Source organism: Bradyrhizobium sp. UFLA05-153, from assembly GCF_054185185.1.
On sequence record NZ_JBBIAM010000086.1, the window covers coordinates 1 to 41,585 of the forward strand.

Here is a 41,585-nt window from a genome sequence, read left to right on the forward strand (position 1 = left end):
AATGGCTGGCATTCTGAAATACGGTCAGGCTCGACGAATAGACCACGAGGCTCCAGAGCACGAGTGGTGGATTGAGAGATACCGAAGCGAATGAATTGCACGTCAAACCGTAGGGTTTGCCGTCCGGACCCGCGGCGGTAATGATGGTCACGCCCGTGGCATAGCTGCCAAGGGCGTTGCGAAAATCGCGCGGATCGATCGGCGAGCTGTCGCTCGCCAGTTCGTTGGCTGGGTCTGCGGCCGGCGGCTGCTTGGGCAAATCAGTCATCGGCCGGCCTCACAGCGTCAGGTTCTCGGACGGCAGGCCGAGCGCCACGCGGCCATAGTTCGTACCAGCCGCGTCGAAATTGAACGCGAGGTGCGAGTTGATCGCGTGGGCATCGCGGAATTGCCGCTGCAAGACGCCGCTCGTGAACAATCCGCGCGCGCCGCTCGCGGCGAACAGCATCGACACCGCCTCGGTACACAGATTGACCGAGAATGCGCCGTCACGCCTGTACCTGGTCTTGGCTGCCATGCTCGGAACGTGGCCACGCCGCGCATCTTCCATGGCAAGCGCACAGGCAGAGCGCATGATCAAGCGTGCGGCGTCGACCTTCGCCGAGGCATCGGCAATCTTGATCTGGGTGCTTTGGAAATCACTCAGCTTCGCGCGGTTGTAGGTCGATATGCGGTGGCGAACGACCTCGACGTAGTCATCCAGGCATGCCTGCGCGTTTCCGAGCGCAACGCCGGACAGAACGTACGGAAACAATGAAAATACCGGAAGCGCATAGAGCGGATTGGGATTGACCGCGCTTCCGGGTGTCGGACCTCCCGCCAGATTGCCGACGGCGACCGTCATGTAGTCGGGAACAAAGGCATCCCTAACTTCCACGTCGCTCGAACCGGTGCCGCGCAGTCCCGCTGCGTTCCAGGTGTCGAGGATCTTGTAGTCCTTTCTGGAAAGCAAGAAGATGCGATATTCGATGCCGTCGGCCTCGTCATCGGAGTAGACCACGCTTGCAAGCATGTTCCATTCGCAGGACGCTACACCCGACGAGAACGGCCAGCTTCCGTGCAGTCGATAACCGCCATCGGTTTTCCGGGCACGACCGGCGGGGAAAATGAACGACGAGGCGATCAGAGTATTGGCATCGTGGCCCCAGACCAAAGTCTGGGCCTTCTCTTCGAACATGCCAAGCATCCAATGGTGGCTCGCCAGGTTGGCAAAATTCCAGGCCACTGAAGCGTCCGCCTGCCCCAGCAGGTCGGCACAATCGATCAGCGCGCCGTAATCGAGCTCCGCCCCTCCGAAGCGCTTGGGCTGAAGAATCCTGAACAGGCCTGCGTCATGAAGGTCCTGCTCGGTTTCGGGCGGAAGGCGCCGAAGCTCCTCCGTCCGCGCTGCGCGCTGTCGCAATTGAGGAACGAGCGCCCTGGCGCGCGCGATCATCGCGGCATAGGCATGCTCAGCGGTCTCCGCCTCCGGCTGGGCCGCACCTGAAATGGGATTGCCGGCCACCATTCGTGTCCCTCGTTTCGCCACTGTTATGCGGCCGAAAGCCCGCCAGATCAAGACGATGCAATGTCAGCGGCCGGATTCAGCCTTGTACCCGGGCTGCTCGAAAGGATGAGACGTCGCAAAGGCCGGCAGCGCGAAACAGCGATCCGCGAGCCGGGCCACGGTCGGATAAGGCGCCATATCCCATTTGAGGAAATGGGCCCCCACAACCTGCCCCGCGATGCAGATATCGGCTATCCCGGGCGTGGCGCCTAGGACGAACGGAGCCGGCGCTCGCCTGGCGAGGAGCCGCTCATAGGTCGCCAGCCCCTCGCGCGCCCAATGCTCGGCCCATCCTGTGATTGCGATACCATCTGCCCCGAATGCCTTTGCCAAATGATTACGCACGCGCGGCGTCACCAGCGGATGGACGTCCGCAACCGTCACCAGAGCCAGCGACCGCGCATACGCGCGATCGGCCGGATCCGTCGGCAACAACCCCGGCTCGGGACTGACTTCGTCGAGATATTCGATGATCGCAAGCGACTGAAACACCCGGTATCCGTCGTGCACCAAAGTCGGCACGACGCGCTCCGCGTTCACGGCATCATAGTCAGGCGTGAACTGCTCGCCGGACATGATGTCGATGGGAATTTCCTTGAACGGGAGCCCCTTGAGCTTCAACGCCACCCGCACGCGAAACGACGCAATCGATCGCCAGAAACCGTATAGTTGGATGTCCATCGTCACTCCCCTCCATTCGCCGACGCTCCCGACGCGAGACGACGTTCCGGGTTGGTTACCCCAATCGCCGGCCGGCTCCAAAGGCGCCGTTCTCCGCAAGCTCGCCGAGCCGTCGCTCGTCATAACCAAGCGTCTCGCGCAGGACGTCCCTGGTGTGCTCACCCAACAGCGGCGCCGCGACGGGCTCAATTGCGGGCGTGAGATTCATGGACACCGGAGATTCGATGTTGGGCACCCAGCCTGCCGTGGGGTGCGGGATCCGGTTCAGCCGTTGCCGTTCTCGCGCCTCTGGCGCATTGAAGCCTTCCTCGACGGTGCGAAGATAGCCAACCGGGATATTGGCCTGCTTCATCTTCGTCATCCAGTTCTCGAGGCGATCGCCGGCAAACACCTCGGCAATGGCGGCGCGCAGCTTCTCCTTGTTCTCGGAGCGCGCTTTCCGCGTCGCAAAGCGAGGATCGGTGATGAGGTCAGGTCGATCAAGCACCTCAACGACCAGCCGCCGGTAAAGCCTGTCATTGCCGCACGCCATATAGAGCGGTCCGTCAGACGCCTCATAGACTCCGACCGTGGGAGAACCACTCGGCGAGTTGCCGAACCGCCCGGGATTCTGGCCGTTGATCAGATAGGCCATGCCATAGAAGCCAGTCATGGCCATCGCAATATCAAACAACGCGACTTCAACGTGCTGCCCTCGGCCCAGCCTCTCCCGGGCCAGCAGCGCAAGAAGGATGGCATTCCCGGCCGCCAACCCTGTCGCCATGTCGACGATCGGCGGACCAGTCCGGACTGGCGGTCCATCGGGGAAGCCGTTCAGCGACATGAAGCCGCTCTCGGCCTGGGTGATGGGATCAAAGCCGGGCCGAGAGGCAAACGGCCCGGTCCGGCCATAGGCAGAGATCGAGCAGTAAACCAGCCGCGGATTGATCGGCGCGACCGATTCATAATCCAAGCCGAACTTCTTCATGACGCCGCCCGAGAAATTCTCGACGACCACGTCGGCCTTGCGGATCAGCTCGCGCGCCACCTCGCACGCGGTCGGCACTGCGAGATCCAGCGCGATGCCACGCTTGTTGCGATTGAGGCTGAGAAAGGCGGCGCTCTCGCCTCCGATCTCGGCGTGCTCATAGGCCCGCGTATCGTCGCCGCCGTCGGGATTTTCGATCTTGATGATATTTGCGCCGAAATCGCCGAGCATTTGCGTGCAGGCCGGTCCTGCGACCACACGCGTGAAATCGATGACCAGCAGTCCGTCAAGTGCCGTAGGCCCGTTCCCGGCGCGCGGTGGACGCTCCGGCAGTTGCGGGTGATCATTCATGCTGGCTTGCTCCCTACATCGGCTTGTGGCCGCCGAATACCGACTTTAAAGCCCGCGGCACGACGCAGCGCAAGTCCCCCGCCCGCGTCCGATCAGCAGTGGTATCGCAGATCGCCGGCACAACGGGCCGATCGAAACGCAAAAGCGGCCCGGCAGCGTGATGCTGCCGGGCCGCTTCCATGCAACGGACGGTGGTCCATCGTCCCTTAAAGGCGAGGCCGTGCTTTGTTTTTGCGTGGTGCATTCCGCTTCACGGAAGCTCACCCACCTAAACTCCGGTTCAGCCGTTTTCGCCAGTAGAGCGTGTTCCTCCATCCCCAGGGCACCTCCGGCTCATAGAGCCGGTAGCCAGTCCTGATGAAGTTGTTCGCCGATATCCTGTTGTCGGTCGTGTCCGACACGATGCTCTCCCAACCGATTCGCCGGGCCTGCATCTCGACCGCCCGCATCAGTCTGCGTTGCAGCCCGCGCCCTTGATGCTCCTGCAAGACTCCCACACGGCAAAGATATCCGCTGTTGGGGGCATGCGTGGACGGCACGACGCCCGCAAAAGCGACGGCCTTGGCTCCGCTATGAACAAGCCACCAGGATCCCGATCCGAACTGTGGAACGGCTGCGGTGCCGAAGAAGGTCCATTGATGAAGATCGCGGAGGATCTCGGCGACCTCGTCGTCGTCGCTGTCGACAGCCCGAATACGGTACACGGGTTCGCCCTCTGAAAAGCAAGACGGATCTTCGGGCGCGATGTCACTGCCCTTGCTCACTTACTCAGCACGACCTTGACGCCCAGCCAGAGCGCGCCGATCAGGCCGGTCGCGATCACGGTGATGACCGCCTTGAAGGTGTAGCTCTGAGCCTGTTCCACGCTCTTTCTCCACCGACGAAGGTGCTGGAAGTCCGCCCTCAATTCCTTGCGATCGTCATCTTCGATGCCGAGCGATGCCAGGATCGAGGCGACAGCCTTCGAGACGATCGCGTCGATACTTTCGTGCTGAAGCCTCTGCTGCTCGGCCAGCGTTTCCACAACGATGGCCCTGATCTCGTCGTCCCGAATGCTCACCGCTTGATGATCCTTGCGACGTTCTCGAACCCACGCTTGGCGAAATAAAATGAGACCACGAGATTTGCTGTCACCGAGGCAAAGCCTGCCAGCGCATCTGTCCGTCCAAGACCCAGGACTTTGTCCCAGACCAGAAGTTTGATGGCGGTTCTGGTGTGGCTACGCGCCACAGACCGAATTTCGGTGAGAGTTCTCGCCCTGGAAGTCCTCTTGGCGACAGGCGGGCGGACGGCGTCGCTCTCGTGCTCGCACTCCGGATCCTCATTCATGAAACTGTCTCCCACAAAACGATCGCGAGCAGGCCGGCAAGCGCGAGCGAGATCAGATAGGCTGTCATTGGCTGCTCCTAAAAGAAAATGCGCGGCAGATCGCGAGAAGCGCGAATCATTTCGGGCGCGAACCCTATCCCCGATCCGGGGACCGCGGCGGCTCTGGCTCATAGCCGCGCCGCGGGCCGGCACGTTCGCGCGTGCACGGCCAATAATAGTTCAGACGACGGCGCGCTGATCGGCGCTCAGTGAACGCGTTTCAACGAGGGCGAGGCCGCGATGCGCCGCCGCCGTCCGATCCCGGAATTGGAATAAAAAAAACCCGCGGCGGATTTCTCCGCGCGGGTTAATGCGAACTCTTTGGATGATGCCACTTTAGTGGTGATTTGCCCGACGTGTCAAGCCATTTCTGATTTTCCTATCCGGCTCGAATGCCCGCCTTAGCCTTCCAAACCGACATTCGCAGAGCTGTGGCAGTTTGCCTCCAAACTGCGACGCCAGGTCGTTCGATGTCGCAGACTGACTTTTGGTCAATGGGAATATCGAAAGCACGGCTGTCACGGACCGCTCAACACCTTCGTGCAGCGCTCAACTGCCTTTGGACCATCAGGATCGGACGGGGCCAATTCGGAGAATTTCTGGTAATCGGCCAATGCGCGTTGCAGATCGTTCTTTTGTTCCCATGCAAAGCCGCGGTTATAAAACGCTATTGCCTGGTTCGGCACAAGCCGGATCACCTGGTCGAAATCCTCGATGGCGCGGTCGTATTGACCTTTAGCATTATAGGCGATGCCGCGGTTGTTGAGCGCCTCAGCGTGGTTTGGATTAAGCCGGATCGCCTGGTTGAAATCCTCGATGGCGCGGTCGAATTGGCCTTTGGCGCTATAGGAGGTGCCGCGGTTATTGAACGCATTTACGTAGTTCGGATCGAGCCGGATCGCCTGGTCGTAATCCTCGATGGCGCGGTCGTATTGACCCTTGGCCTTGTGGGCGATGCCGCGGTTGTAGAACGGATCTGCGCGGTTCGGATCAAGCCGGATCGTCTGGTTGAAGTCCTCGATGGCACGGTCGTGTTGGCCTTCAGCGTCATAGGCGGTACCGCGGTTGTAGAACGCAAATGCGTCGTTCGGTTTGAGCCGGATCGCCTGGTTGTAATCCTCGATGGCGCGGTCGTATTGGCCCTTGTTGGAATAGGTGTTGCCGCGGTTGCTGAACGCATGTGCGTAGTTCGGATTGAGCCGGATCGATTGGTTGTATTCCTCGATGGCGCGGTCGTATTGGCCTTTGGCAAAATAGGCGTTGCCGCGGTTGAAGAACGCCAATGCGTAGTCCGGATCAAGCAGGATCGCTTGGCTGCAATCCGCAAAGGCTTTGTCGCTTTCCCTCTTTCCGTTCCACTCGGAGCAACGATTGTTGAAGAGCGCAGCAAGCTGACGGCCGCTATATCGACCGGAGTCAATGCCACGTGTGCACGCGGCTATTGCCTCGTCGCCAGATGCCTTTCCACACGTATTGACGTCGTCGTCCGCCGAGGGCGCCGCCACCAACCAGACTATCGATGCGAAGGCCAGAGCCGCCAGCGCGCCCCGCAGAATTAACTTCATATGAGTGATCTTGGACAGAACGAAAACTGGGCGTACCGGCTCGGTTCGTTCGAACCTGTCGGAGAATCCCAGCATTTTGCATGGCCGGCTATCTGTAGTCGCTTCACCTAATGACGCGGTTCAAATCCGGATGCTGGAAGGGGGCACAAATGGAAGCGGATGTTCGGCTCCCAATCACCGGCAACAGAAGGACCGCGCCTGGGAGGCTCGTATCAAAGCAAAAACCCGCAGCGGATTTCTCCGCCGCGGGTTGATGCGAACTCTTTCGATGATGCCACTTTACTGGTGATTTGCCCGACGCGTCAAGTTGTTTTCGGTTTTTCCTATCTGATCCGAATGGCCGCTCTACGTTTCCAAACCGACATTCCCCGAAATATGCCGGTTTGTCTCTTAAGGGCCACGAGCGGAGGACAGCACAGGTGCCCGTGCTCTTCCAACGCGATTGTTGTGCCGCACAAGGCGCTTGCTCGGGGCGTATCCGTGGCCCGCAACGCCGGCCTGCACAACTTTTCGGCGAGCAGACCGCTAGCCAGGTTGCAGAATACAAGCTACGAATTGCGCGTGGTTATTTTGACCAATGGACGGCCTGTCCGTCCCGGAAAGGCATCATCATGAAATTTTCTTCAAGTGCTGTCGCTCCCTCGATCCTCGCTATGTTCGCAACTGTCTTCCTGTATGGCCCGGCATCGTCGCAAGGCTCGGCCACCAGCACGCTACCCGGTGTCACGGTCAATGCGCCGGAGCAGGCGGCCAGGCCCCATCATCTGCAACGGGGGTCGTCAAACACGGGGACATCCCGCAGGACAACCGGCACCTCAACCGCTCAAACGCCAGTGTTCGCGCCGAATTCAACATTGGGGAGGCTTGCCAAGCTGGAGAGAGAGGCCCGCAGCTGCAACGGTGGTTGCGAAACAAGTTTCAGGGTCGGCAACGCCCCCTGGGTTGGATGTAGCCTTGCTGGCCAGGGAGGAATGGATGGTAGCATGTTCTCGCCAACGTGCACGGACACGCTCAGCTACAACACTTACGCGCAGTGCGTAGAGACCAAGGCTTTCCTTGGAGCGCAACCCAGAGAATCTCGGTGGATTTGCACCAGCCTGCTGGCCGGGGGCAAGTTGCCCGGCGAAAAGCAATTCGCCGAGCATTCGGGCCGCCGCTAGTCCATGCCGCCCACCCACCGCACAAGAGACACAAGACAGCATGGCTCGAAACCATCGAGCCATGCGGAATGTCCGCTTCGAGTTAAAAAGGCGAAAAACTCGTGTGAGCCAATCTAGTCGGCTCCGCCCCCGAAAGCGGACGTCAGCGGGACGTGTCAGATTTGCGACGCTGGGCCAGGAGCGAACATTCAGGCTGAGGCGTGTGCCACCGCTAACCTACTTCTTCGCCTGTTCAATCTTGACGGTGCTGCTCGGACCGATACTCGTCGCTTGAAGAACCACCTCGCCGTCCTTTGCCATCGCGTAGTGGGAGATTTTCGCCGGTTCAATCAAGAACGAGCCGGGTGGGTAGGCCTTGAATTTACTTTCATCCCACTGATCACCGTTCGCGTAATACAAGGTGCCGGACAGAACGATGGCCGTTCGCGTCTCACCATGCCAATGCGGCATGATCTTGAAGCCAGATGGGATTCTCACCCGCTCCGAAAATACTCCCGCCTTTTTCGGATCGCCATATAGGGTAGCGATTCCCACCGCTCCGGCGGGTCCCTCGAAATGAATGTCCTGAGGAAGCGTTGCGACAACCGCATCCTGGGCAAAAGCCGGCGTCGATCCACCGAGGGTGAGAAACGCCGCAGTCGCAAGGCCAATCCATGAAGGAGCCAGGCTTGTGGAGATTGCGTACGCCATCTCTCGATCCTTCCTGGGTCGGCGGTTGGAGCCGGAGGGCACCGGTCTCACCCGCGTGTGCGGGGGCTAAGCTACACGACGGGCCTGACGCAAAATAGGGTCGCCTTCCAGCCGATTTCCGCCTAGGTCAAAAGCGGCGTCTCGGTTTGGTCGCATGTTGATCTGTTCTCCTGTCAACAACGGACATTCGTCTCCAACGGAACGACAGCGCCTCATAGCGGGCATCGAAACGAAAAAAAACCCGCGACGGATTTCTCCGCGCGGGTGATACGAACTCTTTCGATGATGCCATTTTGCCGTTGATTTGCCCGACGGATCAACGATCAAGTCCAGTCATGCAGAACGCGAGACGCGTCGTTCGTGTGCGCAGGGTGATCTTCGTTATTCCATTCGGTCCTACCGCAGAAGCGGACGTATCCAGCGCGAGAGCCATTCTTCGGTGTCGTTCTGCGCGACGCGGGGATCCTCCAATCCCCAGATCGGCGGCAGGATGGAATAGCTCGGCTCGTCAGCGAAGGTGCCGACCGGCCTGCTTGCTTGCGACGACTGTCGATCAGGCGGCATGCTCCAGTTGCCAAAGCGGTCGTTGAACTCCGAAGGCAAGTAAGGGACTGGTGACGTCCCCGATTTGAACGCGTTAGCTGAGTTCGACGCGTTCACGCGCGTGAGACGCCGAACATCTTCGGGAGCGACAGTTCGCGCCGCACCGTCGGCGGGAGCCGCAAGCACGCCCGACACCTGAGCGGGCATCGTACCCGCCGGGGTCTCGGTCCAACTTCCGAAGCGGTCAGCAAAAGAATTGGCGCGAGCCGGTTCTTGTTGCAGCGGTGTGCTCTCGATCAGAGGCGGCCCGAATGGAGATCCGCGAGGATAGCCGCCGCTGGTGTTCCTGTTGGAAGCAGAAGAGCTAGCGTTGAATGCATCATATGGAGCCGTGCCCATAGAGAAAACGCCCCCACTACCGGACCCTGCGTTGCTTGCATTGCTGGCTCCAAACGCTGGAACAGCGGTAGCACTCAAAATACTGGGAATAGCCCACCTTCCCAACAGCAGCGCTAGCTCCGGAGCTACTGCCGCGAGAGCAGCGAGCCCCGCTGCGGTATAGAAACCGTCCGGCGGCGTCCCATCTACCGGATCCCCAGGTTCGAGTATTGGCGAACGTTCGGAGAATGGAAGAGGCGCCCCAGTCGCCGGGTCGAATTTGAGGACCAGAGGATCCTGCGGAGCGGCCGTGCTCGGAGGCAATTGCCCAAACCTTCCCAAGGTTGGATCGGGCACAGGAAATCCGGGCAATCCGTAGGTCTGCGCTGGATTGTGTCGTGTAAATCCTTCTGCTTGGTTCAGCTTATCGAGCGAAGGCGAACTGAAGCCCGGAAGCGGCGCGAAGTCCTCAGCCTTGGGCGGTACCGATCCGGGAGTGGGATAGAGGTACGGATTGCGATCTGCGGCGATAAACTTAGAGTACCAGAGCGTTCCACCCAGGTTCATATTCCCGGCAGTTACATTGATCCCGGGATTCTTTGCAACTGCCTCACTTAGCATCCTCTCCCTCATGGTATTGCCAAGGATCGCCGACCATTGGATCAGATGATCTTGACCGGCAGCGGCTGCCTTCTGTTCGAGATCTCTGACCGCCTGAAGCTGATCTGGCCGTTCTGCGAGATAGCGTTTGTGGTCGGCGAAGACTTTCTTTATTCCATTGTCAACGTCCTCCCGCGTCTTGCCTGCACCGACGTTCGTATGGAGATCGCCATTGGCGAATCCGACCCTCATGGCGTCGATCAGGGTCTTGATCTCTGCAGCGCGAGCGCTCGGGTCCTCCATCTTCTTGATCTCGTCAAGCACCTCCTCAACCGCATCAGTATATGTGGAGACATGCCTGCTGGGATGCCGCGATAGATCCATATCCGCGGCTATCTCTCTATCCGCTGGCAAATAGATTCGATTACCAGGAGAATCAATGTTGAACATCTCGGAGTCCATGCCTCGAAATGCATCATGGCCGGCGAACTCCTGCGGGATAATGTGATGATCAAAAAGTATCGACATACGTTCTTTCCGAAATCGACGTCTCGCCGAGTCGACTTTTTAAAATTTGGAGACGACTTCAAACCAGATCCTCTTCAGGCCCGCGACTTGCAGGCATCCTTCAGTACCTCATCGCATCTGACGGTCATCCGCGATAAGCTATACGGAAGACATGCGCGTCGCCGACCGCGTCTTCCCTGAAGACCAGTTCAGCGCCCCGAAAAATTGTAGAACTTCTCGCCGAAGCGGCGATAGACCTCATCAAGCATTTCGATCTTCAAACACAACTTCGCTTTCATCGAGTTCCTCGAGAACACGAAGGATGTCACGGAATCCGTGCTGCGAAACGCATCATGATTTGCGAAGCGCTGCGCGACAACGGGTTAGTCAAAGAGGATCGACATTTGCTCTTTCCGAAACCACGTCTCTTCCTGTCCAGTCAAAGGTTCGAGACGTCCCTAAAACGGATTCTCTTCAGACCCGCCGACTTGCAGGCATCCTTTAGCACCCCATCACATATGACGGTCGATCCGCGATGGGCCATGCGGAAGACGTGGGCCTCGCCGATCACGTCCCCCTGGAAGACCAGTTCGGCACCTCCGGAAAAGTCGTAGAACTTCTTGCCGAAGTCGAGATACCGATCGTCGTCGCGGATTCCGATCTTCAAGCGCGACCGCGTTTCGTCCAGCGCATCGAGGATACGGACAACTTCGCAGAGCCAATAGCGGGGCCCGTCCCAAACACCATACGGCACGCGCACGTCGCACAGCACAAAGGAAAAAGCATTCGGATCCGCGGCCTCCAACACAACCTTTGTTTGGTCGGAAATCAGCCAAAACCCGGCACATGGCTCCAAATCATAGGGAAGATCTCCGGCCGATTTATTGAACACAAAACGCGGCGGCTCGGCGAAATCGGGAAGGTGCTCCACTCCATAGGGAATGACGCTGTTATCTTCCAACCGGAAACCCGGCTTGCCTCCGACCCGGTAATCAGGACCGACCACATAGAATTTGCGCTTGCGCGCTCTGGGTCGTTTCGCAATCGATTTTGACTTTTCGCCACTCATTCCGGTCTATTCTCTCGGCGTGATGCCTTACCAGCGTGATCGCTATCAGCGTCTAGTCCGTCACACAGAAAAAGACAGGCATTCCGCCAAACCGGTCGGACTTCTTGTATCGGACCGCGAAGCGCTCGCGCTCGTCTCCTCCAAACTTGTCGCCGTCCTTGACTACATTTCCATGCTCGACGAGATAGGCGGCAAGGCCCGCCACCTTGTCAATCATCATTGGAAACGGGAGCTTTGCAGTCTCGAATTCAATCTCGCGTCCGGCGAATGCGGCGAGCCCCATCGTGACCGCGCCGATTCCCGCAGATGAACGAAAAGGGAGGGTGTCGACCCACAGCGTGAAAGGATAGTCGGGAAACGGCGCATAGGACCGGCTGGACATCTCGAGCCACAGCCTGGCAGGCCGTGCAACCTTGCCGCCCCACACCACGCCGCAGCATTCCGGGATAACGGCGATCAGTGCGCCGGTCACCGCGGTGCTGAGACGCGCAGCGGGCAGCGGCTGCGGGCCTTTCCCAAGCACTGACACGATCAGATGGCCTCGATGCCGCGCCGCAATCGTCTTGCCCTCCGACCAAGTCGTGGCAGTACGCTACCATAGGCCCGGATCCTGCGGTATAGGCGCCGCCATCGACATCACCGCGACGAATTCGTTACCGCAGCGAATGAGCGGCGAATTTGCTTGCCGAGCCCCCGCGGGGGTATCATCCGTCACTGCCTCCGCCGGCAATTCGGGATACCGCGTGCGAAGAGCTTTGGCGACGGCCGACATATCCGGAGTTGTCGGATTGTCCAGCAGCACAAAGGCGAGAGCACTCATTCAGCAACCATCTCTTTCGCTCAAGGGCAGAACAGAGGCTACCCTGGAACAAATAGGGAACGCAAGTCAACACGCAGCCTTTGTCTGAGCAAGTTCGCAGGGCGGAATAGTCGGCTCAGAGAGTTGATGCCCATCGGCAATCTTCCGAGAGATTTCGCCCCCGTGATGCGCCATCACGTGTCTCGCGCATCATAACGAAAAAGCCCGCAGCGGATTCTTCCGCGCGGGTTGATGTGCACTCGACGCGTCAAGTCGTTTCGGATTCTTATATGTGCCCCGAATGCCCGCTCTTCCTTTTCAAACCGACATTCCTAGACGCCCCGACGTGTCGAACTTTATCTAAAATGCACCAAATCGAATTTGGCGGAATGAAACTTCTTCACGCCACCATCATCTCCGATGAAGGATCAAGCGTTGCGCGGCGGCCCTCCGCTTGAAGTCCATCGAGGAGGAGATCGATGTACTACGTCGCCGGTGCACTGCTTGGCCTGTCAGGTCTGTTCTATTCCGCGAGCCATAACGAGATCGGCTCGTTTGGTGCCACCGTGTGTACTTACGGAAGCGCCTTCTGCGACAACCCCATATATGTTGTTACAGGCGCAGGTCTCGCGGCCGCGTGGGGCATGTTCGTCAGCATCCGCTAGTTTCGACGCAACAAACGATAATTGCGCCTACCCGGCACTGTGCGGCTTATTCCAGAAGAACTCGCGATTGCCGAGAGCCGCTTCTGCGTACTGATCGATCGCAACTTGAATGGCTTGAACGTGCATAGCGCACCAGCCTTCAAATGGTGCGAGGCGGCGGACTTGAGCCAGCGCCTTCACGAACTCCGAATGTTCGTCGCTATCCGTAAAATATTGCGGGCGCTCTCTCACCATTTTCGTCCTCCCAGCACCCTGCCCTTCACCGGACCCGGCTCAGACTTCCTCAGCGCGTCGCGCTGCGCACAGAGCTGCTCCACCTTGCCTTGCATGCGCTCCAACAGAGTCTCGGCCGAGGCCGTCGAGATGCCGGCGCGTTGAAGCTGCAAGACCTCCTTGCGTTGGCGCCCTATCTGCGCTCGATCTCCGAGCGGATGAATTCGAGGGTTGGCATTCTCGGCTCTTGCAGGCGATGAAGCTTGATAAGAACAAAACAAGAACAAGAAGTCAATGCGTTATGGCCTCGTTCGGGCAAAAAGATTCACCCGCGCGAAGAGCAAACCTCGTGAGAGACTGCCGGGCGCTCCTATCCGGAGAGCACCAAGGATCGATCGCGTTCATGTGCAATCTCTATTCGATCACCACCAATCAGGCGGCGATTGCCGATCTCTTTCGTGTCGTTCGCCGCTACGAAGGCAACTTGGCGCCGATGCCGGGCGTGTTTCCGGATTACCCGGCGCCGGTCATCCGCGATGCCGGCAGCGGCGAACGCGAGATGGTGATGATGCGCTGGGGCATGCCGCCGCCACCGCGCACCGGCGGCCCGCCGGTGACGAACATCCGCAACACCTCCTCGCCGCACTGGCGCGCCTGGCTCAAGCCGGAGAACCGTTGTCTCGTGCCGGTCAACAGTTTTGCCGAGTACGCACCGGAGCCCAACCCGGAGACCAAGAAGAAAGACGTCGTGTGGTTCGCGCTCGCGGACGCACGACCGATGTTCGCCTTCGCCGGCATCTGGACCATTTTCAACGGTGATCGCGGTACGAAATCAAAACCCATCGCCGGCCCGCATCAGGTCTATGGCTTCCTCACCACTGCACCGAATGCGATTGTCGAGCCGATCCATTCCAAGGCCATGCCGGTGATCCTGACTACCGCTGAAGAACGGGACGTGTGGCTACGGGCACCATGGGATGAAGCCAAGGCGCTGCAGCGACCGCTCGCGGACCAAGAGCTCAAGATCGTCGCGCGCGGGGCTGAAAAGGAAGACATAGCTTCACGGATTTGAATTGTTGAAATTGAATGCCGTTCGATCAAATGTGACGAGAGATTTTACAATGGCAAATATCGATATGAACAAAGTGATTCCGATCGCCGAGGGCCACGAAATTTGGGCGGCAAGAGGAAAGGCAATTCAAGCGTACGCAAACCTAGAGCAGTCATTTGCAACACTTTTCGCCGGCCTCTCGGACACATCAATAAGGACCGCCGCCATTGTTCTCTTTAGAATTACTAACTCTGATGCAAGAAACAAGATTCTAGAGAAGCTGTTCCGACAGAAGTTTCAGGAAGAACTCAAGGAATTCAGAAAGTCTCTTTTTAGCCAACTCCGGCCGATCGACATAGAACGCAACGAAATCGTCCATTGGAACGCGGCATGTCACATGGGCCTTGATGAAGACGGGCAAGAAACTGCGAACGTATTTCTAATGCCTCCAGCGTCGTTAACAGCGGTAGCTAGCGACACACCCACGAAGGATATTCATGCAATCAAAGCGTTCTCGGCGAAGTGCAGATTTTATAGCTCTCTGATCAACATGTTCTGCTCTGTGGAGTGCCGCACTTTCGAGCAAGCGCTTCCGGATGAAGTGACGCGTCCGTGGCGCGACATATTCGCGCGGGAAATAGTTTATCCGCCGCCCATGGAGCACCCGCTATTCCCCCAACAAAACGCACTCGAAAACTATATTCAAGCATTCATCGTCAGGTGAGCGTTCCTGCAGGCGCGGGCCTGGCAGCCGCCCGGGAATGTTCGTCAGCGTCCGCTAGTCTGCTGGGTCACTCCGGCCACCTCAACAACAAAGCCCGCGACCGGTGACGGCGCGGGCTCGACGATTTCTGCGATGATGCCTGTTTACAGGTGATTTGCGCGACGTGTCAACCGCGAATGCGGACAATCCGAAACGTGCTGTCGAGCAGACGGCGGGAACTTTTCGTCCCTAACCCGAGTTAGCCGGGAGAATTCGGAAAAGCCAGCCGACGCGAGACACCGCCCTCCATGAGCGCCCCCACCCTTCCCGCACCGCCAAAATCCCTCCGGATGGTGCTGAAGCGGCTGGGGCCCGGTCTGATCACAGGGGCCGCCGACGACGATCCGTCGGGCATCGCCACCTATTCGCAGGCCGGCGCGCAGTTCGGCTATGGCCTGCTCTGGACGGTGTTTCTCACCCTGCCATTCATGATCGCGATCCAGCTCGTCAGCGCGCGGATCGGCCGGGTCACCGGCAAGGGGCTGGCGGCCAACGTCATGAAGCTCGTGCCGCGCTGGCTGGTGCTGGCGCTGGTCGCGATGCTCGTTGCCGCGAACACGTTCAACATCGCGGCCGACATCGCCGCGATGGCAGAGGCGCTCTCGCTCGTCATCGGCGGGCTGAACCACGAGCACGCGCTGATCTTCGCGGCATCCTCGACCCTGCTCCAAGTCTTCGTGCCCTATCGTCGCTACACGCCGGTGCTGAAATTTTTGACGCTCTCGCTGTTCGCCTATGTCGCGACCGCCTTCACCGTGAACATCCCCTGGAGCACGGCGCTGCTCGCAGCAGTCTGGCCGCAGGCCAACATCAGCGCCGATTATTTCCTGATGGTGGTCGCCGTGCTCGGCACCACCATCAGCCCCTATCTCTTCTTCTGGCAGGCCTCCCAGGAGGTCGAGGAGATGAACCACAGGAATCGCCAGCCGCTGACGAAGGCGCCGCGCGCCGGGGATCCCGAGCTGACGCGCATCAGGGCCGATACCACGCTCGGCATGCTGCTCTCGAACGGCATCGCCTTCTTCATCATCCTGACCACGGCCTCAGTCCTGCACGCCAACGGCGTCACCAGGATCAATTCGGCAACGGAAGCCGCCGAAGCGCTGCGGCCGCTCGCCGGCGATTTCACCTTCCTGCTGTTCGCGCTCGGCATCATTGGCACGGGCCTCCTGGCGATTCCGGTGCTGGCGGGCTCGGCGGCCTATGGCGTTGCGGAGATCTTCGGATGGCGCGCCACGCTGGAGGCAAAGCCGGATGAAGCCGTCGGCTTCTACACGATCATCGCGGCCGCGACCGTCATCGGCTTCTCGCTCGGCTTCACCGGCATCGATTCCATCCACATGCTGGTGTGGAGCGCCGTGCTCAACGGCATCGTCGCCGTCCCCATCATGGCGATGATGATGCTGATCGTCTCGAACGCCGGTGTCATGGGCAAGTTCAGGGCGCGGACATGGCTGATCGCGCTCGGCTGGCTCGGCACGGCGCTGATGGCGCTCGCGGTGGTAGCCCTGCTCGGCTCGTCCGTCGTCGGCTAATGCGACGCCAAAGCGCCCGCGGCAGGAAGGCTCAGTTCGAGGTCAGGGCCGCCGAAACCTGCGATGCAATGATGAAGGCCACGAACACGGCCGGCACGCTGATCAGTCTCAGAAACTGGTCTACCGAAAGCATCTGTCATCCCCCAAAGACAACGCGCCTTCGCCAATCGTGCGCCCTACTGAACCCTCTGCACGATTTGCTGATCGGCCGTGAGAATCTGGTCGGAAACGGCTGCCCCGCCCAGGGTGAGCAGCGCCAGAATAGAGATAACGGCCAAGGCTTGCATGGGGCTGATGGTGGCGGTCCGATTGTGGCCAAAAGGGACAGAAGCCGGCGCAATTTCGCGGCGAACCCCGGAAACATCGTGACTATCCCCAGCCTTTCCAGCAGCTTTGTCGCGCCGCAAAACGACGCGGCTGCATAAGCGCTGCGCGCCTCCATCGCTTCACGGGGCTCGTGCCTTGGCTTAACAAAGCAAGAGATCAACAAGGCTCATTGAGCGGCCGCCGGGGAGCGACATGACGACATCATCCAAAGCCGCTGCCATCGAAATCCTCGCCTGCGATGCAGGCTGGCGAAACTATCATTTCGTCAAGCTGACCACGGAAGACGGCATCGTCGGCTGGAGCGAGTTCGACGAGGGCTTTGGCTCGCCCGGCGTCGGCGCCGCGATCCAGCGGCTCTCTGCCCGCGTGATCGGACAAAACGTCTTCCAGCACGAGCGCATTCATGCCGAACTGTTCGCGGCAACGCGCCCGGCCGCCGGCGGCGTGGTGGCGCAGGCGCTGGGCGCGATCGAGAACGCGCTGCTCGATGCCAAGGCCAAGTGCCTCGGCGTGCCGTGCTATGAGCTCCTCGGCGGCAAGATCCGCGACCGCGTGCGCGTGTACTGGTCGCATTGCGCGACGTGGCGGATCAATCATCCCTCCTGGTACAAGCCAGGAATCGAAAGCCTCGACGACGTCAAGGCCATGGGGCGCGAGGTGCGCGAGAAGAAATTTTCGGCGCTCAAGACCAACATCTTCTCCTATGACGACGGCAAGCCGACGGGCTGGCGGCCCGGCTTCGGCTCGCCGTTTGCGCCCGAGATCAATGTCGACCGCAAAATCCTGCGCGACCTGCACATGCATCTGGAGGCAATCCGCGACGGCGCAGGCCCCGATGTCGAGATCCTGCTCGACTGCAACTTCAACGCCAAGACCGAAGGCTATCTGAAGATCCTGCGCGCGATCGCCGACATCGACATGTTCTGGGTCGAGATCGACAGCTTCAATCCGGAAGCGCTCGGCTACATCCGCAGGCAAAGCCCGCACCCGATCTCGTCCTGCGAGACGCTGCTCAGCTTACGCGAATTCCTGCCCTATTTCCGCGAGCAGGCAATGGACGTCGCGATCATCGACACGCCGTGGAATGGCGTCTGGCAGTCGATGAAGATCGCGTCGGCCGCCGAAGCCTTTGAGGTCAACGTCGCCCCGCATAATTTCTACGGCCATCTCTGCTCGATGATGAACGCGCATTTCTGCGCCGCGGTGCCGAACCTGCGCATCATGGAAATCGACATCGATCGCCTGGCCTGGGACCGCGAGTTGTTCACGCACGAGCCCGAGATCGCGAACGGCCATCTCGTGATTCCGGATCGCCCGGGCTGGGGCACCGAGCCGAACGAGGAGACGCTGCGCGCACATCCGCCGAAGACCCACGGCGGGCTGCTCAGCTATGGCCGCAAAAGGTGAAGGCCAAGAGCTGAAAACTACGGCGTCACGGGGTTGACGGCCGGGGATGTCTTCGGTCCCGGCCGCGCCGGCTCTATTCGTGATCTCGGAGCGGTCGGCAGCACCATGGCGCCTGCGGCGCGCGCGGCTTCACCCGTGGTGTGATACATCGCGACATGCGCGGGCTGCGTCTTGGCCCGGCTCCACGGGCCGTGATCGACGAGCAGCATCGCGGCAATGGTGAGGCCTGCGACGATGAGCGCGATTACGCCGGGATGGCGAAGCGCAACGGCAAGGGAGTTCGTGAAGCTTGTTGCCATCGAACACTCTGGGCTGTTTCCTCTGAGTCGTTAACTCGGTGAGCTCGCGTCGGGTTCCGGCTGGAACAGGTGGGTTCCGCGAGAGTCCGAGGAATTCAACGGTTGCTTCACTTCACGTCGGGACGCGCGTCGCCGACGAACTTGTCGCGGTTCGGCATCTTGATCGCGGCCAGCGATTTGGCATCGAGCGTCGCATCCGCGCCGAGCAGTCCGTTCAGGCTCAGGATGTAGGCGGACACCGCATAGACGTCGTCATTGCTGAGAGACTGCGGCGCGTTCTGCGGCATGGCGCGGCGGATGTAGTCGAACAGCGTCGTCGCGTAAGGCCAGTAGCTGCCGACAGTGCGGATCGGCCTCGCTGTCCCGATCGTCCCCTGCCCTCCGACCAGCCGATCACCCAAGCCGCCCTCGCCCTTGTCGCCATGGCAGGACGCGCATTGCTGAGCGAAGACCTCGCCTCCCCGACTGACCGTGCCGCGGCCCTCAGGCAGATTGCTGCCGTCCCGTCCGATGTCGATGTTCCAGCCTGCGATCTCCGCGGGCGATGCCGACCGTCCGATGCCGTACGGGCTTTGCGCAGACGCGCCGCCCGTCCACGCGCACAGCAGGATTGCGAAGGCGATGCCGCCAAATTCACGCCAGCGCATTGGTCACCTCACCGCTGTCTGCGATGCGCCAGGGCCAGATCGCGTCGTTGTGGTAGAAATAGTTTTCGCCGCGCACGGCAAGGAGCTGATCAAGCGTCGGCTGGACGTAGCCGGTCTCGTCGATGGCGCGGCTCTGGATCACGGCGGCCTTGCCGTCCCATCGCCACGGAAAGCGGAAGCGCGTCAACGCGCGCGTCAGCACCGGCTCCTGCAATTGCGCTGACTGCCAGCTCTTGCCGTCATCGACGGACACCTCCACGCGGGCGATCCTGCCGTGCCCGCTCCAGGCAATCCCGGTGATCTCGTGAAAGCCGGGCGCATCGAGGCGCTGTCCGCCGGAGGGACGCGTGATGATCGACTTGGCTTCCATGTAGAAGGAGAACTCGCGCGCGGTGCCGTCGGGCAGCAGGTCGGTGTATTTCGAGGTCTCCTCGCGCGAATAGGTGGGCTCCGACGTCACGTGCAGGCGCCGCAGCCACTTCACGCTCATGTTGCCCTCGAATCCGGGGAGAAAAAGCCGCAGGGGATAGCCCTGCTGCGGCCGCAGCCGCTCGCCGTTCTGGCTGTAGACCAGCATGGCATTGTCGAGGCATTTCTCGATCGGGATGCTGCGCGTCAGCGCCGCGGCGTCGGCGCCTTCGGCCACGACCCACTTGGCTTCCGGCCTGAGACCGGCTTCCTCGAGCACCAGCTTCACGCTCACGCCGGTCCACTCGGCACAACTCACCAGGCCCACGAGGTCGGAGGCGGTCTTGCCGTAAGGCTTTGTGTAGCCGGGATTGCCCGAGCACTCGAGGAAATGGATGCGCGACTGCGACGGAAAGCGCCGCAGGTCATCCATGGTGAAGATCAGGGGGCGCTCGACCAGGCCATGAAGCATCAGGCGGTGCTGCGCCGGATCGATCGTCGGCACGCCGCCGTGATGGCGCTCGTAGAACAGCCCGTTCGGCGTGATGATGCCGTCGAGTTCCTGCAACGGTGTCCGGCTCGAAGCCGAGATGTATTGCTTGAGGTTTTTCGAGATGTTCTTGACGACGTTCTTCTCGAACGGCGACGGCGCCCCATAGGGCTGGCTGCCCATCGGCTCGCCCGGCGCCTTCATCCATTCGGGAATGTCGGGCGGCAGATTGTCCGTCCCAGCCGCCGTGGCGGCGGTGCCGGCACCGAAAACGACTGCACTGAGGGCCGCGCCGCCGGACTTTAGGAAGCGACGGCGCGTGGTTGCGTCTATGCCGTCAGTCGTTCGTGCCTTGGTGGGCCCTCGTGCTCGGCCGCATGAAATCGCCTCGCGAGCGCCTTGGCAATTCGCGCGCGTTTCAAAATCAGGCGATCGTCGCGACGGCTGATCTAAATCCGCGGTCTCGCGGAGGAGTTCCTTTCCGGCGCCGCAGCGCATGAACAATCTGATCGGCGTCTCGGACTCTACTCGCCTGGCGAGATCGCGTTGCTTGGCGTCGGGCGATCCGCGATCTGTTGCCCGAACAGGCTGCCAATCAGCTCGACCGCGGTCCGCGCGGTGCGGCCGCGCTCGTCCAGGAACGGATTGAGCTCGACGATGTCGACCGACCGGACCAGACCGGAATCGTGCAGCAACTCCATGATCAGATGCGCCTCGCGGTAGGTCGCTCCGCCCGGCACCGTGGTGCCGACGCCGGGAGCCACGCAGGGGTCGAGGAAATCGACGTCGAAGCTGACATGCAGCACCCCGTCGCTCTCCTTCACCCGCTCGATGAAGCGCCGGATCAGGACGGCAACGCCGAACTCGTCGATCTGGCGCATGTCTGCGACGCGGATACGCCGCGTGCGCATCAGCTCCTTCTCGAGCTTGTCGATCGAGCGCGTGCCGAACAGCTCGAGCTGGCCGGGATCGATCGAGGCGCGCGGCTCCTTGCCGAGCAGCCCGTCGAGCCCGGGCTCGCCGCACAAAAACGCCGCGGACATGCCATGCATGTTCGCCGTGATCGTCGTAGCCGGCGTGTTGTAGTCGGCATGCGCGTCGAGCCAGAGCACGAACAATTTGCGCCCGCGCTCTTGCCAATGACGCGCCATGGCGTTGACCGAGCCCATCGACAGCGTATGGTCGCCACCGAGAAAGATCGGGACCGTCCCAGTCTTGGCGACGTCATAGGCGCGATGGCTCAGCAAGCGCGTCCAGCGCTGGATTTCGCGGTAGTGATTGGCGTTCTGGGGCGGCTCGTCGCTCGGATCAGGAATGCCGGCGACCGAAAGGTCGCCATGATCGACGACCTCGAAGTCGAGATTTTCCAGCAAGGTCGCAAGGCCGGCGGTCCGCAAGGCCGCAGGGCCCATCAGCGTCCCGCGCTGCGAAGCGCCCATGTCGATGGGAGCGCCGAGCAGCGCAATGCGCCTGGTTCGATCCGATGTTGTGCGATCGGTCACGACCATCTCCCTGATCAGGTCTGCGCTGAGGCATCAGCCTACCAGAGATTCGCCTCCGTCGTTTCCCGGGTCCGATCCATCGCCCGCCGACGCCCACGGGAACCAAACCTCGCCCGCGGCATTTTCAGTGTAGGCCGGCACCCGCCGTCAAGACGGCGCCAGTCGCGGATAGCCAAAGGTCTTCGGACCCGCTGTTCAGAACGAGCGCTCGCGAGGATAGCCAAAGGTGCCGGTCCCTGCCATTTCGCGGGCGTGGAGGTCGTAAGCCTTGAGCGTGGACATACCGGAACCAGTTTCGCAACCAGGCATAGCCGAGCGCGCCATCGATACCGCAACCGACGTCTCTCGCACGATCGGCGAGGTCGCCGGCGGCCTGCACGCCGCAGTCGATCGTCTTACAGCGGCCATCGAGGAGACACGAAAGCCCGGCAAGCCGCTCTCGACGGTCGCCGCGATCACGCGCGAGGCGCCGCTGGCGAGCCTTTTCGTCGCGTTCCTGTTCGGCGTCGCGATTGCGCGCCGGCGCTAGAACAGTTTTGGTCCCCGCCGATCGAGCTGCGCCTCCCATGTCGCCAGTGTGGCAGCGACGATCATCACCGCGATTCCGGCAACGCTGACCCAAAGCTGCGCGACGAAGCCGCCGGAAACATCGCTGAGGATGACCTGACCGATAAAGGACAGCAGGACTCCCAGGCAATACATCGAAAGCGAGTTCTCGCCACAACGGATCATCGCGATCGCAGGCGGTGGTACCGGTCGGCGTCCCTCCCGGAGCGTGAACCGCGAAACCACGACGGCCAGCGCGAGAAAGTGCACCAGGCGCACCGGCGCCAGGTGGCTCTTGTAGATCGGATAGATCCATCCCGAGACATCGTCCGGGATCAGCAGCTGCAACACATCGAACTGCCAGCTCAAGGCGATGACAAGGCTGAACAGCAGATAGAGCAGCGCAACCACCAGGGTCACCCGCGACTGCACGAGTGGCCTGATCATGTTACCGCCGCTGCCGGCATACCAAGCGCCGAACACGAACAGGAGCTGGAATGCGAACGGATTGAAATAGAGTTCGCCCGTCGGCCAGGCCGGCACGTGCCAGCTCCGAAGCTGGACCATCAAATACACGAGGAACGAAACGACCAGCGTCGTCGTGGGGATGCGGATCAGGAGCCACAGCAGCAGCGGAAATGCGAGGTGCAGCAGCACGAAGGTCGGGAGGATATCGGTATTGACGGGCGTATATTGCAGCATCGCCGCATGCACGAGCGCCGCGCCGGGGTCCTTGAAGAAAAAGCCCGTGTTGGTTTCGTCGACGTACCGCTCGCCACCGCCGACCAGCCATACCAGGGCGACATAGGCCCCAAACAGCAGCAAGAATGCGCAGTAGATCTCGAAACTCCGCCGCAGCGCCCGGGCGATCACCGTGAGCCATCCCTGCTCCGGCAGAGCGCCGCCATAGGCCAGCATGCAGGTGTAACCGGAGACGAAGACGAACACCTCGGTGGTGTCACTGAAGCCGTAGTTGCGCAGCGTCAGCCATGCCAGCGAATTGTCCGGGATATGATCGATGAAGATGAACCACAGTGCCAGTCCGCGACAGACGTCCAATCGCAGATCGCGATAGCCCTTCTGTCCGTGCAGAAGTGCTCCCTTGGCCAACTCCGGGTGATAATCCGTCACGATCCCGATGAGCCTCGAAACGACGGGCATGTCGCACGAGACTGCATGATACCGATTCTGCCGGGATTGTCTGTACCGCCGCGCGTCGCACTCAGGCGGCGCCGACGACCTCGTGGATCGGCTGCACCGTCAGAAACTGACGCCCGAATGCGGCGGCCGGCATCGGGCGGCCGAAGAAATAGCCCTGCCCTTCCTCGCATCCCATGCTGACCAGGAAGTCGGCCGTCGCGCGGTTCTCGATGCCCTCGGCGATCACGGAGAGACCAAGCTGCTTGCTCAGTCCGACGGTCGAGCTGACGATCGCTGCATCGTCGGAATCGGCGAGCAGATCGAGCACGAAGGAGCGGTCGATCTTGAGCCCGTCGAGCGGAAACTTCTTCAGATAGCTCAAGCTCGCGTAACCCGTGCCGAAGTCGTCGAACAGAACGCGGACACCGAGCTCCTGGATGCGCTTGAACATGTCGAGCACCCGCGCCTCGTCGAGGAGGAGGATATCCTCGGTCACCTCGAGCTCGAGCAGCGAGGGCGTGAGCCCGGTGGCGGCCAGCAATTCGCCTACCGAATGCGCCAGATCGCCCGAATGAAGCTGCGACGGCGACAGATTGATCGCGACGCGGACGTTGTTGCCGGACAGCTCCCACGCCCGCGCCTGTTTGCAGGCTGTCTCCATCACCCAGCCGGCGATCCGTTCCGAGAGCGCGGACGTGTTGACGACAGGCATGAACTCCGCCGGCGAGACGTAGCCGCGCGATGGATGACGCCAGCGGATCAGCGCTTCCGCGCCGAGGAGCGCGCCATCAACCAGACGAACCTGCGGCTGGTAGAACAGCTCGAATTCGTTGCGGTCAGCGGCCTGCGCGAGCTCACTCTCGAGCGTCAGCCTGTTCTCGAGCTCCTCTCTGATGGTGCTCTCGAAGATCACGTAGCCGCCGCGGTGGGTCGTCTTCGCCCGGTAGAGTGCGAGATGGCCGTTGCTCAGGAGGTCGTCGGCGTTCTGCCCGCCGTCCGGATAGAGGGCGACCCCGGCGCTTATCCTGACGCGATGCTGGCGCGTGCCGGCCGCGAGCGGCAGCTCGAACGCGCGCATCACGCGCTCGGTGAACACCGCGATCGGCTCATTGGCCTCGACGCAGTCGATCGCGATCGCGAACTCGTCGCCGCTGAGTCGCGCGACGATCGCTTTGACCCCGGCCTCGGCCCGCAGCCGCGCAGCGACCGCCTTGAGGACGAGATCACCGGCCGCATGACCGAACATATCGTTGATCTGCTGGAAGCCGTCGAGCCCCAGCACCAGGAGCGCGACCTCGTGCGACTGCCGCTTCGCCGCCGCGACCAGGCCGACCAGCCCCGCATGCAAGGTGTTGCGGTTGGCAAGGCCCGTGAGCGAGTCGTACTCGGCGAGATATTTCACGCGTTCGGCCTCGCGCTTGCGGACCGAGATGTCACGCAGGATCGCGCCGTACTGGAAGCCGTCCGTGCCTTGCCAGCCCGAGAAGCTGGCCTCGACCGGAAACACCTCGCCGGTCTTGCGCCGTCCCTCGAACTCGACGACGACGGCCCCGCCCGGGACCAGCAGCGCCTGACGCGCAGCGTCACGTGTCGAGAAGCGCTTGGCCGCGCCGTCGGTCGGCGCTGCGCAGAGCGTTTCGAAGGGGCGGCCGATCATTTCCGCCGGCATGTAGCCGAAGATCGCGCTCGCGCCGGGATTCCACACCGTGATCATGTGGTTCTCGTCGGTGCAGACCAGGCCGTCGCCGAGCGACATCGCGATGCGGTGGAAGCGGCTCTCGGCGATGCGACCGAGCAGGCTGCGGAAATCGATCTCGTCGAGCGCGATCGCGGTGAGATAGGCAACCGTCGCGATGTGGAACAGCGACGTGTCGATGACGAGCGGCCATTTCAGCTGCACGAGGGCAGCGAGCAGCTCGACTGCCGCCGCCGCCGCAACGAGGATCACAACCCGAACACCCGGACCGAGGCGGCGCCAGGAGAACATCATGAGCAGGGCCAGAGCACCGAGGCCCAGGATCATGCCGATATCGGAGGTCCAGCGCAGCGTGCGATGCTGAAGGATCGATTCCGCCGCCAGAGCCTGTAGCACGGGACCGGATGCGACATTGCCGTTGGGTACGCTGAAGCGGTCGCCGAGCTCGAAGGCAGTGGCCCCGACGAGGACCTTCTTGTCTTTCAGCTTGGCAAGGGTCGTGGCGTCGCCGCGCAAAACGTCGGCAAAGGAGACGCGCGGAATCGAAGACGCGCGGATCGAGAAATCGATCAGAAACGGCGCGCTCCGGTTGGCATATTGCCCCGCCAACACCGCCGCCATCGAAGGCACGAACTCGTCGCCGAGCTTCTCGCCGAAAGGATAGCGTCGAACCAGCCCGTCGGACTCCACCGAAACATTGACGACGGCCGGCCACGACTGTTCGCCGAACGGCGTCAGAGGGCGGTTGATGTGGATCCCGCCGCTGTTCGGTGCCGGTTGCTTGAAGGACGGCAGTATCGTCGAACCACCGACGTCCGTGAGCGCCTCGACGAAAGCCTGGTCGGATGCAGGATCGGACGGTGTGCTGAAATCGACGTCGAAGGCGACATCGCGAACGCCGGCGCCTTCGAGCTTGCGCAAGAGCTCGGCATGCAGCCGCCGCGGCCATGGCCAGACGCCGATCCGATCGATCGATGCCGCATCGATCGCAACCACGGCAATATCGCCGCTCGCCTCGCGCGATTGCCAGGCGAAGCGTAAATCGGTGAGCGCACTGCGCAGCGCGCCGTGCCATCCCGTGGACAGCACGACGGCAAGCGCAGCCACAACCAGAATATGCGGTCGATAGCGTTTCACTCAGTCCCCCCGCACATCCGGCTCAATCCGGACGCGCCCCCTTTGTCCACTTACGAAATAGCCTCAATGCTTGTGGCCATGCGCGTGGCCGTTGCTACCGTCGCCGCCGCCATTCCCGTTGCCATTGCCGTTGTTGCCTTTGTCATTGCCGGAATGGCCATTGTTGGAATTATCGCTCGACGAACCGGCCGTTGTCGCAGCCGTCGTCGTGGTCGTGCTCGAGGTGCTCGTGCTGCCGCTCGTGGTGCTGCTGCTCGTCGTCACGGCCGTCTGGGTGGCGCTGTTGGACACCGTCGTCGTGCTCGTCTTGCTATCGCTCCAGACAGTATCGGTGCTGGAGCTTGACGCACTTCTGACGGCGGCGGTCGTAACCGATCCGCGTGCGAGCCCGTGCGTCACCTTGTGGAAATTCAGCTTCACCTCACCAAGCGAGCTGGAGATGCGGACCACGCCCGGCTTGACGTGAGACTCGCCAGCCGCCTGCAGGGGATTGGAAGCTGCTCCGGCCGCCTTGCCCGTCTCGATGTGCACGAGAGCATGGAAGCTGTGGCCGTTCGCAGCGTTGCGCGGAGCCGACAGGCCCGATTTCGGCACCGGCACTCGCTCGATGGTCGACGCGCGCGGCTTGCCCTGCTCGATCGGATTGAAGGTGCCGGAGCCGCTCAGGTTGAGGCCAGGCTTGCCATGCTCGAAGGCCGTCGCGGCCTGACCGGGCATCACCTGTGCGATCTGACCGGTGCGGAAATCGGAGACTTCGACCTGCCCGCGGACGACGCCGACCTTGGTGCTGCCGGCGTTCACCGTGACGCTGAACTGCGTGCCCTTGACCACGGCAGCGAGATAGGGCGTCTCGACTTCGAAATGCTTGACGTTGCGCTTTTCGACTTCGAGCAGGATCGAGCCCGCCTGCTGCACGATGGTGGTCGAAAGCCCGTCCTTCTGCTCCGTCGGCAGACCGACGACCGAATTCGGCGAGATCAGGATGGTCTCCTCGCCGCGCACCAGGAGCACGCGCCCGTTGCGTCCGGTCCGAATGGTATCGCCTGGCTTCAGCGTCTCTTCCTGCTTGAGCGAGACCTGCTGTGCGCCGTCGGTCGCGATCCAGACGTCGCCCGATGCCTTGCTGACCGACCAGACACCGCCGTCCTCTGCAAAGGCGTTGGAAGCAAATCCCAGTACTAGCGCAGCCAGGAAGGTGCGCCGCATTCCATCTCTGCCGAGCATGATGAGTCCTCAGTCCACGAACAGCGGGCCTGAGATTTATCGGAGATGTCTCAAGATAGGATTAGCCGGAGTCCCGGCAAGTTCCATCGCTCCGTTAACCAATCGTTGACCATAAAAAACTATGAAAAATCATGAGCCTAACGATCTCTTACCATGCGCGCGAAGGGGCTCCGTTGAACTACGGAGAGCGGTCTCGATGGAGCCGCCGGTGGAGACATTTTGTGACCCTAATGGGCCTGCTTGTGCCCACTCTTGCGGCAATTCCGCAAGGTCTCGCGCAGCAAGCCAACCAGCCGGGCTTCGATCCGCGACAGACCGAAAAATATTTCGACACACAGTCCGATCAGAACTCCCGCAGCCGCACTCCCGTAAGACTACCGGGTCTCGGCCGGCCCGACGTCGGCGCCGATGCCCGGCCGCAATTCGTGCTTCGCCACGTCAGCATCGTTGGTGCGGACAGCATTCCGCGCGAGCGCATCACCAGCACCTGGCAACCGTATCTTGGAAAGCAGGTGTCGCAGGCGGACCTCGCGGCGATCGCCGGCGCCGTCAGCGATCTCTATCGCTCCGCCGGTTTCCATCTGAGCCGGGCCATCATCCCGCCGCAGGACATCCACGATGGACGCGTGCAAATCCGGGTGATCGAAGGCTCCATCGTCGAGGCCGACTTGAAAGGCGACGGCGCCGAGCAGTTCGGCATCCGTCCGATGCTGGGGCCGGTCCTCGGCGAACATCCCTCGCACCTCGCCACGCTCGAACGCCAGCTTTATCTGATCAACGGATGGCCGGGGGTGCGGATCGCAGATACCGCGCTCGAGGAGATTGGCACCGCGAGCGGCCGTTTCCGCCTCACGGTCTTCCTGAAGACCTGGCACATCTTCAGCTCGTTCGGCCTGGACAATCTTGGATCATCGTCGGTCGGACCGTGGCAGACCTATGCGACCGGCGCCTTCAATTCTTACTTCGCGCCCGGCGATACGCTGGCGGTCAACCTGTCGACGATCGCGAACGATCCACGTCAGCTTGGCTTCGGACGATTGTCCTATGACGCGCCGGTCGGCGTCGACGGCGTACGGCTCGGCGCCTCGATCCTGTACAGCGCGGTGCGGCCGGGCGATGCCCGTCGCCTCGACAGCGACATCACGACGACGGAAGCCTTCGAACTACGGGCAAGCATCGTCCCGCTTCAGTCGCAAGCATCTTCGCTCACGCTCACCTCGGCCTTAACGTTCAGCAACGTATCGGAGCACGATATGTTTGGGCCGTGGTACAATGACCACATCAGGACCGCGAGCCTGACCTCGGATTACCGGCTGCAGGACCGCTTCGGCGGCACCAACTATCTGACCCTGACCTACCGCCAGGGACTCGACATCTTCGGCGCCTCGCACTGGACCGACGACCTTCTGTCGCGCGACGGCGCCTCGGCGAACTTCTCGGTGTTGAACGCCTGGTTCACGCGCTATCAGACCCTCACCGACGCTTGGTCGATCAAGCTCTCAGGCGCAAGCCAGACCGCATCCCGGCCGCTGTTCAGCTCGCAACAATTCTATCTCGGCGGCGCCGCCTTCGGCCGCGGCTATGGCGCCGCCGAAATCAGTGGCGACAATGGGCTTGCCGGATCGATCGAGCTCCGCTTCGACCAGACGGTCAACTTCCGCTACTGGACCGGCTACCAGATCTACGGCTTTGCCGATGCCGGCGCGGTGTGGAACCATGGCTATCGGCTGAGTGACGGACTGTCGCTGACATCCGCCGGCGCCGGCATACGCCTGTTCCTGTGGGACGATTTACGAGCCGATCTCGCCGTCGCAGTTCCGCTCAGCTATCGCGCGCCTGACAATGAGCGGCGGAACGCGCGGTTCCTGTTCACGCTATCGAGTGCCTTCAGGCTCTGCCCGGAGCGCGGCAAGGCGAACTGCATCTAGTTTCCGGCCTAACGTTAGCCTGCGATCAAGCTTGCCTAAATTTAATCCCGTCTCGCCCTCACAATCGCTCGATCCGCGAGTTCCCCATCATACCTCTGTGAAAAGTGATCGGGATGAAACGATGAAAAGGGCTTTCGCGATTCTGGCGTTCCTTTGCGTCCTTGCCGCGGGCGAATATGTCGCCGTGAGCAAGTTCGCGATCCGCCACGAGACGCTCAACCTGTTCGATGCCGCGCGCCAGCGGCCGGTCTCGGTCGACATCGCCGTGCGCCGCGACTACGAGACCAAGGCCAATCTCGGCCTCTGGAAGCTTCCGCTCGCCGTCATCAGCAACGGCAACACGGTCAAGGCCACCGAGTATTCGTTTCTCGCCAACGTGCTCGCCGCGCGCGGATATCTCGTGGCCAGCATCCAGCAGGATCTGCCGACCGATCCGCCCCTGATGACCAAGGCCGGCCAGCCCTATGTCGGTCGCAAGGGCGTTTACATGCGCTGCGAGGCCAACATCCTCTTCGTCCTGAACGAATTGAAGAAGCAGCAGGAGAACGCGGAATACGATCACATCACGCTGGTTGGTCACTCCAACGGCGGCGACGTCTCCATGTATGTCGCCCATCAGCATCCCGAGCTGGTGTCGAAGGTGATCACGCTCGACAATCTGCGGGTGCCCTTCGTGCTCAGCGATCACCTGAAGATCCTGTCATTCCGCTCGAAGGACCCGAAGTTCGTCACCGATCCCGGCGTCCTGCCAACGCCCGAGCAGGCAAAATTGCGCGGCATCGACATCATCAATACAGGCGCCCAGCACACCGAGTTGAGCGACCGGGGCCCGGATTCGGTGAAGGAGAAGATCCAGGCCACGCTGGATCAGTTCCTGCGCAGCAGCTCCAGCAGCGAGCTCGCGCCGACCGATACGACGAGCCCGATGATCATGAACCCAGGCGATTACTAGGGCTCACTCGTCAATCGACGGGCACGCCTGAGGTCCCCTTTTTCTCCAATAATCATGGTCTGTTGAACCGGGAACATGGCTGGAGCGACCTAATGGGCGTTCGCAGAGTTCGATCCCGTGGCAACGGAGGCGGCCATAACACTTCCTTACGAAAACCAGCGCCCCGTCGTCTCGGACAACAGCCTCGCCGTCGTTGTCTACGTGCTTTACGGCGTGGGTTATTTTACCGGGATTTCGGCGCTGATCGGCGTCATCATCGCGCATGTGAAGATCGACGATGCGGACCCCGTGCCGCGCTCGCACTACCAGTTTCAGATCAGGACCTTCTGGATCGGACTGGCGTACCTCGCGGTCGCCATTCCGCTGTGCATGGTGCTGATCGGCTTTCCGATTTTTGCCTGGTGGTTCGTCTGGTCAGTGGTCCGCGTCGTCAAGGGCAGCCTGTTGCTCATCGAGCACAAACCAATCGCTAATCCCAAGTCCTGGCTGTTCGGATAGTCCAGCCATCAAATGTGGCTTACGGCCAGCTTGCGGCAGATCAAGGCGGCTCGGCGCCGAACGCGCGACAAGGCAAACCTCGAGCGTCGGGGAAGCCCAGATGTCGCACTACATACAAAGTCTAAGGCTGCCCGCCGCGGCTGCGCCGGCCCTTCTTCGCCGCCTCTACCGCTCCTCCCGCAGGCTGGTCCGGTCGATCATCGCCCGCATCGACCTCTCCCAATTCCCCGGATCGTGCTGCGGTTGAGCACGGTCGCCGGACAAATGGTTCAAGGACGCCCCATGCGAGCGCCTGTCAGACGGCTTTCAACCCTGATCATGGCAGCCGGCCTGTCCGGATCGCCGGCTTTCGCCGCCGATCCCGATCACGGCGCCGATCTTGCAAAGCGCTGGTGCGCGAGCTGCCACGTCGTGACGAGCGAACAGAAACAGGCGAGCGCGGACGTCCCCGCCTTTGCGGCCATCGCGCGCAGGCCCGACTTCACGCCGGAGAAGCTTGCCTTCTTCCTGCTCGATCCGCATCCGAAGATGCCGAACTTCCCGTTGAGCCGGATCGAGGCCGGCGACATTGCCGCCTATATCGGCTCGCTGCGCCAGTAGCACCTGAGAGCATGATCCGGCCGACGAGGGCTGCGTTAGAGTGTGAAGCGGTTTTTCATGTTCAAACGACAACGCGCCCCAAAACGCAAATCCCTGCCGGTTGAGCCGACAGGGATCAGCAGAAAGGATGACGGACGGCGGACGGTATGTTCATCCGGTGGCCCACCATGGACCTGCCCTGCGATTGAATTCTGCGCGACGCTCTCACGCAAGATCAATTTGTGAGCACGCGCGACCGCCCGCGGTTCAGGACTTGCCTTTGCCGGGCTGCATCAGGTTGCCGGTGATCTGTCGCATATGCTCGCCGGCGTTGGTGAATTGACTTCTCAGGAATTCGGACTGGATCCGCATGGCTTCCTGAAGATCGGTTGCGTGAACCAGCTTGCGCGCGTGCTCGAACGCCGCCTTCATGTTTTGTTCGGTAAAAGCAAGCGCCTGCTTGGAAACCTCCGTACCGGTTCCAGGCACCGATGACATCGATTTGGTGGCAGCATCGAAAAACAGGCCGAAGGCTTTCTCCGCCTGATCGATGGTCTTCTCGGCCAGATCGCGCAATTCGGCCGGAACTTCGAGCTTCGGTTCGATCATGTCGCCGTCCTCCCCTTGTCCCTAACTGATTTATCACACTTATCGGATCGCATTCCAGCGGCTAGGCTGGCGTCAGGGATCCCTGGGGCGGTCGGTTCTGGTTCGGACGTCGACGGGCGATACCTCGCCTCACGAAAGCGGATGTTCGGGAATCTCTTCGGTGGTGAGGTCTTCGACCAGCTTGATGACCTCGAAACGCTGCCGCGGCGCGAGCTTGAGAAATGCGCGGAGCAGTCGCAGGCTCTCGACGGTTTGACTCGCAGGCGCCCCCAGCTTCAGGTGCAATTCAGTCGCGAAATTGAGGTTTTTCATCTCGCACCTATGAAAGGAACGGCCTTCGTGAGACGGCAGACGTCATTCGAGAACCGGACCTCGGACATGAACAGCTCTCGGCCGGGCGACCGCGGGCGGACCGCCAAACCGCATGCTCGCAACGGATCGGGCGGACCCGATGAGGTTGCAATTATGACAAGGAACAACCCTTCCGGCAAGCCAAACTCCTGGGAGAGGGTTGCTTCATCGTCACCGCACCTCGGCAAATTCCGGATGACGGACCTGGTCCACCCCCGCCTGCGACAGGATTCAGCAGGTCATAGCTGCACCTTGGCTTGATCTGCGTCAATGCGACAACGCGGCTTATTTTGTTTCCCATTATGAACGGGGAACGGGGGGCACGATGCGCACATATTGTTTCGATTTGGGGGATTGCGCCCCGGTTCGGGACCGGCAGGGCACGGAGTCCACGCCGGGGGCCGCGAACTGATCGGGCTACTGCTTCTTCAGCGTGTAGACGTAGTCGTTGAGGCCCGCTTCGATGGTCGCATCATCCACGAAGTGGAAATCGATCTCGCACCCTGTTTCTAGCGTCTTGATCTTGTCGCCGGTGAAGCCGAGCGAGGCGGCGAGCGCCTTCGGATCGGCCTTCTTGCTGGAGTGCTGCATCTCGTCGAAAGCGCCCTGAAAGATCATGTCGGCGCCGTAGTCGGTGAGCTTGTACTGCGGCTTGGCGCACGCGAAGGGGCGCGGGCCCAAGATTTCCTTGGCCTTGACGAGGACCATCTTGCCCATCAGCCGCGCCTGCTCGGCGCTGTCGGGCTTGTGCTGCGGATCAGCCCAAGGCGCCACCACCGCGCTCGTGAATTTCCAGCTTCCGACGTAGGAGGGGTCAGCTGCGTGAGCGATGCTGGCCGCAACCACAGAAGCAAGAGAGCAAACGACGCCGGCGAATTTCATCTGATGGTCCCCTCATTCTCGTACTTGGACGCGGGGCGCCGCCTCGCGGTTCACGTACAACGATATTTTTCAAAGACATGAACCGTCATTCGCAAGCGGGCGACCAAAGGCCCAGTGCGACACGGCCACGCAGATCACGGGCGCCCTGGCTGACTTTTTCGACCAACGATTCGGGCGCGTGTCCAGCAAGGGAAGACGGCATGCTTTCTCGCAGCGATCTCGTCAAGGGCGCGGCGGTTGCGCTTTTCACTCTCGCATCACACGGCGCATGGGCGCAGGAGGCCAAGATGAACCTGTTTAAGATCGTCACCGTCAAGGACGAAATCGTCATCGGACCGAACGCCGAAGAGCTCCAGGCGCTCGGCGGCACCGACGCCAGCGCGGTGGCCCATGCGCTGGCGCAGAAGGGCGATCTCACCGTATGGCAATACAGCGTCCACCGCGGCCAGAACGGCGAGTTGCAGCAGGCGCCGACCGCCAAGATCGGGTTGCTGGCCAACGCCTCGCTCCGCGTCGAACCCTACACGACGCCGTACCAGATCATGCCGCATCCGTGAGATGCGTGATCACGCTCGAACGATAACCCAGAGCGCGATGACGATTCATCCAATCTCTTCGCGCTCTTGAGCATGTCGACAAAAAGCGGCGCCGGACTGTCCCTGTCCCTTCCTCAAGCGAGAAAGCGCATACCGTGGATAGCACGCAATTGCTCTGGACCCAGATCGGCGCCGGCATCTGCACATTGATGTTTGGCGGCATGCTATTCAACCTGCTTCGCCTGCGTGGCCGTCTCCAGGCCGCCACCAGCTGGATAGCCGTCGAAGGCGTCATCATCGCATCGGACGTGAAAGCGCCGTCAGCGCACGTATCCGATGACCTGGACGATGCAACCCCGCTCGTTCGCTATCGCTATCGGGTCGGCGGCCGGGAGTTCGAGAGCGACAGGACGAGGATCGGTGGCACGGCAATGACGACGAGAACGCTCGCCATGCGACAGGCGGCGCAGTATCCGGTCGGGGCCGTGGTCGACGTTCACGTCGATCCGAAAGACCCCGGCAATGCCGTCCTCGATCCCTCGCAGGTCAGCAACCTTTCGGCACAGATCGCCCTCACCGTGACGTTCGGCATCATCGCAGCCGTTCTGATCGCGCACGCGGTCGCCGGCCGGGTGCTCTATGCCGCCGGCGGCGTGCCTCTGTTCGCCTTCCTGCTTCCGGCACTCGCTTTCGCCGCGGCCGTTGCCGCCATTTTCGGCTTCGTCCGGATGCGCCGGCTCGCCACCGCAAGCCTGCGCTGGCCGACCATTCCGGGAACGGTGACGGCTTCGCGCGTGATCGAGGAGATGATCGAGGAGCGCAGCGACGACGACCGGACGCGCGTCAAGAAGATCCACCGCTACCAGGTCGACCTCCGCTACGCCTACCACGTCGGCAATCGGGATTTCGTCGGCGTCCGCCCAAACTGGGGCTGGACCGGCATCTATGGGCTTCGCGAGCTCGCCGAAAACGCAGCCGGCAAATATCCGCCCGGCCAGGCCGTGACGGTCCATTACGATCCGCGGCGGCCGTCCCATGCCGTGCTGGAGCCGGAAAGCCGCCAGGGCTCGTTCGCGCCGCTGATCTTCGGCGCAATCAGCTTCGCCGTTGGAACGGCCCTGCTCTGGATCTTCGTTCGTGCCAGCTTCTCCTGAGCTAGCGCATGATCCGGAACCGGAGGGCAGCGTTAGCGCAAAGTATGACGTGGTTTTCTCTCGCAACAAACGCGGAACGCGTTTGCGCGGAGATCATGCTCGAACAACAAACCTGAAGCGCGATGAAGATCTCACAGCGCTTTGGCGCCGGGCGGGCTCTTCGTGCCGCCGTCAGTCGCAAAGCCGTAGACCTGTGCCAGCCGATCGAGGCATTCCTGCAGCCTCTTGGAGAAATAGTCGTTCCAGCGCTGGCTGCGCACGGCGCGGCGTTCGCCGACCTGCTCCATCGTCAGTCCGAGCACCAAAACGTCGTGCACGAGCGCCGCACCGTCCGTGCCGAGCTCGCGCTCGATCCGGTTCAGCCGCAACACTGCCTGGCGCTGGCTCTCAGTGACGGGCTCACGGCCGAGGGTGCCGTCGACATATTCGCGGCTCGGATCGACCGCCTGCGGCCCCCGCTCCGCCTTCTCCCAGTCGTTCTGGAATGCACGGCCGCCGCGGTACTGCGCTTCGTCGATCTGGTGATGGGAATGGAGCCGGCCCAACGGATCGTGGCGAATCGAGCGCAGCGCGATGATTTTCTCGCCGGGATCAAGGCCTAAGGGATTATCGACCTCGACTTCCGCCACTTCGGCGTGGAGCGGCAGGTCGCGTGACCTGCGCTCGTAGATCCCTCCCAGGCGAAAGGTCTTGCTGCGTTTGGCACGTGCCACTTGGATACTCCTTGACACAAAACGATGAAAATCGGATTCCCAGCACGGGGCGGCCAGGTTCAGGCGGCCGCGACGAGCCGCAGGATGACCGGGCCGGTCGTTCGCGCCGTGTCGGGCCCGGAGGTCAGGTGAAAATGGGGCGTGCAATAGCTGGAGCCCGGGCGCCGGGGATGACCGCAGAAGGCGATCAGCTCCCCGTCCTTGTCCCCTCCATACGGATAGCGGCAGTCGCCGGGTTCGAGCGCGAGCAACGGGACCAGCCGCGGCCGGATCCCGACGCAGCGCAGCTTGACCGGTTCGGCCGGCACGAGGGGCGGCTTGAACGCCTCGCCTTTCCCCGCAGGGTTTGGCGAGAGCTGCGGGAACAATCCATTCGGCAGATGCGGCGCGATCGGCGGAGCTGGCATCTGCTTGGTCGCAGCGAGCCCCATCCGCTTGGCCCGCCCGATCACCGCGTTTCGGCTGTAATTCGTTCCAAATCTTGCGTTAATCTCCTTGCCGATCTCCGCGAAAGACAATCCCTTGAGAAAATAGTCGCGCAGCGCGTCGGAATGCTCCGACGCCCAGTTGCCCGGTTCCATGCTGTCTTGCCCTGTGATGCGCCCCATCTGGTCCGAACGACGCTCTTGAGGCGAGACATACTTTCCGATATTCCGAAGACGATGTCAATCTAGAATTCTGATATTCGTAATAGATAATTCCGAATTTCGGTTTAAGGTTGTCACGAAGCTGGACAAACGAGGGAAATCACCATGCTGGACGCGACGATGATCGAACGGGGCCTGAAGCGGTCAGGCAAGAGCAAGGGCGGGCTGGCCCAGGCCATGGGCGTCCGACCGGGCGCGGTCTCCGAAATCCTCGGCGGCGAGCGCCTGGTCAAGGCGTCGGAAATCCTCCCGATTATGGAATACCTTGAGCTCAATCTCTCGCCGATCATGGGCCGGGTCGGCGCCGGCGCCGTGATCGAGCCGGAATATGAGCAGGTCCCGCCGGAAGGACTGGGCGACATCGTGCTGCCCTTCCCGATCATGGAGGAGACCGTCGCCTTCGAGGTCATGGGCGATTCGATGCTGCCCAAGTACGAGAACGGCGACGTGATCGTGGTCTACAAGGAGCAGCGTTTCCCGCTGTCGAGCTTCTATGGCGAAGAGGCCGTGGTCCGGCTGAAGACGGGGGAGCGCTATCTGAAGACCATCGAACGAGGCAAGACCCCCTCGGTCGTCAATCTCGCCAGCTTCAACGCCAAGCCGATCGTCGGCGTGAAGCTGGAGTGGGTCGGCGAAATCTGCCTCACCATGCCCAAGGGCCAGCTCGAGCGGCTGCGTGCCAAGTCGGCCCGCGCACGCAAAGGCAAGGGCAAGTAACGCGCGGCCTGCCCGAGACCACAGAGCCTCGATTTCCGATTTTTGGAAGTCGAGGCTTGACTATATTCTTATTTTCCGAAATACTGCGGTTCGCCTTGAGGCGGGCTGGGAATCTGGATGCAGTATTTCGTCGTGATGATCGACTATGGTCGCCGCGGCCGCGAAGCGGTCGTCGACCCCGAAGTCACCCGGCGCGAGGTCGTCTCGCGCGTCGCCTCCGGTGAATACGGAAACATCTGCTTCATCCACGAAATCAGCGGGTCCGCGGTCGAGGACGTGACCGAGGATATCCTCACCCAGGCCGCACTGCCTGAGGTTGCGCCTGACGTGGTCGATCTTCGGGCGGCCCGCTTCGATCATGCCCGCGACCTGCGCAAGCACGAACGGACGTGAGGCAGGCCGCAAGCGGCCTGCATCACCATCCGATCTGGCATTATACCAGCAGCACGGTCGATCCCGTGGTTTTGCGTCCAGCTAGATCGGCATGCGCCTTCGCCGCATCCTTCAGCGGATAGGTCTGGTGGACCTCGATCTTGACCGCGCCGGACTTCACGACGTCGAACAGCTCACCCGCCATCGCCACCAGGTTCTCGCGCTTCGCCGCGTAGGTGAAGAGCGTCGGACGGGTAACGTAGAGCGAGCCCTTCTGCGCGAGCAGCCCGAGATTGAGCGGCTCGACCGCGCCGGAGGACTGGCCGAACAGCGCGACGACACCGAGCGGCGCGAGGCAGTCCAGTGACTTCAGGAAAGTGTCCTTGCCGACGGAATCATAGACGACCGGCACCTTCTTGCCGCCAGTGATCTCGTCGACGCGCTTCACGAAATCCTCGCGGGTATAGATGATGACGTGGTCGCAGCCGTGAGCTTTGGCGAGCTTGGCCTTATCGTCGTTGCTCACCGTGCCGATCACTGTCGCGCCGAGATGCTTCGCCCACTGGCTCAGGATCAGGCCGACGCCGCCCGCAGCCGCATGCAGCAGGACGGTGTCGCCCGCCTTCACGCGATAGGTCTGGCGGATCAGATACTGCGTCGTGAGTCCCTTCAGCATCATCGCCGCCGCGGTCTTGTCGTCGACGCCATCGGGCAGCTTCAACAACCGGTCGGCCGGGATCAGCCGCGCCTCGGAATAGGCGCCGAGCGGCGAGGCGCCATAAGCAACGCGATCACCCGGCTTCAAATCGGTCACGCCGGGTCCGACTTCCTCGACCACACCGGCCGCCTCGCTGCCGAGCCCGCTCGGCAATTGCGCGGGATAGAGACCCGAGCGGTTGTAGATGTCGACGAAATTGAGACCGACCGCGGTGTGACGGATGCGCGCCTCACCCGGACCGGGCTTGCCGACCTCGACTTGTTCCCAAACCAGGACTTCCGGACCTCCGGTCCTGTGAAAACGAATGGCATGCGTCATGGGTTTTTGCTCCCTTATTGTTGGAGTGTTCGCCGAAGAAGCGGGTTGGGCTGTGAAATAGGCATTTAGTCCGCCCGTTACAGTACAGAGACGTTACAAGAATGTCACAGCGGTGGACAAACGCCCGCCGTTCCGCCTCTGTTCGAAAGAGTTGATGACGGCGCTTACGCCACCGGCGGTAGATTCTGCGCGGGGTTTGGTGGTCGCCTGCGAAGGAGAGCCGAGATGCCAGCCTATGTACAGCATCATCAGGACATCGAGATCGCGCCTGTAATTTGCCCCAGCTGCATGGGGTTCCTGCCAATGTATGTGCGCGAGGTCGAGCCGCATTGGAGCCTCGCCAAGATCGACTTCGTCTACGAATGCGCCGATTGCGGCGGCGAGTTGCGGCAGACCATCCGGAAACCTGAGCTGCTGCGTCACTGATCGAGACACCCGAGCCTGCGCTCGCGTATTTGCGCTGAACGGAAAAATGCCGTCAGCGCAATGTGTTCCCCGATAATCGAGGCTTGTTCTTTGTCCGGAAGGGGGGCAGAACAAGCCTCGAAAAGACCATCGGGAGCGCCCATTCGTGGCTGATCAGAAGGCCTCGACCTCGATCGAGGCAGTGGAGAGCGGCCTCGCCGCGCAAGGCTATATCGCAAGCCGGCAGATCGCGACCGCGGTCTATCTGTCGCAACAGATCGAGAAGCCGATCCTGGTCGAGGGTCCCGCCGGCGTCGGAAAGACCGAGCTTGCCAAGGCGATCGCCGCCTGGCGCGGCATGAAGATGATCCGCCTGCAATGCTACGAGGGCCTGGACGAGGCCAAGGCGCTCTACGAGTGGAAATACGCCAAGCAGCTTCTCTACACCCAGATCCTGAAGGACAAGCTCGGCGAAGTGCTCGGCGGCGCGCAGACTCTGCACGCCGCGCTCGACCAGTTGCATGATTTCGGCGACGTGTTCTTCTCCAAGGAGTTCGTCGAACCGCGCCCGCTGCTACAGGCCCTCGAGCAGCCCGGCGGCTGCGTATTGCTGATCGACGAAATCGACAAGTCCGACGCCGAGTTTGAATCGCTGCTGCTGGAGATCCTGTCCGATTTCCAGGTCACCATTCCCGAGCTCGGCACCGTCTCGGCGATCACACCGCCGACGGTGATCCTCACCTCCAACAGCGAGCGCGATCTCGGCGACGCCTTGAAGCGGCGCTGCCTGCACCTGCACATCGGTTTTCCCGAGCAGCGGCTCGAGGAGCGCATCGTCGAGAGCCGCGTGCCCGGAATCTCGCAGACGCTGCGCCGGCAGATGGTCGGCTTCATCCACGAGATCCGCACGCTGGACCTGAAAAAACTGCCGTCGGTCAGTGAGACCATCGACTGGGCGCGCGTGCTGGTGCTGCTCCAGGCCGGCGAGCTCGACAGCGAGATCGTCAAGGACACGCTCAACGTGCTCCTGAAATACGAGGCCGACATCGAGGCGGCGGCGCCCCACGTCACGACGTTCATTGCCAAGGTGGCGCGGTCCAACGTCTTCGGTTGACGCCGATGCGGGAGAACCTTCATCGCTTCTTTCGTGCGGCACGCGGCGCCGGCGTCCACGTCTCGCCCGCCGAAAGCATCGACGCGATGCGCGCGGTCGCGCAGGTCGGCTTTTCCGATCGCGACATCTTGCGCGATGCGCTGCTGCTGACGCTGGCAAAGTCGCAGGACGAGAAGCTCGCGCTCGGCGACTGCTTTGATCTGTTCTTCAGCCAGCCGGAGCGGCGGCAGGAGCAGGAGGCCAACGACAATGATGCGTCTTCGAAGGACGGTCAGCCGCCCTCCCCCGACGCGGCCAATGACGCGGGCGGCGGTCAGCCCACCGAAGGCCTGGGTCCGCTGGCGCAAATGCTTCTGTCGCAGGACCGCAACGCGATCGCGACCGCCATTGCCAGCGCGGCCGGCGCGGCGTCGCTGTCCAACATCCGCTACGCCACCCAGCGCGGGATATTTTCTGGCCGCATCCTCGACGCGATGGGCCTTCAGCGCCTGCGCGACGATCTCGACGACCTGACCGCGGCCAACCCGTCGCTCGCCGAGCGTCTGCGTACAGCGCTCGAGGGCTTGCGCGAAGCCGTCCGCGACACGGTCTCGCAGGGTCTCGCGCTCTATGCGCGCGAGGAGGCCGAAAACCTGCGCAACGAGATCTTGCGCAATGCGCCACTGGCCCGAATCGAGCCGCGCCAGGTCGAAGAGATGCGCGCGCTGATGCGCAAGATCGCGCGCCGCCTGCGCGAGCGTTACTCCAAGCCGCGCAAGCGCCAGCGCCGCGGACATCTCGACGTCCGCCGCACGCTGCGCCGCAACGCCGCCTGGGGCGGCGTGCCGTTCCTCACGGCCTGGAAGCGCAAGCACCGCGACCGGCCGAAGATCGTCGCGCTGTGCGACGTCTCGGGCTCGGTTGCCCGCGTCTCCGACTTCTTCCTGCTGCTGATCCACTCGCTGCACGAGGTGGTCGACGACGTCCGCTCCTTCGCGTTCTCCTCGCATCTGATCGAGGTCAGCAACATCCTGGAATCGAACTCGCCGGAAGTTGCGATGGCCGAGATCATGTCCAAGGTCGGCTTCGGCTCATCCGACTACGGCTCCTCCCTCGACGACTTCGAGCATGAGTTCATGAGCACGCTGACGCCGCAGACCACGGTCATCGTGCTGGGCGACGCCCGCAGCAACAATCTCGATCCGCGCGCCGACATCTTGCGGCGCATCTCCGAGCGCTCGAAGCGGCTGGTCTGGCTCAATCCGGAGGGCCGCATGGTCTGGGGTTTTGGGGACTCCGAGATGCCGCGCTACGCGACATTTTGCAGCGTGGTGCGACAATGCGCCACCGCGCAACAGCTCGAGCGCGCCGTGTCAGATATCGTGGCAAGCTATCAGTAAACCCGTGAAGGTCCGCTAGCTGGCGATTGCGTGCAAATCGCCGTGAGCCAGATTGCACTCGCGAAAGTGATAGGCGATCTCGTCGAGCGCGCGCTGCTCCCACTCCTCCGCCTGCGCGAGCCAGAAACCCCGGCGATTGGAATCCAGCGCCGCCCGTTCCCGGCAAAAGGATTCCTGACCGCGAATTTCCACCAGCCTGTTCATGCACTCCACTCCTGCCGCGTGAAGTCATTCCCCGCGACTCAACGTAACAGAGTCTTGAACGGCTTGTCTCATTTTCCTGTGCACATCGCAGCGCGGAATGGGGCAACCCTTCTTCCCGTGCACTGCGGCAATTCGCAACGCACCATCAACTCCGGATCATCAAGAGGTGATCGAATATCGGGACGATATCCGCATGCGCGCGATCTTAACTATTGTGGCGCAAATGATCTGCGGC

46 protein-coding genes are annotated in these 41,585 nt (G+C 61.8%); 18 read left to right on the forward strand and 28 right to left on the reverse strand.

The window, feature by feature from the left end:
* The 12 genes from Q2941_RS35700 to Q2941_RS35755 all read right to left on the reverse strand — a co-directional run.
* On the reverse strand, positions 1–268 hold a 268-nt coding region (locus Q2941_RS35700; protein ID WP_458195402.1), incomplete at its 3' end, for a flavin reductase family protein.
* Positions 269–277: 9 nt separating this feature from the next.
* Positions 278–1,507: an acyl-CoA dehydrogenase family protein gene (locus Q2941_RS35705; RefSeq protein ID WP_458195403.1), complete on the reverse strand. Its 1,230-nt coding sequence runs from the start codon at positions 1,505–1,507 to the stop codon at positions 278–280.
* A 63-nt stretch (positions 1,508–1,570) separates the two neighbouring features.
* Positions 1,571–2,227 carry a maleylacetoacetate isomerase gene (gene maiA, locus Q2941_RS35710; protein WP_458195404.1) on the reverse strand — a complete coding sequence of 219 codons (657 nt, stop codon included), beginning with the start codon at positions 2,225–2,227 and terminating at the stop codon, positions 1,571–1,573.
* Positions 2,228–2,282: 55 nt separating this feature from the next.
* A complete protein-coding gene (locus Q2941_RS35715) occupies positions 2,283–3,545 on the reverse strand; it encodes a CaiB/BaiF CoA transferase family protein (protein ID WP_458195405.1) in 1,263 nt (420 codons plus the stop codon).
* 260 nt (positions 3,546–3,805) lie between these two features.
* Positions 3,806–4,249 carry a GNAT family N-acetyltransferase gene (locus Q2941_RS35720; RefSeq protein WP_458195430.1) on the reverse strand — a complete coding sequence of 148 codons (444 nt, stop codon included), beginning with the start codon at positions 4,247–4,249 and terminating at the stop codon, positions 3,806–3,808.
* A 56-nt stretch (positions 4,250–4,305) separates the two neighbouring features.
* Positions 4,306–4,605: a hypothetical protein gene (locus Q2941_RS35725; RefSeq protein WP_027528437.1), complete on the reverse strand. Its 300-nt coding sequence runs from the start codon at positions 4,603–4,605 to the stop codon at positions 4,306–4,308.
* On the reverse strand, positions 4,602–4,874 hold the full coding sequence (locus Q2941_RS35730; RefSeq protein WP_458195406.1) for a hypothetical protein: 273 nt from the start codon (positions 4,872–4,874) through the stop codon (positions 4,602–4,604). Before Q2941_RS35730 ends, Q2941_RS35725 begins: the two co-directional genes overlap by 4 nt.
* A gap of 557 nt (positions 4,875–5,431) precedes the next feature.
* Entirely contained in the window at positions 5,432–6,553 is a 1,122-nt protein-coding gene (locus tag Q2941_RS35735; protein ID WP_458195407.1) for a tetratricopeptide repeat protein, read from the reverse strand.
* A gap of 1,301 nt (positions 6,554–7,854) precedes the next feature.
* Positions 7,855–8,328 (reverse strand): cupin domain-containing protein, encoded by a 474-nt coding sequence (locus Q2941_RS35740; protein WP_458195408.1) that lies wholly within the window; start codon positions 8,326–8,328, stop codon positions 7,855–7,857.
* A gap of 396 nt (positions 8,329–8,724) precedes the next feature.
* Positions 8,725–10,377, reverse strand: coding sequence for an AHH domain-containing protein (locus Q2941_RS35745; protein WP_458195409.1), 1,653 nt, complete (start codon positions 10,375–10,377; stop codon positions 8,725–8,727).
* 418 nt (positions 10,378–10,795) lie between these two features.
* Positions 10,796–11,425, reverse strand: coding sequence for an imm11 family protein (locus Q2941_RS35750; RefSeq protein ID WP_458195410.1), 630 nt, complete (start codon positions 11,423–11,425; stop codon positions 10,796–10,798).
* A 52-nt stretch (positions 11,426–11,477) separates the two neighbouring features.
* On the reverse strand, positions 11,478–11,897 hold the full coding sequence (locus tag Q2941_RS35755; protein ID WP_458195411.1) for a DUF4261 domain-containing protein: 420 nt from the start codon (positions 11,895–11,897) through the stop codon (positions 11,478–11,480).
* An 806-nt stretch (positions 11,898–12,703) separates the two neighbouring features.
* Here Q2941_RS35755 and Q2941_RS35760 point away from each other — a divergent pair.
* A complete protein-coding gene (locus Q2941_RS35760; protein ID WP_254111495.1) occupies positions 12,704–12,889 on the forward strand; it encodes a hypothetical protein in 186 nt (61 codons plus the stop codon).
* A gap of 27 nt (positions 12,890–12,916) precedes the next feature.
* Here Q2941_RS35760 and Q2941_RS35765 read toward each other — a convergent pair whose 3' ends face one another.
* Both Q2941_RS35765 and Q2941_RS35770 read right to left on the reverse strand, forming a co-directional pair.
* On the reverse strand, positions 12,917–13,123 hold the full coding sequence (locus tag Q2941_RS35765) for a hypothetical protein (protein WP_254111494.1): 207 nt from the start codon (positions 13,121–13,123) through the stop codon (positions 12,917–12,919).
* The gene (locus Q2941_RS35770) at positions 13,117–13,275 is read right to left on the reverse strand and encodes a hypothetical protein (protein WP_254111493.1); all 159 of its coding nucleotides are present in this window, start codon (positions 13,273–13,275) and stop codon (positions 13,117–13,119) included. Before Q2941_RS35770 ends, Q2941_RS35765 begins: the two co-directional genes overlap by 7 nt.
* Before the next feature lie 230 nt (positions 13,276–13,505).
* Here Q2941_RS35770 and Q2941_RS35775 point away from each other — a divergent pair, with 230 nt between their 5' ends.
* The 5 genes from Q2941_RS35775 to Q2941_RS35795 all read left to right on the forward strand — a co-directional run bounded on the left by Q2941_RS35775 (position 13,506) and on the right by Q2941_RS35795 (position 18,185).
* Entirely contained in the window at positions 13,506–14,174 is a 669-nt protein-coding gene (locus Q2941_RS35775; RefSeq protein WP_458195431.1) for an SOS response-associated peptidase, read from the forward strand.
* A gap of 49 nt (positions 14,175–14,223) precedes the next feature.
* Positions 14,224–14,877: a hypothetical protein gene (locus Q2941_RS35780; protein ID WP_458195412.1), complete on the forward strand. Its 654-nt coding sequence runs from the start codon at positions 14,224–14,226 to the stop codon at positions 14,875–14,877.
* Positions 14,878–15,164: 287 nt separating this feature from the next.
* Positions 15,165–16,451 carry an NRAMP family divalent metal transporter gene (locus tag Q2941_RS35785; protein ID WP_458195413.1) on the forward strand — a complete coding sequence of 429 codons (1,287 nt, stop codon included), beginning with the start codon at positions 15,165–15,167 and terminating at the stop codon, positions 16,449–16,451.
* Positions 16,452–16,522: 71 nt separating this feature from the next.
* A complete protein-coding gene (locus tag Q2941_RS35790) occupies positions 16,523–16,876 on the forward strand; it encodes a hypothetical protein (RefSeq protein WP_458195414.1) in 354 nt (117 codons plus the stop codon).
* Between the two features lie 94 nt (positions 16,877–16,970).
* Complete coding sequence (locus tag Q2941_RS35795) at positions 16,971–18,185, forward strand: mandelate racemase/muconate lactonizing enzyme family protein (protein ID WP_458195415.1); 1,215 nt, start codon at positions 16,971–16,973, stop codon at positions 18,183–18,185.
* Between the two features lie 17 nt (positions 18,186–18,202).
* Here Q2941_RS35795 and Q2941_RS35800 read toward each other — a convergent pair whose 3' ends face one another.
* The 4 genes from Q2941_RS35800 to rocF form a co-directional block, all read right to left on the reverse strand.
* Positions 18,203–18,484: a hypothetical protein gene (locus tag Q2941_RS35800; RefSeq protein WP_458195416.1), complete on the reverse strand. Its 282-nt coding sequence runs from the start codon at positions 18,482–18,484 to the stop codon at positions 18,203–18,205.
* Positions 18,485–18,591: 107 nt separating this feature from the next.
* On the reverse strand, positions 18,592–19,131 hold the full coding sequence (locus Q2941_RS35805; RefSeq protein ID WP_458195417.1) for a c-type cytochrome: 540 nt from the start codon (positions 19,129–19,131) through the stop codon (positions 18,592–18,594).
* Positions 19,118–20,362 (reverse strand): sulfite dehydrogenase, encoded by a 1,245-nt coding sequence (gene soxC / locus Q2941_RS35810; protein WP_458195432.1) that lies wholly within the window; start codon positions 20,360–20,362, stop codon positions 19,118–19,120. The genes Q2941_RS35805 and soxC overlap by 14 nt, the downstream gene beginning before the upstream one ends.
* A gap of 191 nt (positions 20,363–20,553) precedes the next feature.
* Positions 20,554–21,531, reverse strand: a complete 978-nt coding sequence (rocF, locus tag Q2941_RS35815) for an arginase (RefSeq protein WP_458195418.1) — start codon at positions 21,529–21,531, stop codon at positions 20,554–20,556.
* Positions 21,532–21,799: 268 nt separating this feature from the next.
* Between rocF and Q2941_RS35820 the strand changes: the two genes are divergently transcribed.
* On the forward strand, positions 21,800–22,060 hold the full coding sequence (locus Q2941_RS35820; RefSeq protein ID WP_458195419.1) for a hypothetical protein: 261 nt from the start codon (positions 21,800–21,802) through the stop codon (positions 22,058–22,060).
* Here the strand turns inward: Q2941_RS35820 and Q2941_RS35825 are convergent.
* From Q2941_RS35825 to Q2941_RS35835, 3 genes are all read right to left on the reverse strand, one after another.
* Positions 22,057–23,238, reverse strand: a complete 1,182-nt coding sequence (locus Q2941_RS35825; protein ID WP_254111485.1) for an OpgC domain-containing protein — start codon at positions 23,236–23,238, stop codon at positions 22,057–22,059. The genes Q2941_RS35820 and Q2941_RS35825 overlap by 4 nt on opposite strands.
* A gap of 61 nt (positions 23,239–23,299) precedes the next feature.
* Positions 23,300–26,050: an EAL domain-containing protein gene (locus Q2941_RS35830; RefSeq protein ID WP_254111484.1), complete on the reverse strand. Its 2,751-nt coding sequence runs from the start codon at positions 26,048–26,050 to the stop codon at positions 23,300–23,302.
* A 63-nt stretch (positions 26,051–26,113) separates the two neighbouring features.
* Positions 26,114–27,274 carry a FecR family protein gene (locus Q2941_RS35835; protein WP_458195420.1) on the reverse strand — a complete coding sequence of 387 codons (1,161 nt, stop codon included), beginning with the start codon at positions 27,272–27,274 and terminating at the stop codon, positions 26,114–26,116.
* A gap of 131 nt (positions 27,275–27,405) precedes the next feature.
* Between Q2941_RS35835 and Q2941_RS35840 the strand changes: the two genes are divergently transcribed.
* The 4 genes from Q2941_RS35840 to Q2941_RS35855 all read left to right on the forward strand — a co-directional run bounded on the left by Q2941_RS35840 (position 27,406) and on the right by Q2941_RS35855 (position 31,252).
* Positions 27,406–29,202, forward strand: a complete 1,797-nt coding sequence (locus Q2941_RS35840) for a ShlB/FhaC/HecB family hemolysin secretion/activation protein (protein WP_458195421.1) — start codon at positions 27,406–27,408, stop codon at positions 29,200–29,202.
* A gap of 121 nt (positions 29,203–29,323) precedes the next feature.
* Complete coding sequence (locus Q2941_RS35845) at positions 29,324–30,154, forward strand: alpha/beta hydrolase (RefSeq protein WP_254111481.1); 831 nt, start codon at positions 29,324–29,326, stop codon at positions 30,152–30,154.
* 117 nt (positions 30,155–30,271) lie between these two features.
* Positions 30,272–30,652, forward strand: a complete 381-nt coding sequence (locus tag Q2941_RS35850) for a DUF4870 family protein (RefSeq protein WP_254111480.1) — start codon at positions 30,272–30,274, stop codon at positions 30,650–30,652.
* A 282-nt stretch (positions 30,653–30,934) separates the two neighbouring features.
* On the forward strand, positions 30,935–31,252 hold the full coding sequence (locus Q2941_RS35855) for a c-type cytochrome (RefSeq protein ID WP_254111479.1): 318 nt from the start codon (positions 30,935–30,937) through the stop codon (positions 31,250–31,252).
* 246 nt (positions 31,253–31,498) lie between these two features.
* Here the strand turns inward: Q2941_RS35855 and Q2941_RS35860 are convergent, their stop codons facing one another.
* The 3 genes from Q2941_RS35860 to Q2941_RS35870 all read right to left on the reverse strand — a co-directional run bounded on the left by Q2941_RS35860 (position 31,499) and on the right by Q2941_RS35870 (position 33,073).
* A complete protein-coding gene (locus Q2941_RS35860) occupies positions 31,499–31,840 on the reverse strand; it encodes a phasin (RefSeq protein ID WP_027528420.1) in 342 nt (113 codons plus the stop codon).
* Between the two features lie 129 nt (positions 31,841–31,969).
* Complete coding sequence (locus tag Q2941_RS35865) at positions 31,970–32,152, reverse strand: hypothetical protein (protein WP_027528419.1); 183 nt, start codon at positions 32,150–32,152, stop codon at positions 31,970–31,972.
* A gap of 456 nt (positions 32,153–32,608) precedes the next feature.
* Entirely contained in the window at positions 32,609–33,073 is a 465-nt protein-coding gene (locus Q2941_RS35870; RefSeq protein WP_458195422.1) for a hypothetical protein, read from the reverse strand.
* A gap of 200 nt (positions 33,074–33,273) precedes the next feature.
* Here Q2941_RS35870 and Q2941_RS35875 point away from each other — a divergent pair, with 200 nt between their 5' ends.
* Entirely contained in the window at positions 33,274–33,630 is a 357-nt protein-coding gene (locus Q2941_RS35875; protein WP_458195423.1) for a hypothetical protein, read from the forward strand.
* Between the two features lie 134 nt (positions 33,631–33,764).
* Entirely contained in the window at positions 33,765–34,763 is a 999-nt protein-coding gene (locus Q2941_RS35880) for a DUF3592 domain-containing protein (protein ID WP_458195424.1), read from the forward strand.
* Positions 34,764–34,894: 131 nt separating this feature from the next.
* On the opposite strand, the gene Q2941_RS35885 is transcribed toward Q2941_RS35880, so the two are convergent.
* Complete coding sequence (locus Q2941_RS35885; RefSeq protein WP_458195425.1) at positions 34,895–35,476, reverse strand: hypothetical protein; 582 nt, start codon at positions 35,474–35,476, stop codon at positions 34,895–34,897.
* 59 nt (positions 35,477–35,535) lie between these two features.
* Positions 35,536–36,057 carry a GcrA family cell cycle regulator gene (locus tag Q2941_RS35890; protein ID WP_458195426.1) on the reverse strand — a complete coding sequence of 174 codons (522 nt, stop codon included), beginning with the start codon at positions 36,055–36,057 and terminating at the stop codon, positions 35,536–35,538.
* Between the two features lie 171 nt (positions 36,058–36,228).
* On the opposite strand from Q2941_RS35890, the gene Q2941_RS35895 reads away from it, so the two are divergent.
* Both Q2941_RS35895 and Q2941_RS35900 read left to right on the forward strand, forming a co-directional pair.
* The gene (locus Q2941_RS35895; RefSeq protein ID WP_027528414.1) at positions 36,229–36,840 is read left to right on the forward strand and encodes a S24 family peptidase; all 612 of its coding nucleotides are present in this window, start codon (positions 36,229–36,231) and stop codon (positions 36,838–36,840) included.
* Between the two features lie 117 nt (positions 36,841–36,957).
* On the forward strand, positions 36,958–37,233 hold the full coding sequence (locus Q2941_RS35900; RefSeq protein ID WP_458195427.1) for a hypothetical protein: 276 nt from the start codon (positions 36,958–36,960) through the stop codon (positions 37,231–37,233).
* 40 nt (positions 37,234–37,273) lie between these two features.
* Here Q2941_RS35900 and Q2941_RS35905 read toward each other — a convergent pair whose 3' ends face one another.
* Positions 37,274–38,248 carry a quinone oxidoreductase family protein gene (locus Q2941_RS35905; protein WP_254111473.1) on the reverse strand — a complete coding sequence of 325 codons (975 nt, stop codon included), beginning with the start codon at positions 38,246–38,248 and terminating at the stop codon, positions 37,274–37,276.
* Positions 38,249–38,473: 225 nt separating this feature from the next.
* Here Q2941_RS35905 and Q2941_RS35910 point away from each other — a divergent pair, with 225 nt between their 5' ends.
* The 3 genes from Q2941_RS35910 to Q2941_RS35920 all read left to right on the forward strand — a co-directional run bounded on the left by Q2941_RS35910 (position 38,474) and on the right by Q2941_RS35920 (position 41,146).
* Positions 38,474–38,674: a hypothetical protein gene (locus tag Q2941_RS35910; RefSeq protein ID WP_027528411.1), complete on the forward strand. Its 201-nt coding sequence runs from the start codon at positions 38,474–38,476 to the stop codon at positions 38,672–38,674.
* 145 nt (positions 38,675–38,819) lie between these two features.
* Positions 38,820–39,767, forward strand: a complete 948-nt coding sequence (locus Q2941_RS35915; protein ID WP_458195428.1) for an AAA family ATPase — start codon at positions 38,820–38,822, stop codon at positions 39,765–39,767.
* A gap of 5 nt (positions 39,768–39,772) precedes the next feature.
* Positions 39,773–41,146, forward strand: coding sequence for a vWA domain-containing protein (locus Q2941_RS35920; RefSeq protein WP_458195429.1), 1,374 nt, complete (start codon positions 39,773–39,775; stop codon positions 41,144–41,146).
* A 15-nt stretch (positions 41,147–41,161) separates the two neighbouring features.
* Here Q2941_RS35920 and Q2941_RS35925 read toward each other — a convergent pair whose 3' ends face one another.
* Positions 41,162–41,350, reverse strand: a complete 189-nt coding sequence (locus Q2941_RS35925; protein ID WP_254111472.1) for a hypothetical protein — start codon at positions 41,348–41,350, stop codon at positions 41,162–41,164.
* Positions 41,351–41,585 lie beyond the last annotated feature (235 nt).

Bases quoted from the DNA above. Each gene is read 5' to 3' on its own strand.
- Q2941_RS35705 (WP_458195403.1), bottom strand. From the start codon at position 1,507: ATGGTGGCCGGCAATCCCATTTCAGGTGCGGCCCAGCCGGAGGCGGAG.
- maiA (WP_458195404.1), bottom strand. From the start codon at position 2,227: ATGGACATCCAACTATACGGTTTCTGGCGATCGATTGCGTCGTTTCGC.
- Q2941_RS35715 (WP_458195405.1), bottom strand. From the start codon at position 3,545: ATGAATGATCACCCGCAACTGCCGGAGCGTCCACCGCGCGCCGGGAAC.
- Q2941_RS35730 (WP_458195406.1), bottom strand. From the start codon at position 4,874: ATGAATGAGGATCCGGAGTGCGAGCACGAGAGCGACGCCGTCCGCCCG.
- Q2941_RS35735 (WP_458195407.1), bottom strand. From the start codon at position 6,553: ATGCTGGGATTCTCCGACAGGTTCGAACGAACCGAGCCGGTACGCCCA.
- Q2941_RS35740 (WP_458195408.1), bottom strand. From the start codon at position 8,328: ATGGCGTACGCAATCTCCACAAGCCTGGCTCCTTCATGGATTGGCCTT.
- Q2941_RS35745 (WP_458195409.1), bottom strand. From the start codon at position 10,377: ATGTCGATACTTTTTGATCATCACATTATCCCGCAGGAGTTCGCCGGC.
- Q2941_RS35750 (WP_458195410.1), bottom strand. From the start codon at position 11,425: ATGAGTGGCGAAAAGTCAAAATCGATTGCGAAACGACCCAGAGCGCGC.
- Q2941_RS35760 (WP_254111495.1), top strand. From the start codon at position 12,704: ATGTACTACGTCGCCGGTGCACTGCTTGGCCTGTCAGGTCTGTTCTAT.
- Q2941_RS35765 (WP_254111494.1), bottom strand. From the start codon at position 13,123: ATGGTGAGAGAGCGCCCGCAATATTTTACGGATAGCGACGAACATTCG.
- Q2941_RS35775 (WP_458195431.1), top strand. From the start codon at position 13,506: ATGTGCAATCTCTATTCGATCACCACCAATCAGGCGGCGATTGCCGAT.
- Q2941_RS35780 (WP_458195412.1), top strand. From the start codon at position 14,224: ATGGCAAATATCGATATGAACAAAGTGATTCCGATCGCCGAGGGCCAC.
- Q2941_RS35785 (WP_458195413.1), top strand. From the start codon at position 15,165: ATGAGCGCCCCCACCCTTCCCGCACCGCCAAAATCCCTCCGGATGGTG.
- Q2941_RS35790 (WP_458195414.1), top strand. From the start codon at position 16,523: ATGAAGGCCACGAACACGGCCGGCACGCTGATCAGTCTCAGAAACTGG.
- Q2941_RS35795 (WP_458195415.1), top strand. From the start codon at position 16,971: ATGACGACATCATCCAAAGCCGCTGCCATCGAAATCCTCGCCTGCGAT.
- Q2941_RS35800 (WP_458195416.1), bottom strand. From the start codon at position 18,484: ATGGCAACAAGCTTCACGAACTCCCTTGCCGTTGCGCTTCGCCATCCC.
- Q2941_RS35805 (WP_458195417.1), bottom strand. From the start codon at position 19,131: ATGCGCTGGCGTGAATTTGGCGGCATCGCCTTCGCAATCCTGCTGTGC.
- Q2941_RS35825 (WP_254111485.1), bottom strand. From the start codon at position 23,238: ATGCCCGTCGTTTCGAGGCTCATCGGGATCGTGACGGATTATCACCCG.
- Q2941_RS35835 (WP_458195420.1), bottom strand. From the start codon at position 27,274: ATGCTCGGCAGAGATGGAATGCGGCGCACCTTCCTGGCTGCGCTAGTA.
- Q2941_RS35840 (WP_458195421.1), top strand. From the start codon at position 27,406: ATGAGCCTAACGATCTCTTACCATGCGCGCGAAGGGGCTCCGTTGAAC.
- Q2941_RS35845 (WP_254111481.1), top strand. From the start codon at position 29,324: ATGAAAAGGGCTTTCGCGATTCTGGCGTTCCTTTGCGTCCTTGCCGCG.
- Q2941_RS35855 (WP_254111479.1), top strand. From the start codon at position 30,935: ATGCGAGCGCCTGTCAGACGGCTTTCAACCCTGATCATGGCAGCCGGC.
- Q2941_RS35860 (WP_027528420.1), bottom strand. From the start codon at position 31,840: ATGATCGAACCGAAGCTCGAAGTTCCGGCCGAATTGCGCGATCTGGCC.
- Q2941_RS35865 (WP_027528419.1), bottom strand. From the start codon at position 32,152: ATGAAAAACCTCAATTTCGCGACTGAATTGCACCTGAAGCTGGGGGCG.
- Q2941_RS35870 (WP_458195422.1), bottom strand. From the start codon at position 33,073: ATGAAATTCGCCGGCGTCGTTTGCTCTCTTGCTTCTGTGGTTGCGGCC.
- Q2941_RS35875 (WP_458195423.1), top strand. From the start codon at position 33,274: ATGCTTTCTCGCAGCGATCTCGTCAAGGGCGCGGCGGTTGCGCTTTTC.
- Q2941_RS35890 (WP_458195426.1), bottom strand. From the start codon at position 36,057: ATGGAACCGGGCAACTGGGCGTCGGAGCATTCCGACGCGCTGCGCGAC.
- Q2941_RS35895 (WP_027528414.1), top strand. From the start codon at position 36,229: ATGCTGGACGCGACGATGATCGAACGGGGCCTGAAGCGGTCAGGCAAG.
- Q2941_RS35900 (WP_458195427.1), top strand. From the start codon at position 36,958: ATGCAGTATTTCGTCGTGATGATCGACTATGGTCGCCGCGGCCGCGAA.
- Q2941_RS35905 (WP_254111473.1), bottom strand. From the start codon at position 38,248: ATGACGCATGCCATTCGTTTTCACAGGACCGGAGGTCCGGAAGTCCTG.
- Q2941_RS35910 (WP_027528411.1), top strand. From the start codon at position 38,474: ATGCCAGCCTATGTACAGCATCATCAGGACATCGAGATCGCGCCTGTA.
- Q2941_RS35920 (WP_458195429.1), top strand. From the start codon at position 39,773: ATGCGGGAGAACCTTCATCGCTTCTTTCGTGCGGCACGCGGCGCCGGC.
- Q2941_RS35925 (WP_254111472.1), bottom strand. From the start codon at position 41,350: ATGAACAGGCTGGTGGAAATTCGCGGTCAGGAATCCTTTTGCCGGGAA.